Source organism: Microbacterium sp. VKM Ac-2870, assembly GCF_015350795.1.
Classification (GTDB): Bacteria; Actinomycetota; Actinomycetes; order Actinomycetales; family Microbacteriaceae; genus Microbacterium.
Window position 1 is genome coordinate 227600 of record NZ_JADKSH010000003.1, and the last position, 57671, is coordinate 285270.

49 protein-coding genes (2 of these 49 running past the window's edge) are annotated in these 57671 nt (G+C 70.0%); 30 read left to right on the top strand and 19 right to left on the bottom strand.

From position 1 onward, the window contains the following. Together ITJ43_RS08455 and ITJ43_RS08460 are read right to left on the bottom strand one after the other, a co-directional pair. On the bottom strand, nt 1-171 hold the start of the coding sequence (locus tag ITJ43_RS08455) for a carbohydrate ABC transporter permease (protein ID WP_228495689.1). The gene continues 717 nt to the left of window position 1, outside the view; the window shows 171 of its 888 coding nt (coding positions 1-171); its start codon is at nt 169-171; its stop codon lies beyond the left edge, outside the window. Nucleotides 172-203: 32 nt separating this feature from the next. Next, on the bottom strand, nt 204-1118 hold the full coding sequence (locus ITJ43_RS08460; protein WP_194583402.1) for a carbohydrate ABC transporter permease: 915 nt from the start codon (nt 1116-1118) through the stop codon (nt 204-206). Between the two features lie 119 nt (nt 1119-1237). Between ITJ43_RS08460 and ITJ43_RS08465 the strand changes: the two genes are divergently transcribed. After that, complete coding sequence (locus ITJ43_RS08465) at nt 1238-2293, top strand: LacI family DNA-binding transcriptional regulator (RefSeq protein ID WP_194583403.1); 1056 nt, start codon at nt 1238-1240, stop codon at nt 2291-2293. Next, the gene (locus tag ITJ43_RS08470) at nt 2290-4446 is read left to right on the top strand and encodes an alpha-galactosidase (RefSeq protein WP_194583404.1); all 2157 of its coding nucleotides are present in this window, start codon (nt 2290-2292) and stop codon (nt 4444-4446) included. Before ITJ43_RS08465 ends, ITJ43_RS08470 begins: the two co-directional genes overlap by 4 nt. 18 nt (nt 4447-4464) lie before the next feature. Here ITJ43_RS08470 and ITJ43_RS08475 read toward each other — a convergent pair whose 3' ends face one another. Continuing rightward, nucleotides 4465-5451 (bottom strand): LacI family DNA-binding transcriptional regulator, encoded by a 987-nt coding sequence (locus ITJ43_RS08475; protein ID WP_194583405.1) that lies wholly within the window; start codon nt 5449-5451, stop codon nt 4465-4467. 55 nt (nt 5452-5506) lie between these two features. Here ITJ43_RS08475 and galT point away from each other — a divergent pair, with 55 nt between their 5' ends. The 3 genes from galT to ITJ43_RS08490 are packed head-to-tail and all read left to right on the top strand — an operon-like array spanning nt 5507 to nt 8550. Further along, complete coding sequence (galT, locus tag ITJ43_RS08480) at nt 5507-6682, top strand: galactose-1-phosphate uridylyltransferase (RefSeq protein WP_194583824.1); 1176 nt, start codon at nt 5507-5509, stop codon at nt 6680-6682. Next, nucleotides 6679-7878 (top strand): galactokinase, encoded by a 1200-nt coding sequence (gene galK / locus ITJ43_RS08485; RefSeq protein ID WP_194583406.1) that lies wholly within the window; start codon nt 6679-6681, stop codon nt 7876-7878. The genes galT and galK overlap by 4 nt, the downstream gene beginning before the upstream one ends. A 12-nt stretch (nt 7879-7890) precedes the next feature. Further along, a complete protein-coding gene (locus ITJ43_RS08490) occupies nt 7891-8550 on the top strand; it encodes a YdcF family protein (protein ID WP_228495618.1) in 660 nt (219 codons plus the stop codon). On the opposite strand, the gene ITJ43_RS08495 is transcribed toward ITJ43_RS08490, so the two are convergent. The 5 genes from ITJ43_RS08495 to ITJ43_RS08515 are packed head-to-tail and all read right to left on the bottom strand — an operon-like array spanning nt 8523 to nt 13636. Then, nucleotides 8523-9974, bottom strand: a complete 1452-nt coding sequence (locus ITJ43_RS08495; protein WP_323741170.1) for a carboxylesterase/lipase family protein — start codon at nt 9972-9974, stop codon at nt 8523-8525. The genes ITJ43_RS08490 and ITJ43_RS08495 overlap by 28 nt on opposite strands. Before the next feature lie 25 nt (nt 9975-9999). Next, nucleotides 10000-10890: a site-specific DNA-methyltransferase gene (locus ITJ43_RS08500; RefSeq protein ID WP_323741171.1), complete on the bottom strand. Its 891-nt coding sequence runs from the start codon at nt 10888-10890 to the stop codon at nt 10000-10002. Continuing rightward, nucleotides 10869-11918: a lipoate--protein ligase family protein gene (locus tag ITJ43_RS08505; RefSeq protein ID WP_194583409.1), complete on the bottom strand. Its 1050-nt coding sequence runs from the start codon at nt 11916-11918 to the stop codon at nt 10869-10871. Before ITJ43_RS08505 ends, ITJ43_RS08500 begins: the two co-directional genes overlap by 22 nt. 40 nt (nt 11919-11958) lie before the next feature. Next, nucleotides 11959-12762 (bottom strand): hypothetical protein, encoded by an 804-nt coding sequence (locus tag ITJ43_RS08510; protein WP_194583410.1) that lies wholly within the window; start codon nt 12760-12762, stop codon nt 11959-11961. A 1-nt stretch (nt 12763) separates the two neighbouring features. Then, nucleotides 12764-13636: an alpha/beta hydrolase gene (locus ITJ43_RS08515; protein WP_194583411.1), complete on the bottom strand. Its 873-nt coding sequence runs from the start codon at nt 13634-13636 to the stop codon at nt 12764-12766. 101 nt (nt 13637-13737) lie between these two features. Between ITJ43_RS08515 and ITJ43_RS08520 the strand changes: the two genes are divergently transcribed. From ITJ43_RS08520 to ITJ43_RS08535, 4 genes are all read left to right on the top strand, one after another. Next, the gene (locus tag ITJ43_RS08520; protein ID WP_194583412.1) at nt 13738-15351 is read left to right on the top strand and encodes a DHA2 family efflux MFS transporter permease subunit; all 1614 of its coding nucleotides are present in this window, start codon (nt 13738-13740) and stop codon (nt 15349-15351) included. Nucleotides 15352-15394: 43 nt separating this feature from the next. Then, complete coding sequence (locus ITJ43_RS08525) at nt 15395-15841, top strand: MarR family winged helix-turn-helix transcriptional regulator (protein ID WP_228495619.1); 447 nt, start codon at nt 15395-15397, stop codon at nt 15839-15841. Nucleotides 15842-15867: 26 nt separating this feature from the next. Further along, entirely contained in the window at nt 15868-17190 is a 1323-nt protein-coding gene (locus tag ITJ43_RS08530; protein ID WP_416361070.1) for an MFS transporter, read from the top strand. A 385-nt stretch (nt 17191-17575) separates the two neighbouring features. Next, a complete protein-coding gene (locus ITJ43_RS08535) occupies nt 17576-18994 on the top strand; it encodes an HNH endonuclease signature motif containing protein (protein WP_228495620.1) in 1419 nt (472 codons plus the stop codon). A gap of 16 nt (nt 18995-19010) precedes the next feature. On the opposite strand, the gene ITJ43_RS08540 is transcribed toward ITJ43_RS08535, so the two are convergent. Together ITJ43_RS08540 and ITJ43_RS08545 are read right to left on the bottom strand one after the other, a co-directional pair. After that, a complete protein-coding gene (locus ITJ43_RS08540; RefSeq protein WP_194583416.1) occupies nt 19011-21473 on the bottom strand; it encodes a glycoside hydrolase family 2 TIM barrel-domain containing protein in 2463 nt (820 codons plus the stop codon). Then, a complete protein-coding gene (locus tag ITJ43_RS08545) occupies nt 21470-22141 on the bottom strand; it encodes a TetR/AcrR family transcriptional regulator (RefSeq protein ID WP_194583417.1) in 672 nt (223 codons plus the stop codon). Before ITJ43_RS08545 ends, ITJ43_RS08540 begins: the two co-directional genes overlap by 4 nt. 188 nt (nt 22142-22329) lie before the next feature. Here ITJ43_RS08545 and ITJ43_RS08550 point away from each other — a divergent pair, with 188 nt between their 5' ends. The 10 genes from ITJ43_RS08550 to ITJ43_RS08595 all read left to right on the top strand — a co-directional run bounded on the left by ITJ43_RS08550 (nt 22330) and on the right by ITJ43_RS08595 (nt 37893). After that, entirely contained in the window at nt 22330-23862 is a 1533-nt protein-coding gene (locus ITJ43_RS08550) for an ABC transporter substrate-binding protein (protein WP_194583418.1), read from the top strand. 64 nt (nt 23863-23926) lie between these two features. After that, a complete protein-coding gene (locus ITJ43_RS08555) occupies nt 23927-24868 on the top strand; it encodes an ABC transporter permease (protein ID WP_194583419.1) in 942 nt (313 codons plus the stop codon). Beyond that, nucleotides 24865-26733: a dipeptide/oligopeptide/nickel ABC transporter permease/ATP-binding protein gene (locus ITJ43_RS08560; RefSeq protein ID WP_194583420.1), complete on the top strand. Its 1869-nt coding sequence runs from the start codon at nt 24865-24867 to the stop codon at nt 26731-26733. The genes ITJ43_RS08555 and ITJ43_RS08560 overlap by 4 nt, the downstream gene beginning before the upstream one ends. Further along, nucleotides 26730-27581, top strand: a complete 852-nt coding sequence (locus tag ITJ43_RS08565) for an ATP-binding cassette domain-containing protein (protein ID WP_194583421.1) — start codon at nt 26730-26732, stop codon at nt 27579-27581. Before ITJ43_RS08560 ends, ITJ43_RS08565 begins: the two co-directional genes overlap by 4 nt. A 43-nt stretch (nt 27582-27624) precedes the next feature. Then, the gene (locus ITJ43_RS08570; RefSeq protein WP_194583422.1) at nt 27625-30039 is read left to right on the top strand and encodes a glycoside hydrolase family 3 protein; all 2415 of its coding nucleotides are present in this window, start codon (nt 27625-27627) and stop codon (nt 30037-30039) included. Then, nucleotides 30036-31175 (top strand): serine hydrolase domain-containing protein, encoded by a 1140-nt coding sequence (locus tag ITJ43_RS08575; RefSeq protein WP_194583423.1) that lies wholly within the window; start codon nt 30036-30038, stop codon nt 31173-31175. Before ITJ43_RS08570 ends, ITJ43_RS08575 begins: the two co-directional genes overlap by 4 nt. After that, nucleotides 31172-33997: an alpha-L-rhamnosidase gene (locus tag ITJ43_RS08580; protein WP_194583424.1), complete on the top strand. Its 2826-nt coding sequence runs from the start codon at nt 31172-31174 to the stop codon at nt 33995-33997. The genes ITJ43_RS08575 and ITJ43_RS08580 overlap by 4 nt, the downstream gene beginning before the upstream one ends. Continuing rightward, nucleotides 33969-35759, top strand: coding sequence for a DUF5605 domain-containing protein (locus tag ITJ43_RS08585; RefSeq protein ID WP_194583425.1), 1791 nt, complete (start codon nt 33969-33971; stop codon nt 35757-35759). The genes ITJ43_RS08580 and ITJ43_RS08585 overlap by 29 nt, the downstream gene beginning before the upstream one ends. Continuing rightward, nucleotides 35756-37141, top strand: a complete 1386-nt coding sequence (locus ITJ43_RS08590) for a glycoside hydrolase family 30 protein (protein WP_194583426.1) — start codon at nt 35756-35758, stop codon at nt 37139-37141. The genes ITJ43_RS08585 and ITJ43_RS08590 overlap by 4 nt, the downstream gene beginning before the upstream one ends. Then, nucleotides 37138-37893: an SDR family NAD(P)-dependent oxidoreductase gene (locus ITJ43_RS08595; protein ID WP_194583427.1), complete on the top strand. Its 756-nt coding sequence runs from the start codon at nt 37138-37140 to the stop codon at nt 37891-37893. The genes ITJ43_RS08590 and ITJ43_RS08595 overlap by 4 nt, the downstream gene beginning before the upstream one ends. Here ITJ43_RS08595 and ITJ43_RS08600 read toward each other — a convergent pair. Further along, nucleotides 37804-38910 (bottom strand): LacI family DNA-binding transcriptional regulator, encoded by a 1107-nt coding sequence (locus tag ITJ43_RS08600; protein ID WP_194583428.1) that lies wholly within the window; start codon nt 38908-38910, stop codon nt 37804-37806. The two genes, ITJ43_RS08595 and ITJ43_RS08600, sit on opposite strands and share 90 nt — an antisense overlap. Before the next feature lie 118 nt (nt 38911-39028). On the opposite strand from ITJ43_RS08600, the gene rhaI reads away from it, so the two are divergent. Genes rhaI through ITJ43_RS08615 form a run of 3 tightly spaced genes read left to right on the top strand, consistent with a single transcriptional unit; the run spans nt 39029 to nt 43663 of the window. Further along, a complete protein-coding gene (gene rhaI / locus ITJ43_RS08605) occupies nt 39029-40195 on the top strand; it encodes an L-rhamnose isomerase (RefSeq protein ID WP_194583429.1) in 1167 nt (388 codons plus the stop codon). A gap of 1 nt (nt 40196) precedes the next feature. Then, the gene (locus ITJ43_RS08610) at nt 40197-42251 is read left to right on the top strand and encodes a bifunctional aldolase/short-chain dehydrogenase (RefSeq protein WP_194583430.1); all 2055 of its coding nucleotides are present in this window, start codon (nt 40197-40199) and stop codon (nt 42249-42251) included. Continuing rightward, nucleotides 42248-43663 (top strand): rhamnulokinase, encoded by a 1416-nt coding sequence (locus tag ITJ43_RS08615; RefSeq protein ID WP_194583431.1) that lies wholly within the window; start codon nt 42248-42250, stop codon nt 43661-43663. The genes ITJ43_RS08610 and ITJ43_RS08615 overlap by 4 nt, the downstream gene beginning before the upstream one ends. Before the next feature lies 1 nt (nt 43664). Here ITJ43_RS08615 and ITJ43_RS08620 read toward each other — a convergent pair whose 3' ends face one another. Further along, a complete protein-coding gene (locus tag ITJ43_RS08620) occupies nt 43665-44246 on the bottom strand; it encodes a DUF1349 domain-containing protein (RefSeq protein ID WP_194583432.1) in 582 nt (193 codons plus the stop codon). Then, nucleotides 44243-46312: a beta-galactosidase gene (locus ITJ43_RS08625; protein ID WP_194583433.1), complete on the bottom strand. Its 2070-nt coding sequence runs from the start codon at nt 46310-46312 to the stop codon at nt 44243-44245. The genes ITJ43_RS08620 and ITJ43_RS08625 overlap by 4 nt, the downstream gene beginning before the upstream one ends. 70 nt (nt 46313-46382) lie before the next feature. On the opposite strand from ITJ43_RS08625, the gene ITJ43_RS08630 reads away from it, so the two are divergent. Beyond that, nucleotides 46383-47015: a TetR/AcrR family transcriptional regulator gene (locus tag ITJ43_RS08630; RefSeq protein ID WP_194583434.1), complete on the top strand. Its 633-nt coding sequence runs from the start codon at nt 46383-46385 to the stop codon at nt 47013-47015. 46 nt (nt 47016-47061) lie between these two features. Beyond that, nucleotides 47062-47415: a protein-L-isoaspartate carboxylmethyltransferase gene (locus tag ITJ43_RS08635; protein ID WP_194583435.1), complete on the top strand. Its 354-nt coding sequence runs from the start codon at nt 47062-47064 to the stop codon at nt 47413-47415. A 3-nt stretch (nt 47416-47418) separates the two neighbouring features. On the opposite strand, the gene ITJ43_RS08640 is transcribed toward ITJ43_RS08635, so the two are convergent. Together ITJ43_RS08640 and ITJ43_RS08645 are read right to left on the bottom strand one after the other, a co-directional pair. Further along, a complete protein-coding gene (locus ITJ43_RS08640) occupies nt 47419-47760 on the bottom strand; it encodes a peptide ABC transporter permease (RefSeq protein ID WP_194583436.1) in 342 nt (113 codons plus the stop codon). Continuing rightward, nucleotides 47757-48086 (bottom strand): RNA polymerase subunit sigma, encoded by a 330-nt coding sequence (locus ITJ43_RS08645; protein ID WP_228495621.1) that lies wholly within the window; start codon nt 48084-48086, stop codon nt 47757-47759. Before ITJ43_RS08645 ends, ITJ43_RS08640 begins: the two co-directional genes overlap by 4 nt. A 127-nt stretch (nt 48087-48213) precedes the next feature. Here ITJ43_RS08645 and ITJ43_RS08650 point away from each other — a divergent pair, with 127 nt between their 5' ends. Then, nucleotides 48214-48702, top strand: coding sequence for a MarR family winged helix-turn-helix transcriptional regulator (locus ITJ43_RS08650; RefSeq protein ID WP_323741173.1), 489 nt, complete (start codon nt 48214-48216; stop codon nt 48700-48702). Here ITJ43_RS08650 and ITJ43_RS08655 read toward each other — a convergent pair. Continuing rightward, entirely contained in the window at nt 48687-49178 is a 492-nt protein-coding gene (locus ITJ43_RS08655; RefSeq protein WP_194583438.1) for a MarR family winged helix-turn-helix transcriptional regulator, read from the bottom strand. The two genes, ITJ43_RS08650 and ITJ43_RS08655, sit on opposite strands and share 16 nt — an antisense overlap. A gap of 74 nt (nt 49179-49252) precedes the next feature. Here ITJ43_RS08655 and ITJ43_RS08660 point away from each other — a divergent pair, with 74 nt between their 5' ends. Genes ITJ43_RS08660 through ITJ43_RS08670 form a run of 3 tightly spaced genes read left to right on the top strand, consistent with a single transcriptional unit; the run spans nt 49253 to nt 53359 of the window. After that, nucleotides 49253-50866, top strand: coding sequence for a carboxyl transferase domain-containing protein (locus tag ITJ43_RS08660; RefSeq protein WP_194583439.1), 1614 nt, complete (start codon nt 49253-49255; stop codon nt 50864-50866). 4 nt (nt 50867-50870) lie between these two features. Next, entirely contained in the window at nt 50871-52871 is a 2001-nt protein-coding gene (locus tag ITJ43_RS08665; protein ID WP_194583440.1) for an acetyl/propionyl/methylcrotonyl-CoA carboxylase subunit alpha, read from the top strand. Between the two features lie 8 nt (nt 52872-52879). Beyond that, on the top strand, nt 52880-53359 hold the full coding sequence (locus ITJ43_RS08670; protein ID WP_194583441.1) for a MaoC family dehydratase: 480 nt from the start codon (nt 52880-52882) through the stop codon (nt 53357-53359). Between the two features lie 6 nt (nt 53360-53365). Here ITJ43_RS08670 and ITJ43_RS08675 read toward each other — a convergent pair whose 3' ends face one another. From ITJ43_RS08675 to ITJ43_RS08685, 3 genes are read right to left on the bottom strand one after another with little or no spacing between them, the layout of a single operon-like run. Beyond that, a complete protein-coding gene (locus ITJ43_RS08675) occupies nt 53366-53953 on the bottom strand; it encodes a TetR/AcrR family transcriptional regulator (protein ID WP_194583442.1) in 588 nt (195 codons plus the stop codon). 32 nt (nt 53954-53985) lie between these two features. Beyond that, complete coding sequence (locus ITJ43_RS08680) at nt 53986-54645, bottom strand: response regulator (RefSeq protein ID WP_194583443.1); 660 nt, start codon at nt 54643-54645, stop codon at nt 53986-53988. Then, nucleotides 54642-55829: a sensor histidine kinase gene (locus ITJ43_RS08685; protein ID WP_323741174.1), complete on the bottom strand. Its 1188-nt coding sequence runs from the start codon at nt 55827-55829 to the stop codon at nt 54642-54644. The genes ITJ43_RS08680 and ITJ43_RS08685 overlap by 4 nt, the downstream gene beginning before the upstream one ends. A 131-nt stretch (nt 55830-55960) precedes the next feature. On the opposite strand from ITJ43_RS08685, the gene ITJ43_RS08690 reads away from it, so the two are divergent. Both ITJ43_RS08690 and ITJ43_RS08695 read left to right on the top strand, forming a co-directional pair. After that, nucleotides 55961-56680 carry an ABC transporter ATP-binding protein gene (locus ITJ43_RS08690; protein ID WP_194583444.1) on the top strand — a complete coding sequence of 240 codons (720 nt, stop codon included), beginning with the start codon at nt 55961-55963 and terminating at the stop codon, nt 56678-56680. Beyond that, nucleotides 56677-57671, top strand: partial view of an ABC transporter permease gene (locus ITJ43_RS08695; RefSeq protein WP_194583445.1) — the 5' portion only. It continues 307 nt past the right edge of the window; the window shows 995 of its 1302 coding nt (coding positions 1-995); it begins with the start codon at nt 56677-56679; its stop codon lies off the right edge, out of view. The genes ITJ43_RS08690 and ITJ43_RS08695 overlap by 4 nt, the downstream gene beginning before the upstream one ends.

Consider the following 57671-nt stretch of genomic DNA (forward strand, 5'->3'; position numbering starts at 1 on the left):
CCCGAACGAGCCGATCAGCGACTGCTGGGTTTTGGTCGAGCTGATCACGAGCCACAGCAGCGGCAGGAACGAGTAGACCAGGAACAGCGCCATGATGATCGTCAGCAGGGGCGACTTGCGCGGTCCCCGCTCGCCGAACTCGGAGGTGCGTCGGCGGGGGCGCCCGGTCATGGTGCCGGTGCGGTCGAAGGGCAGGCCGGCCATCAGCGGTTCTCCTTACGGGTGCCGCGCAGCTGGACGACGTACGCGATGATGGCCGTGATGACGCCCATGATGATCGCGATGGTGGCGGCGTAGTTGACCTGCTGGCCGATGAAGCTCAGGTTGTAGGCGTACATGTTCGGGGTGAAGTACGTCGTCAAGAGGTTCGGGACCAGCGTCTTGAGGATGTTGGGTTCGTTGAAGAGCTGGAAGCTGCCGATGATCGAGAAGATCGTCGCGATCACCAGTGCTCCGCGCAGGGCGGGCAGCTTGATGGCCCGGATGATGCGGAACTGGCCTGCACCGTCGAGGGCCGCGGCCTCGTAGAGGTCTTCGGGGATGGTGCGCAGTGCCGAGTAGAAGATCAGCATGTTGTAGCCGATGAACTCCCACGTGATGATGTTGCCGATCGCGAGGAGGATCCACTGCTGGGTGAACGGGGTGACCAGGTCGAAGCCCACCAGCTGGTTGATGTTGCCGGCAAGGCCCAGACGGTCGGAGTACATGAAGCCCCACATGAGCACGGCGACGACGCCGGGCACCGCATACGGCAGGAAGATGCCGATGCGGAAGATCGAGCTGCCCGCGAGGCGGCGGGAGTCGAGCGCCAGCGCCGCCAGCAGCGCGAGCAGCAGCATGATGGGCACCTGGATGATGAGCACCAGGAAGACGTTGCCGAAGCCGGCCCAGAACTGGCCGTCGGAGAACGCCTGCACGTAGTTGTCGATTCCGACGAACGAGGTGCCGCCGATCAGCTTCGTGCGAAAGACGCTGAGGTAGATCGAGTACGCGAGGGGCGCGAGAAACGTCAGCGCGAACACGACGAGGAACGGCAGCACGAACCAGAATCCCGCCCACTGGCGGTCGGTCCGGTGCGCCCGGCGTCGAGCCGGAGCGGTAACGGTGAGTGCGGACATCTTCGTCTGGCCTTCTGTCGGACGGTGCCATGTTTACGTCAACATGGCGAGGTCGAGAGTAGCATGTTGACGTCAACATGTGTCAAGACTTCCCGGTCGACGCTCGAGGAGAAACGCCGATGAACAGCTCCGCAGAGCGTGCGCGCAACGTCTCGCTACACGACGTCGCCCGCCATGCGGGTGTCTCCGGACAGACGGTCTCGCGGGTCGCGAACAACTCCGACCGCGTGGCCGAGCCGACCCGCAGCCGCGTGCTCGAAGCCATGAGCGCGCTCGGCTACCGGCCCAACGTCGCCGCCCGCGCACTGCGCCGCGGAACCTTCGGCGCGATCGGCGTCGTGGTGTTCAGCCTCGACTCCCTCGGCAACGTCGGCACCATCGGCGGCATCCTCGCGGACGCCGCCGCGCGCGGCTACGCCATCGAACTCATCCAGGCCCAACCCGCCCTCACCGCCGGCGACGCGGTCGCCTCGGCGGTCTCACGGCTCGATCAAGACGCGGTCGACGGCATCATCGTCGTGATCGAGTCGCACGTGATGTCCTCGGCGTCGGTGAGCTTCCCCCCGGGGATGCCGAGTGTGCTCATCCAGTCGGGCGCCGGCGACGATCGGCCGTCGGTGACGGCCGATCAAGACACCGGCAGCCGTGAAGCCGTCGCGCACCTGCTCGCCCTCGGCCACGAGACCGTGTGGCACATCGCCGGCCCCCCGGAGTCGAAGGCGGCGGAGCTTCGCCGCCTCGCCTGGCGGTCGTCTCTGGAGGCGGCCGGGTGCGCCGTACCCGAGGTGCATGTCGGCGACTGGACAGCCGAGTCCGGCTATCGCATCGGGCGCCGACTGGCGGGCATCCCCGAGCTGACCGCACTGTTCGCGGCGAACGATCAGATGGCGCTCGGCGCGATGCGTGCGTTCCACGAGAGCGGGCGGACGGTGCCCGACGACATCAGCGTCGTCGGGTTCGACGACATGGCCGAGGCGGCCTTCTTCTGGCCGCCTCTGACGACCGTGCATCAGGATTTCGGCACCGCAGGCTCGCTCGCCGTGTCGCTCGTGATCGACCAGATCGAAGGGCGCGCCGTCGCCGGCGGCGTGCATCCCGTGCCCACCTCGCTGATCGTGCGCGGCTCCACCGCTTCGCGTGCACATGCCGCACCTCCGAAGGAATCACGCCCGTGACGACGCCCTCCGTGCAGATCCCCGCCCACGCGCACCTCCAAGCCGGCGGCACGAGCGTCGTGCTCGATCTGCAGAGCGCCGACCAGCCGATCATCGTCCACTGGGGCGAGGCGCTCGGTCCGATCGGCGACGACGAGCTGGCCGGCATCGCCCGGGCCGCCCGGCCGCAGCGCGTCTCGGGTGGACTCGACGAGACGGCGCGCCTGACGGTGCTGCCGCAGGAGTCGGGCGGCTGGCTGACGACGCCGGGCCTGGAGGGCGACCGCGACGGTGCCGACTTCTCCTCCCGCCTCGCACTGACCACGGCCACCCTGTCGAGCACGGATGCCGAGTTCGTGCTGAGTGACGCCGCGGCCGGCCTCGAGGTGCAGGTGAGCCTCACCCTCGGCGTGAGCGGACTGCTGCACCAGCGCCTGCGGCTGGTCAACCGCGGCGACGCCCCCTATCGCGTCGGCGCGCTGAGCGCGGGCTTTCCCGTACCGCCGACCGCGACCGAGCTGCTGACGACCACCGGGCATCACCTGCGCGAACGGGCTCCCCAGCGCCACGCCTTCACCGTCGGAGGGCATGTGCGAGAGAGCCGACGCGGGCGTCCGGGAGCCGATGCGACGCTGGTGTTCGTCGCCGGTACCGCAGGCTTCGGCTTCGAACGCGGACTGGTGCACGGTGTGCACCTCGCCTGGTCGGGAGATCACCGCCTGATCGCCGAGCGAACGCCCACCGGAGACGCGGTGCTGCGCGCGGGCGAGCTGCTGCGTGCCGGCGAGATCGTCCTGGCTCCCGGTGAGGAGTACGAGACCCCTGACGCGGTGGGCTCGTGGGGCGACGGCCTCGACGCGTTCGCCGCACGCTTTCACGAAGAACTGCGCGCGCGGCCGACGCATCCCTCGCGACCCCGCCCGGTGACCGTCAACACGTGGGAGGCGGTCTACTTCCGTCACGACCTGGAGACACTTCGCCGCCTCGCCGATCGCGCGGCGCGCGTCGGCGTCGAACGGTTCGTGCTCGACGACGGTTGGTTCCAGGGCCGTCGCGACGACACTGCCGGGCTCGGCGATTGGTGGGTGGATGCCGAGGTCTGGCCCAGCGGCCTCAGCCCGCTCATCGACCACGTCCGGGGCCTCGGAATGGAGTTCGGCCTGTGGGTCGAGCCCGAGATGGTCAACCCCGACAGCGAGCTCGCGCGGCGCCATCCCGACTGGCTCCTGCGGGCGCGCGACGACCTGCCTCCGTCAGGACGGCAACAGCAGGTGCTGGATCTGTCGCACCCCGACGCCTACGCGTATATCGCGGGGCGGCTGCACGCGCTGCTGGACGAGTACCCGATCGCGTACCTGAAGTGGGATCACAATCGCGACCTCGTCGAGCCGGGGAGCGGCCCGCACGGCCGCCCGCGCGGGCACGAGAACGTCCGCGCGCTCTACCGGCTGCTCGACGAGCTCGGCGAGCGTCACCCCGGACTGGAGATCGAGTCGTGCGCATCGGGCGGAGCCCGGGTGGATCTCGGCATCCTGCAACGCACCCACCGCATCTGGACGAGCGACTGCCTCGACCCCGTCGAGCGGCTCGACATCCAGCGCTACACCGGCCTGGTGGTCCCGCCCGAACTCATGGGTGCGCACCTGACCAGCCCCGTCGTGCACTCCACCGGACGCACGGTCTCCCTGGCGTTCAGCGCGCTGACCGCCCTCTTCGGCCACCTCGGCATCGAATGGGACCTGACCGCCGAAGACGACGAGACGCTCGATGCCATCGCGCAATGGGTGGCGCTGTATCGCACCCACCGCGGCCTCATCGCAACGGGCCGGCGGGTGCACGCCGACCTGGCGGATGCCGCGCTCGATCTGCGCGGTGTCGTGGCCCGGGGCGGTGGTGAGGCGCTCTACGTGCACACCCAGGTCCGCACGAGCACCGCACACCCACCGGCGACGATCACGCTGCCGGGCCTGGACGCCGGCCGGCGCTACCGGATCTCGATCACGGTTCCCGTGGGAGCGGGTGGATACCTCGGGCAGTCGCCACTCGCGTGGGAGTCCGAACCGATCGTGCTCAGCGGCCGGACGGCGGCCACGGTCGGGCTCCGTCCGCCCGTGCTGCTGCCGCACGCTGCGGCACTGATCCACGCGATCGCGGTCGACTCGCCTGCGGGCTGAGCGGCGAACCGAGTCCGGTCAGACCGGAGCGGGCCCGGTGCTGAAGCGCACCACGAGGGGCGCCGGCATGACGGTACGCACCGATGGCGCCCCCTCATCCAGCAGCGCGATCACGGCCTGCGCACCCAAGCGATCGAAGTGCTGGCGCACCGTCGTCAGCGGGGGTCGGTAGTTGGCGGCGTCGTCGACGTCGTCGAAGCCCACGACGCTGACGTCCTCGGGCACGCGCCGACCGCGTTCGGCGAGCGCACGCAGAGCCCCGAGCGCCATCTGGTCGTTGGCGACGAACAGCGCGGTGCCGACCGTGTCGGCGTCCAGCAGTGTGGTCGCCGCCTCATACCCGGATGCCGAGGTCCACGAGCCCCGGACCAAAGCTCCGACCGGACGATCTGCGGCCTCGAGGGCTTCGCGCCACCCGCGCTCGCGCTCGGCGGCGGCGTAGGAGGAGGCGGGGCCGGCGATGTGCGCGACCGTGTGATGGCCGTGCTCCAGCAGGTGCGCGGTGGCCGTGGCTGCGCCGCCGGCATGATCGGTCTCCACTCCGGCGAATCGATCGTCGGGCGCCGAGTCGACGACCACCAGGCGGAGATTCGTGGGGAGATCAGCCGAACGTACGAGGGCGGAGGCCTCGTTGATGACGACGACACCATCGACGCCCTGCTCGTTGAGGCGCTCGAGCGCCTCGGCGGCGTCGCCGGATCCGAGGGTGACGACGGCGACATCGTGGTCACGCTCCGCGGCGGCGTCGGTGACGGCTTCGAGCATGAGGGAGTTGCCGACGGTGGACAGCGTCGAGACGACGACGCCGATGGTGCCCGATCGTCCGGTGCGCAGGGCCCGAGCGGCACGGTGGATACGGTAGCCGCTGCGCGCCATCGCTTCTTCCACGCGTGCGCGGGTCGCCGGATCGACACGCGGGCTCGCGTTGACGACACGCGAAACCGTCTGTGCCGAGACCCCTGCAATGCGGGCGACATCCGCCATCGATGCGCGCTTCTGTGTCATCCCCGACCTCCGTGTTGACGATAGCACGCACCTCCCTTATCGTGTTATCGTGAACATGCCGGAGCTGCCATTCCTCACTCCCGAGGCGATCCCCCTCGGGGCAGGTGTCGTCAAGCGACCGACCCGTCTCGCCGACGGTCGCGACTTGATCTACTTCGACGACCCCGGCACGCAGCTCGGCCCCGAACGCAGCGCCGATACGCGCGAGCTCGATCCCCGCCCGACCACCGCGACCATGCGGCAGGACATCCTGACCGGCGACTGGGTGTCGGTGGCGGCGTCGCGGCAGAACCGCGCCTTCCTGCCTCCCGCCGAGCTCGACCCGCTCGCGCCGCAAACGGCGACGAACCCCTCCGAGATCCCCTCGGTCTACGACGTCGCGGTGTTCGAGAACCGCTCCCCCTCCTTCGGGCCGGCCCTGGCCGAGGCCCTCGGCGACGCCCCGGAGGCCGCCGACCCGCCCCGCGGACTGGAAGATCTGTCCCATCTCGGCCTCGGTCGCACGCGCACGAGCGTGGGCCGCTGCGAGGTCGTGTGCTTCTCGCCGGCGCGCACCGGATCTTTCGGCACACAGAGCGTGACGCGTGCGCGCACGGTCATCGAGGCGTGGGCCGACCGCACTGCGGCCCTGTCGGCGCTTCCCGGGGTGCAGCAGGTCTTCCCGTTCGAGAACCGCGGCGAGGCCATCGGGGTCACCCTGCAGCATCCGCACGGCCAGATCTACTCGTACCCGTACATCACGCCGCGCACCACGCGACTGCTCGATTCGATCGACCGCACCGCTCCCGACCTGTTCGCGCGCATCCTCGCCTTCGAGCAGGAAGGCCCCCGCGTGCTGCTGCGCGGCGAGCATTGGACCGCGTTCGTGCCGTTCGCCGCGCGCTGGCCGCTGGAGATCCATCTGCTGCCGCACCGGCACGTGCCGGACTTCGCCGCGTTGACCGACGCCGAGCGCGACGAGCTCGCCCCCATCTACCTGCGGTTGCTGCGCGGCATCGACGCGCTCTACGGCGACCCGACGCCCTACATCGCCGCCTGGCACCAGGCGCCGGTGCACGTGGGCCGCGACACCGTGCGGTTGAACCTTCAGATCACGAGCCCGCGTCGCGCTGCCGACAAGCTCAAATTCCTCGCCGGATCCGAGGCTGCCATGGGCGCCTGGATCGGCGATGTTCCGCCCGAGACCGCCGCCGATCGGCTGCGCTCCGCCATCGAAGGAGTCCAGCTGTGACCGCCACGGCATCCCCTCAGACCGACGCTCGCGATCTGTTCGCGGAGCTCACCGGCGCCACCCCCGCGGGCTTCTGGTCGGCTCCCGGACGCGTGAACCTCATCGGTGAACACACCGACTACAACGATGGCTTCGTCTTCCCGTTCGCGATCGACGGGCGTACCGTCGTGGCGCTCGGCACGCGGGGCGACGGACGCATCCGGGTCGTGTCGACCTTCGACCCCGTGCCGATCGAGGTGGCCCTCGCCGATCTCGACACGCTCTTTCCCGACCGCCGCGACGAGATCGTCGAGTGGGCACGCTACCCGCTCGGCGTCGCCTGGGCGCTGCAGGATGCCGCGCGCGCCGCGGGCGTCGACCCCGCACCCCTCACCGGGGTCGATATCGCGCTGGCATCGGACGTTCCGGTCGGTGCCGGACTGTCGTCGTCCGCCGCGATCGAGGGCGCGACGGCGTCCGCGTTGAACGACCTCTGGGGCCTCGGCCTGACGCGGGTCGCGCTGGCCCGCGCCGGACGTCGCGCCGAGAATGAAGCCGTCGGCGCGCCCACGGGGATCATGGATCAGATGGCGTCGATGCTCGGCCGTCCCGATGCCGGCATCTTCCTCGACTGCCGCTCGCTCGATGCCGACGTCGTCGACCTCGGCTTCGCCGACGCGGGCCTCGAAGTCCTCGTCGTCGACACGCGGGTCAGCCATGCGCACGCTACCGGCGGCTACGGCGAGCGCCGCGCCGCCTGCGAGCGGGGCGCCGAGATCATGGGGGTATCGGCCCTGCGCGACCTCGTGCCCGCCGATCTCGATCGCGCCCGCGAGCTGATGGACGACGTCACCTTCCGCCGAGTACGCCACGTGGTGACCGAAGATCAGCGCGTGCTCGACGCCGTCCGCCTGCTGCGCGCCGAGGGCCCTCGCGCGATCGGAGCCCTGCTCGATGCCTCGCACGCCTCCATGCGCGACGACTTCGAGATCTCTACCGCCGAACTGGACCTGGCGGTCGAGACGGCGCGAGCAGCGGGCGCCGTCGGCGCCCGGATGACCGGCGGCGGCTTCGGCGGATCGTCGATCGCGCTCATCGACAGCACGCTCGTCGACGACGCCGCTGCGCGGATCGTCGCGGCCTTCGCCGAGGCCGGCTTCTGCGAACCTCACGTCTTCACCGTGCACCCCTCGGAGGGTGCGCGCCGCGACGGGTGAGCGATGCGGTGGATGAAATGGACGGCCGCCGTTGGCGCGGGCGTGCTGGCGTTCGGAGAGATCCAGGCGTGGCGCACGTCGCGGGCAGGGTACCCGCGGCATCCGGCGACCGGCCCGACCGACGGCGCGGACGTCGTACTGGTGCTCGGATTCCGCTCGCGTGAAGACGGCCGCCTGAACGCGCTGCAGGCGTGGCGCACGCGCATCGCGGTGCGCTCGGCTTCGCCCGACGCGCTGTTCGTGTTCTCCGGCGGCGCGGTGCGCGGAAGCGAGCCGGAAGCGGTCGTGATGGCGCGCTACGCGACGAAACGTCTCGGCGTCGCTCCGGATGCCGTCGCCCTCGAGCCGGCCGCCCAGAGCACCCGCGAGAACCTCTCGCTCAGCCTGCCGTGGCTGCGGGCGGCGCGGACCATCCGGATCGCCTCGAACACCGCGCACGCGCGTCGCGCGCGCGACTACCTGCGAGAACTCGACCCGCACCTCTGGCAGCGCCTCCGCCCCACCCGCGACTTCCGGCCGCTCGAACTCGGACCGCTGCGGCTCGCACTCACCTTCTACGACTTCGTCGCGCGACGCTCGGCCGGGCGCACGATGGCCGTCGCCGCGGCCGAACGCGCGGTCACCCCGCCCGCGAGGAGCACCGCTCAGCGCAGCGGCGCGACCGACGCGTAGGCGCCGGCCCGATCGGCGACGGGGACGTCGTACACCCGAGCCGTGCCGTCGGCGTTCCACTGCGTCCAGCCGGGCTCGCCGCCCGAGACGAAGGCGACGGCATCGGCGTGCATCGCGTCGGCGAGCGCCTGCGGCGGGTGATCGCCGGCGAGGGGTGCGATGCCCTCGGCATCCAGGCAGTCGAAGAAGAAGGGCACGTCGAGGCAGTGCTCGGCGAACCCGAACCGACCCGACGGCCACGAGAAGCGGTACATCCAGGTCGGGGCCGCGCCCCGCTGATCGGCCAGTTCGACGTTCTTCTCCCGGAAGAGCCGGTCGCTGACGTACCGGCCCGCGATCCGTGCGGTGCCGTGGGCGACCACATCGCGGTTCGCGTTGAGGTACGCCCGGCGGCGGGAGCGCTCCAGGCCCAGCCGGCCGAGCACGAGAGTCTTCGGCACCCACCGCAGGGTGCGCTCGGCACCGGCGAGCACCATGGTGAACTCGTCGTCGGCGGTGCCGAGCACGAGTGGTTTGTCGGCGCCGACGCCGGACGCCAGCGCTGCTCCGGTCGGCTGCGACAGCAGGTCGCCGTCGATCTCGGGGCCGAGCGACAGCCCCGCGGCCAGCATCGCCCCGACCGCTTTCGGGTCGATCGCGGTGGCCTGCTTCTGCAGGGCCAGCAACCGGTCGGGGTCGATCCCTTCGAACCCTTGGCGGTCCGCGGCGACACCGGCGGCGCGCGCGATCGTGTCGGTGAGCGCCCGGGCGCGCTCGGGCGCGACGTCGCCGAGCGCACCCGACAGCGACCACACGCGATGGAACAGGTGCTGTGCCGACGGCATCCCGAGCAGCGTCAGCACGGCGCCGCCGCCGGCCGACTGCCCGGCGATCGTCACACGCGCCGGGTCGCCGCCGAACGCCGCGATGTTCTCCTGCACCCACTCCAGCGCCGCGAGCCAGTCGCGCACGCCGCGGTTGGCGGGCGCTCCGGCGATGGCTCCGAACCCCTCGACGCCCAGGCGGTACGAGATTGTCACCGTGACGATGCCGTCGCGGGTGAAGCTGCGCCCGTCGTACCAGGGGCTCGCCGGCGAGCCGGAGAAGTAGCCGCCGCCGTGGATCCACACGAGCACCGGGAGCCCGCCCGTTCCCGGATCGGGGGTGAAGACGTTGACGTTGAGGGTCGACTCCCCCGGGATGCTCGGCTCGGGGATGAGCGTGATGCCGGGGTCGCCGCGCTGCGCGGTGCCGCCGAAGGCTCCGGCATCGCGCACGCCGTCCCACGCCGCGACACGCACCGGAGCGGCGAAGCGCAGGTCTGCGACGGGCGGCTCGGCGAAGGGGATGCCGAGGAAGGCCGCCGATGTCGCGCCGTCCGCTGCGGTGCGCCACCGCCCCCGCACGCGGCCGGAGGAGATCGTGGTTTCGGGATCGCTCTGCACGGGACCGATCATGGCATGCGGCCGGTCAGGGCAGGCGGTCGGCGACGCGCGCGTGCGGAATGCGTCGCCGCATGACGGCGATGGCTTCGGGGTTGTCATCCACCAGCACCGCGTCGCGGCCGAGGTCCGCACACACCGCACCTGTCGTGCCGCTGCCGGCGAACAGATCCAGCACGCGGTCGCCGGGCCGGCTCGAGGCCTGCACGATCCGGCGGAGGATGCCCTCGGGCTTCTGGGTCGGATAGCCGGTCTTCTCCCGCCCGCTGGTCGGCACGATCGTGTGCCACCAGACATCGGTGGGGAGCTTTCCGCGCGCCGCTTTCTCGGGCGTGACGAGGCCGGGCGCCATATAGGGCTCGCGGTCCACCGCCTCGGAGTCGAAGACGTACGCCTTCGGGTCTTTCACGTAGACCAGGATCGTGTCGTGCTTGGTCGGCCAGCGGCGACGGCTCTTGGCGCCGTAGTCGTACGCCCAGATGAGCTCGTTGAGGAAGCACTCCCGTCCGAACAGCGCGTCCAGCAGGACCTTCGCGTAGTGCGCCTCGCGGTAGTCGAGATGCAGGTAGAGCGTGCCATCGTCAGCCAGCAGGCGCCACGCCTCGCGTAAGCGGGGCTCAAGGAAGTCCCAGTAGTCATCGAACCGGTCGTCGTAGCGGCGCAGGTCGCCGCGCAGCCGCGCGTAGCTCGTGCCGCGAAAGCCCGCCTTCACCTCGCCCTGCACGCCCGCGCGGTCGGCGGATTCGATCGCCTTGCCCTGCAGCCGTCCGGTGTTGAAGGGCGGGTCGAGGTAGATCAGCGCGAACGCACCGTCGGGCAGCGCGCGCGCCACACGGAGGTTGTCGCCGTGATGGATCTCCACAGCTCCGGGTGTGTCGACCGGCGCGGCATCCGTCGTCACGGAACGCGCTGCAACCACGCGTCGGTCGAGAACTTCTCGACGACCAACGCCTCCGCCTCGGCGTATTCCTCTGCGGTGATATGTCCCGGCTCGGCCCCATAGAGCGTCGAGAAGGTCTGCACGAACCGCTCGATGATGGCTTCGCGTGGAAGGCCGGTCTGGCTGCGGAGCGGGTCGACGCGCTTGGCGGCCGACACCGTTCCCTTGTCGCTGAGCTTCTCGCGCCCGATGCGCAGCACCTCGGTCATGACCTGACCGTCCATGTCGTACGAGAGCGTCGCGTGGTGCAGCACCCCGCCGTTCGCAAGCCGCTTCTGCGCAGCCCCGCCGATCTTCCCCGACGGCGAGGCGATGTCGTTGAGCGGCTGATACGTCGCGTCGATCCCGAGAGAGCGCAGCGCCTGCAGCACCCAGTCATCGAGGAAGGCGTACGAGTCGGCGAAGGTCAGCCCGGCGACCAGGGATGCCGGGACGTACAGCGAGTACGTCACGATCGAGCCCGCGGCCATGAGCATCGCCCCGCCGCCCGAGATACGCCGTACGACGTCGAAGCCGTGCCGGGCCGCCCCCTCGGGGTCGACCTCGTTGCGGTACGACTGGAACGATCCGATGACCACCGCAGACTGATCCCACTCCCAGATACGCAGGGTGGGCTTTCGCCGGCCGTCGCCGACGCGCGTGGTCAGCACCTCGTCGAGGGCAAGGTTCATGGCGGGCGAGACCGCCTTCTCGTGTACGACCTCCCACTCGAAATCACGCCAGCCGGGGGCGGTCACCAGGGCGCGGCGCACCGCGGTGCCGACCGATTCGGGTGTGAACCCGAGCAGCTGCGCCCCTTCGGGAAGCGCCCTGCGGACCGCGGCGGCGATGGCCGTGGCATCGGTCTCGACCGGCAAGCCCGTGACGGCCGCGTCGATGTCGGCGAGGGCGTCGTCGGGCTCGAGGAAGAAGTCGCCCGCGAGGTGGAAATCGGCGATGCGCCCGTTCTCGACCTCGAGGTCGACGACGACGAGCTTGCCGCCCGGAACCTTGTATTCCCCGTGCATGACTCCAGCGTACGGCTCGTCAGGGGCGCCGACGCGGGAATCAGTCGCGCGGTCGCGCCCGCACCCGCGCGACGGCGAGGCCGGCGAGACAGACGACGAAGGCGTAGAGCCCGATGCGCGAAAGCCAGAGCAACGCATACTGCCACGGCGAACCGAGCGCCACCGGGCCGATGACGAACGCGATGATCGCCGCGGTGTCTCCGCCGTCGGCATCCACCGGGGTCGCATCGGTCAGCCCGACCACGAGCGCCGCGGGTGCGGCGATCGCCACGGCGGCGATCGCGCCGAACAACCACCACGCGGAGGCCGTCACGTCGGCACGCGGCACCCGCGCGAGGTGAAGGAAGCCGCCAACGGCGATGACGAGCAGCCATCCCACGACGAGCAGCGCGACGAAGACGACGAACGTGGCGATGGGGGTGGTGATCAGCAACCGCAAAAGCTCGGCGCTCCAGCCTGCCTCTGCGGCACGGACGCCGGCGCGCAACGCCATTCCGACCGTCGCGAGCAGCAGCAGCCATGCCGCATCGCCGATCGTCCGCGGCACGAGTACCGCCGACAGATCGGCCCATGATGCCGACGGTGGCGGCGTGGCCCCGGCCGCTCTGCCCGACTTCTCGCGCTCACGCGCGATGACGGGATCGATCGGCAGCACCCGCACCCGCAGTGCCGACACGAGCCCGGCGGCGCCGGCGGCGAGGCCGATCAAGGTCCAGAAGACACGGTCGGACGTGGGCAGGGCAGGGTCGAAGAGCCAGAATCCGAGCGCCATCACGGCGCCGCAGACGAGGACCGTCACGCGGACGACGCCGCGCGGCCGCAGTGACCACAAAGGGGCAGCCACGTCAGCCTCGCGCCGGGATGCGTCGATCGACCCAGGCCACCAGATCGGCGATGACCTCGTCCCGGGTCACGTCGTTGAACACCTCGTGGCGGATGCCGGGATAGACGAGGGTCGTGATGTCGGAGAGGCCGGACCGCGTGCGGTACGCCTCGGCGAGGCGATGGATGCTGCGCGGTCCTCCGACGGTGTCGTCCCGACCCACCATGAGGAGCACCGGTACGTCGCGCGACAGGTTCTTCGCGGGCTTTCCGATCAGGCGCAGAGTGTCGAGGGGTCCGAACAGCTTCGACAGGGGCACCGAGGTCGTCAGCGGATCATCGAGGAACGCACGCCCCACCGACAGATCCGACGACAGCCATTCCGACCCCATGGCGTCGGTCGCCTTCCAGGGTTTGTTGAGATCGCCGGAGTTGAGCGCACCGGGCCAGCGCAGCGCCGACCCGGTGAGAACGACGCCGTCGTAGAGGTCGGGGTGGTGATCGAGCAGCATCTGCGCCAAGAACGATCCCCAGGAGTGTCCGACGAGGATCAGCGGCAGTCCCGGGTGGTCGTCGCGGATGATCCCGCTGAGCTGCGCGCAGGCATCCTCCGCCGCGCGCAGACCGCCGGGGCCGAGGCGCCCGAGGCGGCTGCTGTCGCCGCCATGCTGGGCCATGCCGGTGCGTCCGTGACCACGGTGATCGTCGGCGTAGACGACGCAACCCGCGGCTGTCAGCGCCTCGGCCACGTGCACGTACCGGCCGGCATGCTCGCCCACACCGTGGAGCAGTTGCAGGGCCGCCCGGGGTTCAGACACCGGGCGGTAGACGTCGTAGACGATACGGATGCCGTGAGGGTCGGTGAACGATCGTTCCTCGCGCCGCGCCGCTGCCATGGAGCGAGTCTAGGACCCGTTCGCGACACGATCGCGCGCACACGGATCGACAGTGGCGCTGCACTGGCATCAATCGATGTAGCTAGATAAGCTAGCTAACCATGAAGGACGTCTCGTCTCGCCGCTGGTTCGGCCTGGTCTTCATCAGCCTCGCGGTCGCGCTCATCATCGTCGACTCGACGATCGTCAACGTCGCCGTTCCCGCGGTCGTCACGGACCTCGGGATCTCGTCGACGCAGGTGCAGTGGGTGCAGGAGGCCTACACCCTCGTGTTCGCGTCGCTGCTGCTGCTGTTCGGCTCGCTCGCCGACCGGATCGGACGGCGCCGGCTGCTGCTGATCGGCGTCGCCCTGTTCGCGGGTGCATCCGTCGCGGCATCCCTCGCCGCCACGGGCGACCTGCTCATCGCCGCACGGCTGGTCCAGGGCGTCGGAGGGGCCATGATGCTGCCGAGCACACTGTCACTGCTGAACGCGACCTTCTACGGACGCGAGCGCGGCATCGCCTTCGCCGTGTGGGGCTCGACGATCGGCGGCATGGCGGCGGTGGGCCCGCTGCTGGGAGGGTGGCTGACGACGTCGTTCTCCTGGCGATGGGCCTTCGGCATCAACATCCCGCTCGGTGTGATCATCGCGGTCGGCGTGCTGTGGGCGGTGGCCGAATCGCGCGCAGCGAACCCGCCCCGCCTCGACGCCGTCGGCGCCGTGCTGTCGGTGGCGCTCTTCGGCGCGCTGGTCTTCGGACTCATCGAGGGACGCGCGCTCGGGTGGTGGCAGGTCAACGACCTGTTCACGGTCGGCGGCTGGACGTGGCCCTTCACCGTCTCCCCCGTTCCGGTCGCCCTCGGTGTCGCGCTGCTGGCGGCCCTCGCGTTCGTGACGTGGTCGCGGCGCCAGGCGCGGCGTGGGCGGCCGACCCTGCTCGATCCGCGACTGTTCTCCATCGCCACGTTCCGCAGCGGCAACGTCGCCGCGCTGGTCGTCGCGTTGGGTGAGTTCGGCATCATCCTGTCGCTGCCGCTGTGGCTGCAGTTCGCCCTCGGCTTCGATGCACTGCAGACCGGGTTGATCCTCGTCGCGTTGGCGGCAGGCTCCTTCGTCGCGAGCGGATTCGCGGGCGCGTCCAGCGGCAAGATCAGCCCGGTACGCATCGTCCGCCTCGGCCTCGTCGCCGAGATCGTCGGCGTGGCGGCGGCGGGGCTCGTCGTGGGCTGGGATGCCGGGACGCAGTCAGCCTGGCTGTGGCTGCTGCCGGCGCTGTTCGTCTACGGCCTCGGCGTGGGGCTCGCCACCGCGCAGCTGACCGGAGTCATCCTGCAGGATGTGCCGGTGGAGCTGTCCGGCCAAGGGTCGGGAACCCAGTCGACAGCTCGCCAGGTCGGGTCGGCACTCGGCATCGCGATCCTGGGGACCGTGCTCTTCTCCGGCACCGCCGGGCTGCTGTCGTCGGCGCTGGACGATCGCGGCATTCCCGCCGCCGAGCGCGACCGCATCGTCTCGGCGGTTGTCGACAGCTCGGGAGCGGCCATCGCCGGTCTCGCGGCGGACCCCGCGACCGCACCCCTCGCGAGCGACGCGAAGGCCGCACTGTCCGATGCGACCCGGTTGTCGGCATTCACGGCGGCCGGCTTCCTCCTCGTCGGTCTCGCGGCGACGATCCCGCTCGGGCGGGAGCGGCGTCGGGAGGATGAGCGGGAGTCGACTCGGGCGGACTGAGTCAGGTACTTAGCATGACTAATGAGCTATGCTAAGTATCGGAATGAGCACCGAGACACCACACCCCGTACCCGAGCTGTCCACCACGGCATCCGACCTGCGCATGGCGACATTCCGCCTCGCGCGCCGCCTGCGCTCGCAGCGCGCGGTCGACACCATGAGCGACGGCCAATTCGCCGTGCTCGCCGCCCTTTCCGTGCACGGCCAGCACACCCTCGGTGAGCTGGCGGAGCGCGAACGAGTGTCGGCGCCGTCGATGAATCGCACCGTGAACTGCCTCGAGGAGTCGGGCTACCTCACACGCACGACCGACGCCGACGACCGTCGCAAGGTCAACATCGCCCTCACCGACCCGGGGCGCTCCGTCGTCGAAGAGACGGTGCGCCGCCGCGATTCGTGGCTGGAACAGGCGCTCGCGGAACTGACCGAAGACCAGCGGAATCTGCTGGCTTCCGCCGCCGAGCTCATGCGGGAGGTGGCCGCACGATGACGTCGCACACCGGCTCGTCCTCCCCGATGTTCCGCTCCTTCTCGGTGTTCAACTACCGCGTCTGGTTCATCGGCGCCCTGGTGTCCAACGTCGGCGCGTGGATGCAGGCGACCGCGCTCAGCTGGGTCGTGCTCACCCAACTGACGCACAACGATGCGGGCGCGATGGGCATCACCATGGCCCTGCAGTTCGCTCCGCCGCTGCTGCTGGTCAGCGTCACGGGCTGGGTAGCCGACCGCTTCGAGCGCCGCCGACTGCTGCTGGTCACACAGAGCTCGCTCCTCGCGCTCGGCGCGATCATCGGCATCCTGATCCTCAACGGCGTCATGACACTGCCGCTGATGTACGTCTTCGCTTTCGCGCTCGGAATGGTCGCGGCCTTCGACAACCCGACCCGCCAGGCGTTCGTGTCCGACCTCGTCGACCGCGAGAACGCGTCGAACGCGGTGGCGCTGAACGCGGCATCCTTCAACGGAGCCCGCATGATCGGGCCCGCCGTCGCCGGCATTGTGATCGTCGCCGTGGGCACCGGGTGGGTGTTCCTGGTCAACGCCGCCACCTTCCTCGCCATGATCGTCGCCCTGCGCCTCATCCGTTCCGAGGAGCTGGTTCCTCGGATCACCGCACCGGGCGCCTCGCGCCTGGCAGACGGGTTCCGCTACGTCGGGCGGCGCCCCGACCTCGTGGTGACGTTCATCATGGTGTTCCTGCTCGGCGCCTTCGGCATGAACTTCCCCATCTTCGCCTCGACGATGGCTCTGGAGTTCGGCCGGGATGCCGACGGGTACGGGCTGCTGAGCTCGATCCTCGCGATCGGCTCGCTCGCCGGCGCCCTCCTCGCCGCACGCCGCGACCGCGCCCGCATGCGCTTGGTCATCGTCGGCACGGGCATGTTCGCCGTCGCCGGCACGGTATCGGCCTTCATGCCGAACTACTGGCTGTACGCCGCGACGCTGATGTTCACCGGCTTTTCCATCGTGACGACACTCACGACCGCAAACGGATACGTGCAGACGACGACCGATCCGGCGCTGCGCGGACGCGTGCTCGCGCTGTACATGGCGATCCTCATGGGCGGCACACCCGTGGGCGCCCCGATCGTCGGATGGGTCGCGGCCGAATACGGCCCGCGCGTGGCCATCCTGCTCGGCGCAGTCGCGGCACTCATCGCGTTCGCGATCGGCTTCGGGTGGCTGCTCTGGTCGGGGCGCCTGCACCGTCACGAATCGCGCCGATTCGCACTCTCGCTCGACGAAACCCGGCCCCTCCCCGTCATCGCGCCGGAAGAGTTCAGCGACGAGGTGGCGGGCACGACCCCGGTCTCACTGCCGAACCCGTCGCGGCGGTAAGAGAACGCGCGCGGGGGTGGGACTTACGAGGTCGCCCACGGTCGGGCAGGCCTCTCGGCGGCGCCGGGGCGTCGAGCGCGGGCCCCAGCGCACGCTCGGCCGAGCGCACCAGCACCGATACCCCGTGATTACTGCTGATTGGTGCATGCCGTTACGCGTGCCGCCGGGAACATGTGCGATGACGACGCCAACCAACGCCCCCAGCAGGATGCTCCGCTAGCGGCTGCCTTTCATGTCGACATCGCACCTCGTCACGAATCACGGAGCACGAGAGTTGCCCCTTGCGACTTTCGAATCTTTGTTCTATCATGGAGCAGAGAAGCCCCGCGTATCCCCCCGATTCTGATGCGGGTTCTGCAACCTCGGTCTGCCCGAGGTGGGGGTGATGCGGGTGAGTGCGAACGTCGACGAAGTGCACGACGTCGGCCGCGTCGTGGATACGCCGTGGCTGGCCTTGGACATCCTGGTTTCTGATGTGGTGGCTGCGCGGCGGCGGATAGCCGAAGCGCAGGCTGAAGAAGCGCGGCTGCTGGCCGGCGCGGTCGGACTGATCGCGGATCGGACCGAGGTATTGCGACAGGAGGCTCAGCAGCAGGGGCGCCCATCCGGCCGGTCGAACGACGCGGACCTGCCGCTTCGGGAAGTCGCGCTCGAACTGGGAATGGCGATGCGCGCGTCAGACCGTGGTGTGCAGCGACGGATGTCCGAGGCGTATCTGCTGACCACAGTGTTCCCTCGTACCCACGCGGCGTGGGCCAGTGGGGAGATCGACGCCGGCCATGTCTGGGCCATCGCTCGAGCGGGCGCGTTGCTGCGAACAGACGAGGATCGGGCCCGCTTCGAAACCCTCGCGCTCGAGGCGGCACGGACCGAATCTCCGACGCGGATGAACCAGGCGGCGAAGGCAATCGCGGCGACCATCGACCCGACCGCATTCGAAGACGCCGCACGCCGCGCGGTGGACGAGCGTTCCGTTCGACTGTTCGACCTCGACGACGGCATGGCCAGACTCATCGCCGATCTGCCCGCGCCGATCGCGAACGCGATCTACGACTCGCTCACCACACGCGCGCGGGCGATCGTCGACCGGACCGGCCCCGATGCCGATGCCGATGCCGATGCCGATGATTCCAAGGGCATGTGCGGCGAGCCCCGCCGCGCCGACGGCGTCGTGGTCACCGGCCGGACCGCCGGCGCGGAGCATCGCACCCTCGCGCAGGTACGCGCCGACGTCTTCGGCGACCTGCTGCTGACCGCAGCGCCGTCGACGACCGCCACCGGTGCAGGGGTAGACGCCATCAGCGCCCGCATTCAGGTGACCGTCCCCGCATCGACCCTCGCCGGAGACCCGGCGGGCGGGCCGGCGATTCTGGCGGGCTACGGACCGATCGATCCCGCCGTTGCGCGCCGGCTCGCTGGGCTGGCTCCGGGCTGGGATCGCGTGTTCACCGATCCGCACACCGGCATCCCGGTCGCCGTCGACCGCTACCGGCCCAGCGCGGAACTCTCCCGGTATCTCGCCGCGCGCGACGAACGGTGTCGCACGCCCGGTTGCACCCGAACGGCCCACAGATGCGACCGCGACCACACGACCGCAGCCGCAGACGGTGGCGCGACCGCACACGGAAACCTTGCGCACCTCTGCCGACGCCACCACACCGTGAAACACCACACCGCCTGGCGAGTGCGGCACCTCGGTGGCGGAACCCTGGAGTGGACCGGCCCCACCGGGCGCCGCTACACCGACCGGCCACCGTCACTGGTCAGGTTCGTTCCGGCCGCCGAGGATCCGCCCCCGTTCTGAGCGAGGTGGGCGTATGTCAGCGAGCAGTGGCCGCTCCTGCGACGACCCGCGCCACGGCGGGCACGTACCCGGACGCGGCAACGGTGACGGTGATCTCCCCGCTGCCCGTGGCACGCACCACCGCGAGCGCACGTCCGTCGTGAGTCAGGCGCGACGGTCCGGCGAACGACTCCGTCGTGCGCGCGCGGCTCGACCCCAGCGCGGCGAGTTCGCCGGCGCCGGTCACGGAGACGGCCACCTCGAGGTCGCGATCTACGCCCACAACGCCGTCTCGATCGGCCAGCTCGATCACCACGTGCGCGAGACCGCCGTCCGCATCGACCCGAGACTCCTCCGCCCGCGCGATGAGAGCCAGCTCACCCGCCGTCGCCAGCGCGGTGCGCGCGACCTCGACTCCCGCACGCCGCGCAATCGCGACCAGCCGGCCGGGCCGGAAGGCGGTCTCGAAACGCGCGATCAGGGGGCGAGGATCACCGACAGGACGGATGCCGAGCAGATGATCGCCGTCCGCATCGACCACCCGCAGCTCGACCTCCTCAGCATCCGCGTAGACGTCCACGGTCACAGGCGCACCCACGTCTGCCGCCCAACTCCACGACGAGACCGCGTCGTCCCACGACCACGGCGTCTTCTCCACCGGGCGGCCGTGATGCTCCGGCCGGTGCACGGCGATCGCCGGCTCCGTGCGCAACCCGAATGCGATCTCCCGATAGAAGGATGCCGGTGTCCGCCGCCCCGTCAGATCGATGTCACCGCACTGTGCCAACAGATACGGGAACGGCCCCGCTGTCCCCGTCGACCGATACCCCTCGACATCGGTGTACTCCACCCGCCCGATGCCGGCCTCACCGACGTAGTCCCATCCGGTCCAGGTGAAGTCACCGATGACGTGCGGCAGCCGCCGCACCTGCTGCCACAAATCCGCGATGCGGTCGGGGAACGTCTCCGACCCGACGATGATCCGGCCGGGGAACAGCTCGGCATCCAGGTCGTACCGCGCATCGCCGTAGTTGAATCCGACGACATCGAGCACCGCCGCCGACTCCTCCGTCGAACGGGTGATGAGCTCCGACGCGTTGGCCGCGGCCATCTGCGCACCCAGCCCGGCCATCATCGTGTTCGGGTCGGTCGCCGCGATATCGCCGAGAATCTCGGGAAGCCGCTCCATGTTGGCGATGACGCCGTTGATGCCATTGGTGACGAACCGGGTCGGATCGAGCCTGCGGAACTCCTCCGCGATGCGACGACTCCACGTCGCTCCGTGCGGCGTCGCGAGTTCGAGGATCTCGTTGCCGATCGAGTACAGGATCACACTCGGACGGTTGCGATCCTTCGCGACGAGCGCGGCCACCGCGGCGGGCCAGCGCGTATCGAAGCCGATCGACGCGTCGAATCCGGTTTTGGCGCGCGTCCAGACGTCGCTGAGCTCGTCCATGACGAGCATGCCGTGACGATCGCAGGCGTCCAGCAGCGCGCGGGATGCCGGGTTGTGCGCGCTGCGGACGGCGTTGAATCCGGCATCCTTCAGCAGACGCACCCGCCGGTCTTCGGCGTCGGGGTGCGTAATCGCCCCGAGCGCGCCGTTGTCGTGGTGAACGCACGCACCCCGCAGATCGACGCCGACCCCGTTGATACGAAGACCGTGTCGCGGGTCGAGCTGCAGGCGACGGATGCCGAAGCGCACGCTGTCCTCATCGACGACAGGATCCGCCCCGCCGCCGTCCCCCTCGTCGGCGAGACTCACGCGCACGTCGTGAAGGGCCGGATCGTGCGGGCCCCACAACGCTGGCCGGTCAACGACCAGACGGGCGCGCGCCACGGCATCCGCGCCCGGAAGCACCGTCACGGGTGCGTGGGTCTCAGCGACGACATCCCCGTCGGGACCGGCGATGACCCACCGCAGTCGGAGCGTGCGCGTGTGCCGGGTGAGGTTCTCGACCCGGGTCGCGATCTCGACCACCGCACGTTCATCGTCGATGTCGGGGGTGGTGACCGTCGTGCCGTCCAGCGCGAGGTGCACCGGGTGCGCCACGATGAGGTGCACGGGTCGGTAGATCCCCGCGCCCGTGTACCAGCGGCTGTCGCGGTGGGCGCGCGCCTCGACCGAGATCGTGTTCGTCTCGCCGAACCGCAGGAACGGATCGGCGACGACGGTGAAGGCGGCATAGCCGTCTGCCTGATGCGCCGCGAAGTCGCCGTTGATCGTCACGACGGCGTCGCGATAGACGCCCTCGAACTCGATCATCACGCTCCGGTGGGCCCAGTCGACGGGCACCTCGAAGGAACGCGTGTACACGAAAACACCGCCCGGGATGTAGCCGGAGTGGACCCCGCCGTCGTTGTCGGCAGAACGCGGCAGGTCTCTCAGCGCATCGTGCGGTAGCCGCACCGCAACCGGCGGCGCCACGCCCTCACGGCTCTCGAATGCAGCCAGCTGAGGACCGACGCTCCAGCCGTCGTGGAACGCAACACGGATCACGGCGCCGGGTTCTGTTCGGCAGCCCGGGCGTCGAGCAGCTGCTCCAGCGCATCGAGGTCGTACCCCCGTACGAGGCCCCGGAAGAACTCGGCGAGCGCATCGGCCATATCGGTGGAGGTGGGATCGAGCAGCCACTGCACCTGCAGGCCGTCCATGAGCGCCGTCGTCGTGACGGCGGCGCGGTAGGGGTCCAGCCCACCGATCAGGCGCCCTTCGGCGGCGATCTTGCGGAACGCGGCCGTGATGCTGGTGCGCACGTAGTCGTAGCGTCGCAGGAAGTACCCGTGCGCGGGGTGGGAGGGCGAGGTCGCCTCCGCCGACAGCGTGCAGAACAACTCGATCACGCCCGGGATCGACGTGTTGTAGCGAGCGAGCTTCACCAACGCTCGCAGCGTCTCCACACCGTCGGCGTCATCGAAGTCCACGATCTGGCGCGACTGCTCGTCGCGGTGGTCGAGCACCGCGAGCAACAGAGTGCTCTTGTTCTTGAAGTGATGCAGCAGACCCGCTTCACTCATGTCGACGCGCTGCGCGATCTCACGAAGTGACCCCGCACGGTAGCCCCCCTGCGCGAACACCTCCAGCGCCGCATCGAGGATCGCGCCGCGCGTGACCTCGCTCTTGGCGTATTCGCCGCGCTGCGCGCGTCGTGGTGTCGTCTCGGCCATCGTGACCATCGTGCCTTATCCCGTCCCCGCGAATCGGTGCCGTCGACCCCAGTGTGCACGGTTCGATAACAAAAACCTAGCGACCACTAGATATTTATCTCTAAAACCTAGTGCTCCTTCGGATTTGCTGCTAGCGTCCCCCGACAGGGCGATCCGCAGGGGTATCGCCACCCGAGAAGGGACCAAGGATGTTCCGTTGGAAGGCCACAGCAGCCCTCGCGGTCGTCGCAGCACTCGCACTCACCGGCTGCGCCGGTGGAGCGGAGTCCGGCGGCAGCGGGTCGGGCGGAGCGCGGGCAGACCGCCTCACGCTGATCTCGATCGCCGCCCCCACGAGCTACGACATCGGCGCCGGCGCCGAATGGGGAAATCGCAGCGAGTACTTCGAGGCGGTGTTCGACACCCTCCTCCGCCAGGACTCCAAGGGCGAACTCCAGCCCAATCTCGCCACCGAATGGTCGTACAACGACGACAAGACGGTGCTCACCCTGAAACTCCGTGACGACGCGAAGTTCAGCGACGGCACCGCGGTCGACGCGAAGGCCGTCGTCGCCAGCCTCGAGCGCTTCCGCGACGGCACGTCGCCGCAGGCGGGGACGATGAAGGGCAACCAGTACGCCGCCACCGACGACCACACGATCACGATCACTCTGACCGCGCCGAACCCGGCGCTGCTCAACTCGCTGTCGCTCGCGCAGGGCCTCGTCGCTGCACCGTCGTCGTTCTCCGACGCGGATGTCGCCACGCGCCCCGTCGGCTCCGGCCCGTACATCCTGGACACCTCGGCATCCGTCACCGGCACCACCTACGTCTACAAGGCGAACCCGGACTACTGGAACAAGGATGCCGTCAAGTACGACAACCTCACCGTCAACGTGATCGACGACAACACGGCCATCCTCAACGCGATCAAGGCGGGCGAGGCGAACGGCGCGAAAGTGGCCGACAACACGACCATCAGCGAGGTCGAGGGCTCCGGCTGGACGATCGAATCGAACGAGCTCGACTTCCAGGGACTTCTCCTGCTCGACCGCGCGGGCACGATGGACCCGGCGCTCGGCAACGTCAAGGTCCGCCAGGCGATCAACATGGCCTTCGACCGGGAGGCGCTGCTGAAGTCGCTGCAGAGCGGCTACGGCACCGTCACCGAGCAGGTCTTCCCGAAGTCATCGGTCGCCTACGACGCCGCCCTCGACACGACGTACGCGTACGACCCGGCCGGCGCCAAGAAGCTCCTCGCCGACGCCGGCTATCCGAGCGGACTGACGATCAGCATGCCGTCGGTGCCCGCATTCCAGACCTCGTTCGACCTGATCAAGCAGCAGCTCCAGGACATCGGTGTCACCGTGCAGTACACCGAGAGCGGCACGAACAACTTCATCTCGGACATGCTCGCGCCGAAGTACCCGGCGACCTGGATGGCACTGCAGCAGGACCCCGACTGGCAGCTGATCAACTTCATGGTCGGTCCGAACGCCACGTTCAACCCGTTCAAGGCTCAGGACCCGAAGGTCGACGCATTCATCAAGACGATCCAGTTCGGCAGCACCGACGAGGCCAACCAGGCCCTGAAGGACCTGAACAAGTACCTGGTCGATCAGGCCTGGTTCGCGCCGTTCTTCCGTGTGCAGGGCTCGTTCGCCACCGACGCCAACACGACGGTCGACTTCTGGCCGACCAACGCCTACCCGTCGATCTTCAGCTTCTCGCCGAAGAACTGACCCGCTGCGCTGCCCGCCTGCGCAACGGCGCAGGCGGGCAGCGCCGCTCGAACCGGAGAGAGCCATGCTCACCTTCATCCTCAGGCGGATCGCCTCGGGCGTCGTCCTCGTCGCCGTCATCTCCTTCCTCGCCTACGTCCTGCTCTACGCGGCTGGCGGCGACATCGCCCGCCGCATCCTGGGCGAGACCGCGACCGCCGAGACGGTCGCCAAGAAGACCGAGGAACTGGGCCTCAACCGCCCGCTGCTCGTCCAGTACTGGGACTGGCTGACCTCTGCCCTCACCGGCAACCTCGGGCGCAGCTGGTTCAGCGGCGAGCTCGTGAGCGTCAGCGTCTCGGGCCGCGTGGGCGTCACGCTCTCGATCGTCATCGGTGCCACGCTCGTCTCGGCCATCCTGTCGATCGTGCTCGGGGTCCTCGCGGCCCGCCGCGGAGGCTGGATCGACGCCGTCGTCCAGTTCCTCTCCCTCATCGGCTTCGCCATCCCCGGCTTCCTCATCGCGCTCGGCCTGGTGCTCGTGTTCGCGATCGAGCTGCATTGGTTCAAGGCGACCGGCTTCGTCCCGCTGACGACGTCCTTCGGCGGCTGGCTCACCTCGGTGACCCTGCCGATCGTCGCCCTCTCCCTCGGCGCGATCGCGACCGTCGCCCAGCAGGTGCGCGGCTCGGTCATCGACGCCATGTCGCGCGACTACGTGCGCACACTCCGTTCGCGCGGACTGTCGACGAACTCCGTCGTGTACAAACACGTGCTGCGCAACGCCGGCGGTCCCGCCCTCGCCGTGCTCGCCGTGCAGTTCATCGGTCTGCTCGGTGGCGCCGTGATCGTCGAGCAGGTCTTCGCGATCCCCGGCATGGGCCAACTGACGGTCAAGGCAACGACGCAGGGCGACATCCCCGCAGTGATGGGACTGGTGATCGTGTTCGCGATCATCGTCGTCATCGTCAACCTCCTGATCGATCTCGCTCAGGCCGCTCTCAACCCGAAGGTGCGTCTGTCATGACCGCTGTCGACGTTCCCCCGACCGTTCCCATCGCCCCGGTGCGCGTCTCGCTGATGCGCCGCCTGGTGCGCCGCCCTCTCGGCCTCATCTCTCTGGCCTTCCTCGCGCTGGTGGTTCTCATCGCGATCATCGGACCGTTCATCGCCCCGCAGAATGCGAACTACGCCGACATCCGCGCGGTGCTGGCTCCCCCCGGCGCCGGCCATCTGCTCGGAACCGACAGCGCCGGCCGCGACGTGTTCTCACGCCTGCTGCTGTCGACGCAGACCAGCATCGCGGCGGCGCTGGTCGCCCTTCTCACCGCTGTGGTTCTCGGCGTCGTGTCCGGTCTCATCGCCGGGTACTACCAGGGCTGGTTCAACACCGTCGCGACATGGGTGACCGAACTCAATATGGCCCTGCCTGCGATGGTCGTGCTGCTCGCCGCGCGCGCCGCCCTCGGGCCGTCTGTCTGGCTGTCGATGTTCATCTTCGGCGTGCTCCTCTCCCCCGCCTACTTCCGCCTGGTCTTCGCGTCGGTCACCGCCGTGCGTGCCGAGCTCTACGTGGATGCCGCGCGCGTCTCTGGCCTGAGCGACACCCGCATCATCGGCCGACATGTGCTGTCGGTCGTGCGTGCGCCGATCATCATCCAGTCGGCGATCATCGCGGGCATCGCCATCGCGATCCAGTCCGGACTGGAGTTTCTGGGCCTCGGCGACTCGTCCGTACCGACGTGGGGCGCGATGCTCAACGACGGGTTCAAGAGCATCTTCAAGCAGCCCCTCCTCATGCTCTGGCCCTCGCTCGCCATCGCGCTGACGTGTATCGCCCTGACGCTGCTGGCCAACGTCATGCGCGACGAGCTGGAGCGCACCGTGACGGTCCGCCGCAAGCGCCGCCGCGCGGTGACCACAGCGACCGGGTCGATCGCGGCCGTGACCACCTCCATCCGCACCGGCGGCGGCGACCTCGTCGACCCCGACGAGCCGCCGATCATCGAGAACGTCGAGGTCATCGTCCATCCCGAAGACGCACGCAGCAAGGCGAGCGAAACGGTGCTGCACGTGCGTGACCTGCGCGTCGGCTACGACCAGCCCGACCGCTCGCACATCGAGGTGGTGCACGGCGTCTCACTCGACATCCGTCGCGGCGAGGTGCACGGACTCATCGGCGAATCCGGCTCCGGCAAGACGCAGACGGCGTTCGCCGTGCTCGGCCTGCTGCCCCGCGGCGGCACCGTCACCGGCGGCTCGATCCTCTATGAGGGCACCGAACTGGCCGACGCATCGGAGCGCGTCTACTCCGGCATCCGCGGCAAGCGCATCGGCTACATCCCCCAAGAGCCGATGAGCAACCTCGACCCCTCGTTCACGATCGGCAGCCAGCTGGTCGAGCCCCTGCGCAAGAACCTCGGGCTCTCCACAGCGGCGGCGCGGCGCCGGGCACTCGATCTGCTCGCGCGTGTCGGCATCCCGCAGCCCGAGCGCACCTTCGACGCGTATCCGTTCGAGGTATCCGGCGGTATGGCCCAGCGTGTGCTCATCGCCGGCGCTGTCTCCACCGATCCCGATCTCATCATCGCCGACGAGCCCACGACGGCTCTGGACGTCACCGTCCAGGCGGAGGTTCTCGACCTGCTGCGCGACCTGCAGGCGGAGCGCAATATGGCGATGCTGCTCGTCACGCACAACTTCGGGGTCGTCGCCGACCTCTGCGACCGCGTCACCGTCATGCAGAACGGTCGCTTCGTGGAGCAGGGTCCGGTGCGGGCGATCTTCACGAACGCGCAGCACCCCTACACGAAGACGTTGCTGGACGCGATCCTCGACGAGGGCCCGGCCCGCGGCCCCCTCACCCCTGTCACGAACGGAGCCGGAGCATGAGCGCGCCGCTGCTGGAGGTCACCGACCTCGTCGTCGAATATCCCGGCAAGGGCTTTCGTGCCGAGCCGTTCCGTGCACTGAAGGGCGTCTCGCTGGACATCAAGCCCGGCGAGACGGTGGGCCTGGTCGGCGAGTCGGGTTCGGGCAAGACCACGCTCGGGCGCGCCGCCTTGGGCCTCGCACCGGTCACCGAGGGTACGATCCGCTTCGACGGCAAGGACATCTCCCACCTCGGCCGCCGCGAGCGGCGAGCGCTCAGCTCGCAGATCCAGGTCGTGTTCCAAGACCCGTATTCGTCTCTGAATCCGTCGATGACGGTCGAGCAGATCCTCACCGAGCCGCTCACCGTCGCCGGCCTCGGTTCGGCCGAGGCCAAGGCGCGGGTGCGGGAACTGCTCGATCAGGTGGGTCTGCCGGCCGACGCCCGCAGCCGTCTGCCGCGCGAGTTCTCCGGTGGCCAGCGCCAGCGGGTCGCCATCGCCCGAGCGCTCGCGCTCAGCCCCCGCCTCATCGTCTGCGACGAACCGGTCTCGGCCCTCGACCTGTCGACCCAGGCGCGCGTGCTCGACCTGTTCATCGAGATCCAGCAGAACACGGGCGTCGCCTACCTCTTCGTCACGCACGACCTCGCGGTGGTGCGCCACGTCAGCCACCGCGTGGCCGTCATGTACCGCGGCGAGATCGTCGAGTCGGGCGATGGTGACCAGGTGACCTCGCGCCCGCAGCATCCCTACACCCAGCGCCTGTTCATGGCGGCTCCCGTGCCCGATCCCGACAGGCAGGAGGAGCGCCGCGCCGCGCGCCGAGCGGTGCTCGACGCGGAGCCCGCCTCCTCGCACGCCGCCTGATCATTCCCCCCTCGGGCCTGCGCCCACCCTCGAAAGGAACCCCATGACCTCGCCCGTCGACCACCTGCTGCCGCTGCTGGAGGCGCTCACCCTCGAGCAGAAGGCCGCCCTGGTGCAAGGCGCCGATTTCTGGACGACCGTGCCGCTTCCCGAGATCGGTCTCCGGGCGATGACCCTCTCCGACGGTCCCGCCGGCGTGCGCGGGCCGCGCTGGGACGAGCGGGAACCCTCGCTCAACCTTCCGTCTGGTTCTGCGCTGGCCGCGTCGTGGGACGTCGACCTCGCCTATCGCTACGGCGCGGCTGCTGCGACCGAGGCGCGGGCGAAGGATGTCGACGTCGTGCTCGGCCCGACCATCAACCTGCACCGCAGCCCGCTGGGCGGGCGCCACTTCGAGTGTTTCAGCGAAGACCCCGAGCTGTCGGCCGAGCTGGCCGCGGCCTACGTCGCGGGGATGCAGAACAACGGCGTCGCCGCGTGTCCGAAGCACTACGTGGCCAACGACTCGGAGACCGACCGCTTCACGGTCGACATCGACGTCGACGATCGGGCCCTTCGCGAGCTCTACCTGGCGCCGTTCGAACGCGCGGTCACCGAAGCGCACGCGTGGAGCGTGATGAGCGCGTACAACTCGGTCGACGGCGTCACGATGACCGAGAATGCGCTGCTGGAAACCCCGCTCAACAGCGAATGGGGCTTCGACGGCGTCGTGATCAGCGACTGGACGGCCGTGCGTTCGCTCGATTCCGTCGCGGCATCCCAAGACCTGGCCATGCCCGGCCCCGCACCGGCGTGGGCCGATCTGATCGACGCCGTGCGCGACGGACGTGTCGCGGAGGCCGACGTCGACCGCAAGGTGCTGCGCCTGCTGCTGCTCGCCGAGCGCGTCGGCGCGTTGGAGGGGTCGGACGCAGTTATCCCGCCTGCGCTGGACGGTCCGGCCTTCGCCCGCGAGGCGGCCGTTGCCGGCACGGTGCTGCTGAGCAACAACGGGACACTCCCCCTCGACAGCGCCGCGCTGCGGTCGGTCGCGGTGATCGGCCAGAACGCGCGCGACGCCCGGACGCAGGGCGGCGGCAGCGCCACCGTCGTGCCCGACCACGTCGTCTCGCCCCTCGATGGCCTACGCGCAGCACTTCCCGGTGTCACGGTGTCGTACGAGCTCGGCGCACTGGTGCAGGAGGGCGTCGCGGAGCTCCCGCTCGCTCAGCTGCAGAACCCGGTCACCGGGAAGCCCGGGCTTCGCGTCAGCTTCCGGGACGACGAGGGCGTCGAGCTCTTCGCGGAGGACCGCCGTTCTACCGCGCTCGTCTGGTTCGGCGGCGATGCCCCGATCGCGCAGAGCCGCACGGTCGTCTTCCACACCGTCTTCACGCCCGCCGAGACGGGCACCATCGAGCTCGGCTTCGCCGGCGCGAGCGCGGGTCGTCTGTACGTCGACGACGTGCTCGCGCTCGAGGACACCCCCGTCATCGAGGGCACCGACCTCGGCGCCGCGTTCCTCAACCCGCCGTCGTCGACGACGACTGTCGAGGTGACGGCGGGCGTGCCGCGCGACGTCCGCGTCGAGTTCGCCCAAGAGGCGGAGGGCGCCCTCGCCGGCGCCTTCAGCGCCACCGTCGGCATCGCCCCCGAGCGCACGCCCGACGCCGAGCTCATCGCCCGGGCGGCGCGCGCCGCGGCATCCGCCGACGTGGCCATCGTGGTCGTCGGCACCAACTCGAAGGTCGAGTCGGAGGGCTACGACCGCGAGAGCCTCGACCTCCCCGGTGCGCAGGACGATCTCGTCCGCGCCGTCGCCGCGACAGGCACCCCCACGATCGTCGTCGTCAACGCCGGCTCTCCCGTCACCCTGCCGTGGGCGAACGAGGTCGCCGCGATCGTGCAGGGCTACTTCGGCGGACAGGAGTTCGGCCACGCCCTCGCCGATGTGCTCACCGGTGGGCGCGAGCCCGGCGGACGTCTGCCCACCACATGGCCCGCGGCCCTCGCCGACGTCCCGGTCACCGACGTGACCCCGCGAGACGGGGTGCTGCGCTACGCCGAGGGCATCCACATCGGCTACCGTGCGTGGCTGAAGGATGCCGCGACGCCCGCCTTCGCCTTCGGCCACGGCCTCGGGTACACGACCTGGTCGTGGGACGGCGCCGAGCGTCACGGTGATGAGCTGACCGTAGCCGTGACCAATACCGGCCCGCGCGCGGGCAAGCACGTCGTGCAGGTCTACGCCGAGCGCGCCGCCTCGGCGATCGAGCGGCCCGAACGCTGGCTCGTCGGCTTCGCCGCCGTCCAGGTCGCCGCGGGCGAGACAGCCACCGTGACCGTCTCCGTTCCCGACCGTCGCCTCGCCCACTGGGACGGCGCGGGCTGGAGCGTCGAGCCCGGCGCCTACACGCTGCGGGTGGGCGCGTCGGTGATCGACCTCCCGCTCGAACTCGATTGGGCGGTGTCGGCATGAGCGCCGGCACGCTGGTCGACATCGAGGCGGGCCGCCTCCAGGGCGTCGTCGACGACCGGCTGACGGCCATCGTCGACCGCCTCGAGGGCTACCTGCGCGACGACGACGACCTGTCGTTCCAAGTCGCCGCGTTCCACCGCGGCACGCCCGTACTCGATGCGTGGGGCGGCCCGCACCTCGACGGCGACTCCATGCTCATCCCGTTCTCGGTCACCAAGAACACGATCGGGCTGTCGGTGGGCCTGCTCCTCGAGCGGGGCCTGATCGATCTCGACGAGCGGGTGGCCCACTACTGGCCGGAGTTCGCCGCGAAGGGAAAGGATGCCGTCACCGTGCGGCAGCTGCTGTCGCATCAGGCGGGCCTCCCGCAGGCGACGACGCCCCTCACGTGGGACGAGCTGTGGGATCACCACGCCGCCGCCGCGCGGCTGGCCGACACCCGTCCTTACTGGTATCCCGGCAGCGCGTTCGGCTATCACGCGACGACGATCGGCAGCCTCGGCGACGAGCTCGTGTACCGCGTGACAGGGCGGAGCCTGCACGAGTTCTACGAGGAGGAGATCCGCGCACCGCACCAGATCGACTTCTATCTCGGACTGCCCGCCGAGCAGGAGCACCGCTTCACGCCGCTGCGGCCGATGGTGCGCCCGGTATCGGCGACGGCTTCCCCCTCGTTCTCGGCGCTCGGGCCGGTGGTGTTCGGCTCGCTCAGCCGCGACATGGACCACACGAACTCACCCCGCAACTACCGCTACGGCCACGCCGCGACGGCGGGGACGGGAACTGCGCGGGGTCTCGCCCGCCTGTTCGCCGCCGCGGTGACGGGTGTCGACGGACGCGCTCCCTTCCTCTCGGCAGACACGGTCGAGCAGATCGGTCAGCAGCAGATCCGCGGCTACGACGAGGTACTGCACCAGCAGGACCGCGCCCACGCGATCGTCTTTCAGAAGCCGTCGCAGCAACTCGCCTTCGGCGGTCCGCGCGCGTTCGGCCACGACGGCGCCGCGGGCGCACTGGCGTGCGTCGACCCCGACACGGGCCTGACCTTCGCGTGGACGATCGTGCGCGGCCCGTGGCCGGGCGGTGCCGACCCGCGCGCGGTGGCTCTGGCACGCGAACTGGGCGCCCTGCTGTGAGCACCAGCGCGGTGATCGAAAGCGTCCGTGCGGAGCTGCGCGACGACAGCCCGCTTGTCGCCACACCGCTCCCCCGGCTGAGCTGGGTGATCGGCGGTGACGTGGCCGGCTGGCAGCAGGCCTCGGCAGAAGTCTCGGACGGCACGACCGAGATCTCCCTCGACGGTGGCGAGAGCGTGCTGGTCGCCTGGCCGTTCGCGCCCCTTGCTGCCGGGGAGAGCCGGCGGGTGCGGGTGCGCGCGCACAGCACCGACGGGCGCGTCACCCCGTGGAGCGCGCCGCTCGTGGTGGAGGCGGGCTTCCTCGCCGACGGAGAGTGGGTCGCGGCTCCGGTGGGGCTCGCCCACCCGCAGCGCGAGGCTCAGCCCGCCCTGGTGCGCACCCGTTTCGTGCTCGAACGCGAGGTCACGCGCGCCGTCCTGTTCTGGACCGCGCTCGGGGTCGCCGAGCCCACCGTCAACGGCACCGCCGTGAGCGAAGACGTCCTCTCCCCCGGGTGGACGGCCTACCGCGATCGGCTCGTCCACGAGAGCGTCGACGTCACCGCACTCCTCCGGCCCGGCGAGAACGAGCTGGGCGCGCAGCTCGCCGGCGCCTGGTACACCGAGAAGTACGGCTTCTTCACGTTCACCGACCGCATCTACGGCGATCAGCCGTCGTGGCTGGCGCAGCTGCGCGTGACATACGCCGACGGCACGACCGACACCGTCGCCGCGTCAGGGCCCGGGTGGGAGGCCACCGGCGACGGCCCGGTCGTCGACAGCGGCATCTACGCGGGCGAGCATCAAGACCTCCGCCGCGAGCTGGCCGACGCCGAGTGGACACCGGCCCGCGTGGGCGCGGTGGCGCGTCCGGGCTACGAGAACGTGCCCGCACCCGAAGCGCGCATCGCCCCGCCGGTGCGGCGCATCCAGACGCTTCCCGTCGTCCACACGCTGACCACACCGTCGGGAGGCACCATCCTCGACTTCGGTCAGAACCTCGTGGGTCGAGTGCGGATCCGCGTCCGCGGTGCCGCGGGCACGCGCATCGTCGTGCGTCACGCGGAGGTGCTCGATCATGGCGAGCTCGCCCTGCGGCCGCTGCGCAACGCCAAGGCAACGGCCACGTTCGACCTGTCGGGCGGCGACGACGTGCTCGAATCGCGCTTCAGCTTCTACGGGTTCCGTTACGCCCAGATCACCGGCGCGGAGATCGCGTCCGCCGACGTCGAAGCGGTCGTGCTGCACACCGACCTCACCCGAACGGGCTGGTTCTCGGCATCCGATCCGCTCATCGAGAAGCTGCACGAGAACGTGCGGTGGGGAATGCGCGGCAACTTCCTGTCGATTCCCACCGACTGCCCGCAGCGCGACGAACGCCTGGGATGGACGGGCGACATCCAGGTGTTCACCCCGACGGCCTCCTTCCTCTATGACTGCGCCGGGTTCCTGACGTCGTGGCTGCGCGACCTCTCGCACGAGCAGGCGCGGGCGGGCGGGGTCGTCCCGATGGTCGTCCCCTCCGCGCTGCCCTCGTTCGCCAGCGGCGGTCCGGCGGCCGCCTGGGGCGACGCGGCGACGGTCGTTCCGAGCGTGCTCTGGGAACGCTTCGGCGACCGCGACGCTCTCGCCGCCCAGTACGCGAGCATGCGCGACTGGGTCGAGGCGGTGCGGCGCGACGCCGGCGACTCGGGCCTCTGGGCCGGACGGATGCAGCTGGGCGACTGGCTCGATCCCGCGGCTCCCGCCGACAAGCCCGGCAAAGCGAAGGTGGATGCCGACATCGTCGCGACCGCCTACCTCGCCCGCTCGTTGCAGCTCGTGGCCGACGCCGCACGGCTTCTCGGTCACCTCGACGATGCAGACCGGTATGCGCGGCTGGCCGCCCGTTCACGCGCCGCCTTCGCCGCCGAGTATGTGACTCCGGCCGGACGCATGATGAGCGACGCTCCCACGGCATACGCGCTCGCGCTGCAGTTCGACCTGGTCGAGGACGGCGCGCTGCGGGCTGCGCTCGGTCGGCGATTGGCCGCCCTGGTGCGCGAGGGCGGCTACCGCATCGGCACGGGCTTCGTCGGCACGCCGCTCGTCGCCGACGCTCTCACCGCCACCGGACATGTGGATGCCGCGGAGCGACTGCTCACGCAGACCGAATGTCCGTCGTGGCTGTATCCGATCACCCAGGGCGCGACGACCGTGTGGGAACGGTGGGACTCGCTGCTGCCCGACGGCTCGGTCAACCCGGGCGAGATGACCTCGTTCAACCACTACGCCCTGGGCGCCGTGGCCGACTGGCTGCATCGCACGGTCGCGGGGCTCGCCCCCGCCGCGCCAGGGTACCGGCGTCTGCGCATCGCTCCCCGTCCGCTCGCGACTCTCGATCACGCCGCAGCCCGTCACCGCACCCCGTACGGCGAGGCGACCGTCGCGTGGCGCCGCGACGGCGACACCATCGTCGTCACCGCCACCGTGCCCGCGAACACGACAGCCGACGTCGATCTGCCGGGCCTGACGACAACCGTCGGTCCGGGGGCGCACGAGTGGCGCGTCGCCGCGGAATCCGCTGCGGTACGACCGGCACTTCCCGGACTCGAGGCCGACCTCGCCGACATCATCGACGATCCGCGCGCCTATCGCGCGCTGCTCGACACGCTGACCGCCGTCGCCCCCGAGCGTGTCGACGCGGTTCGGGGCGAGACGACGTGGGCGGCCGGGCGCCCCCTCGCCACCGCGTTGATGTTCACACCACCGCCCGTGCTCGCCGCCGTCGACGACGCGATCCGCGCGGCCACGACACCCCCTGAGGAGCACCGTGTTCGACCGGGCCAGCACATTCGGTGAGACCCTCGACAGCCCTGACGGGCGGAGCGTTCTCGAAAAGCACCTGCCCGGCATCGCGGCGTCGCCGATGGCACAGCAGTTCCGCGACGCGCGACTGGGACAGCTGGTGGCGCTCGTTCCCGAGCTGGAAGATCCGGCCGCGCGCGAGGCTCTGTGGGCAGCGCTGGCCGAGGTCGGCGACGGCACGACCCGGCCGCCCTACGCGCCCGAGATCGCACCGAACCCCGGCTACGAGGCCGACGACGTCGTGCGGGGATCGGCCGTGGTGGCACCGCCGACGCCCACCCGGCGGTGGGACCCGCTCGAGGTGCGCGTGTCGGGCCCGTCGCACGGCAACCCCTTCGTCGACGTCGAGCTCGATGCCCTCTTCACCCGTCCTGACGGTACGACCGTGCGGGTCGGCGGGTTCTACGACGGCGACGGCCGCTACGTGGTGCGCGCGCTCGCGGATGCCGCCGGCACCTGGCGCTTCGAGACGCGTTCCACCGCACGCTCCCTCGACGGCGTCTCGGGCACCGTCGAGGTCGCCCCTGCTCCCGTCGACGCGCACGGCCCGGTGCGCGTCGACGGGTTCCACTTCCGGCACGCCGACGGCACGCGCCACCGCCCGGTGGGAACGACGGCCTACGTATGGACCCACCAGAGCGCGCAGCGCCAGGAGCAGACGCTGAACACCCTCGCCGACTCCCCGTTCGCGAAGCTGCGGATGTGCGTCTTCCCGAAGTCGTACCTCTACAACGCGAACGAGCCGGCCGATTTCCCCTTCGTGGGTTCGCTCGCCGACGGATTCGATCTGACGCGGTTCGATCCCGCGCACTTCCGCCGCCTCGAGGGCCGCATCGCCGATCTGGCGGCGCGCGGCATCCAGGCCGACCTCATCCTCTTCCACGCCTACGACCGCTGGGGCTTCTCCGACCTCGGGCCCGCCGTCGACGAGCGCTACCTCCGCTACGTCGTCCGGCGCCTCACGGGCTTCGCGAACGTCTGGTGGTCGCTGGCCAACGAGTACGACCTGATGTGGTCGAAAGACCTCGACGACTGGGAGCGCCTCGCGGCGGTCGTCGGCGAGGAGGATCCCTTCGGGCACCTCAACTCGATCCACAACTGCCGACCGTTCTACGACTACGACCGCCCGTGGATCACGCACGTCTCGATCCAGCGTGTCGATGTCTACCGCACGGCGGAGAACGCCGACCAGTGGCGGGGGCGCTGGGGGAAGCCCGTCGTCATCGACGAGTGCGCCTACGAGGGCGACATCGATCAGGGTTGGGGCAACATCACCGGCGAGGAGATGACCCGTCGGTTCTGGGAGGGCGCCGTCCGCGGCGGGTACGTCGGACACGGCGAGACGTACTACCCGCCGGCCCTCGACGCCGATGCCGTCACGGCATCCGCCGTGGACGATGACAGCGACGTGCTGTGGTGGTCGAAAGGCGGCGTGCTGCACGGGAGCTCGCCGGCGCGCATCGCCTTCCTCGAGGCTCTGCAGGCCGAGGCCCCCGAGGGCGTCTGGGATCCGCTGCCGGGCGACTGGGATGTGCCGTGGGGTGGGGTCGACGGTCGCGTGCGGGTGGGGTATTTCGGGTTCAACCGTCCGCGCTTTCGCAATGTGCTCCTCGGCGAAGGGCAGTGGCGCATCGAGGTGATCGACACCTGGAACATGACTGTCGACGAGCTGCCCGGAACCCACACCGGCCACGTGCGCGTCGAGCTTCCGGGCCGACAGTTCATGGCCGTGCGCCTCACGAAGGTGTCCGCATGAGCGTGCCCGTGTGGACCGTCACCACTCCGGACGCCGCCTGGCGGACCACCCCCGCACCGGCGCTGGCCGCACCGACGGCCATGCCCGATGTGATCGTCTCGATCGACGATCCGCAGCAGGAGATCGAGGGCTTCGGCGCGTGCTTCAACGAGCTGGGGTGGCAGGCGCTGGGCCTGCTCAGCGACGGTGAGCGGAGCGGCATCCTGCGCGAACTGTTCGCACCCGGAGTCGGCGCGTCGTTCGGCCTCTGCCGCATGCCGGTCGGCGCGAACGACTTCTCGCTCGACTGGTACTCGTACGACGAGACTCCGGGCGATCTGGCGCTCGAGCACTTCGACCTCTCACACGACGACGACACGCTGGTGCCGTTCATCCGCGCGGCGCGAACGCACCGTCCGGACCTACGCCTGTGGGCATCGCCCTGGAGCCCGCCGTCGTGGATGAAGCGCAACGGGCACTATGCGGGCGCGTTGCCCCAGCCGCTGTTCGGACACGTCGACAACGGCCTCCGGCCGGACCAGGTCGGCACCGAGGGCACCGACATGTTCCGCACCGACGAGGACCACCTAGCGGCCTACGCCGCCTACTTCGGAAAGTTCGTGGACGCCTATGCCGACCGCGGCATCCCGATCTCGATGGTCATGCCGCAGAACGAGTTCAACTCGCCGCAGGTGTTCCCCAGCTGCACCTGGACGCCGGCGGGGCTCGCGGCGTTCGTCCGCCACCTCGGTCCGCAGATGGCCGCCCGCGACGTGGAGGTCTTCGTCGGCACACTCGAACGCGCTGACGACCGACTCGTCGGCGACGTGCTGGCCGATGAGGAGGCGTCCGCCGTCGTCTCCGGCGTCGGCGTGCAATGGGCGGGCAAGGGCGCCGTCGCGGCGCTGCACCGACTGCATCCCGAGCTGCGCATCTACCAGAGCGAGCAGGAGTGCGGCGATGGGCGCAACGACTGGCGGCAGGCGCGCTACGCCTGGCGGCTGATGAAGCACTTCCTCAGCAACGGCGCGAACGCGTATCAGTACTGGAACATCGCCCTCCAGGAGGGCGGACGCAGTCGTTGGGGCTGGACGCAGAACTCGCTCGTCGTGGTCGACCCCGTCACGCGCACCTTCCGCTACACGCCCGACTACCTGGTACTCAAGCACGTCAGCGCGTTCGTGGCACCCGGCGCGCGGGTGCTGCCGACCTGGTGCGTCGCCGGCCACGACAACCAGCTCGTGTTCCGCAATCCCGACGGCTCGATCGTGGTCGTGCTGCACAACGAGCTCGCGGAGCCCCTGCCGATCAGCGTGCTGGTCGGCGAGCGCGTACTGGCCCTGGAGCTGCCGGCGGCATCGTTCAGCACCGTCGTCATCCCCTCCGGAAAGGAACCCTCGTGACCCGACTGGTCGGCAAGACGGCCCTCATCACCGGCGCAGCCACCGGCATCGGCCGGGCCGTCGCCGAGCGCTTCGCGTCGGAGGGCGCCCGCGTCGTCATCGCCGACCGCGATGCTCACGCGGCGGATGCCGCTGCGGCGCAACTCGGCGCGATGGCACGCGCCGAGCACATGGACATCGCCGACGAAGCGGCGGTCGCCGCGGCGTTCGCCCGGCTGGAGGACGCCGGGTGGACGCCGGACGTGGTCGTCGCCAATGCGGGGGTGCAGCTGTTCGGGCAGGACGCGCCCATCGCCGACCTCGACCTCGAGGTGTGGCGGCGGACCATCGACGTCAACCTGACCGGCACATATCTCACGGTCAAGCACGCGGTGCGCGCGATGCTCGCGCACCTGGGCGGCTCGATCATCCTCACCGGAAGCCCCACCGGACTGACCGGGGAGGGTCGCGACTTCACCGCTTATAGCGCGTCGAAAGCGGGCATCCACGGATTGGCGCGCACGGTCGCGGCCTCGTACGCCGACCGCGGCATCCGGGTCAACACCGTCGTGCCCGGTTACACCGAGACGTCGCTGGTGTCCACCATCACGACCGACCCGCAGGCCCGCGCCGCGATCATCGACCGCATTCCGCTCGGCCGGGCCGGAACGCCCGGCGACGTCTCAGGCATCATGGTGTTCCTCGCTTCGGACGACGCGGCCTTCGCGACGGGCGCACTGTTCGCGGTCGACGGCGGCATGACGACCCTCTGATGGAGCCTGTGCGCGTGAGCGCGCGGTCGAGTCGCGGACGATGAGCTCGGGGCGAAACCGCACGGCGCGCGCGGCCGTCGGATCATCCAGGGTCTCGAGCAGCAACTCCACCGCGGTCGCCCCGATCGTACGGGAGGGCTGGCGGACGGAAGAGAGCGGCACCACCGCCGCGGTCGCGAAGTCGATGTCGTCGTAGCCGATGAGGGCGAGGTCGTCCGGCACGCGGATGCCGCCGAGGATCACCGCCCCCTGCAGCAGTCCCACCGCGAGCAGATCGTTCGCGCAGAACACCGCGTCGGGTCGTTCGTCCGCCGGCCGGGCGGCGAGCGCACGTCCGATGTCACGCCCGGTGAGCACCGTCATCGCCTCACCCTCGATCACCTCGAGGCTCGCGTCCGGAACTGCGTCGAGCGCGCGGCGAGCGCCCTCGAGGCGGTCGGCGGCCTGGCGCACCGACAGCGGGCCGGCGACGAACGCGACTCGGCGGCGGCCGAGAGACAGCAGGTGTGCGGCGGCGAGAAACCCGCCCTCGACGTCGTCGACGGCCACCGACGGCAGTCGCCCGTCGGCATCCTCGGCGTCGACGAGTACGAGGGGCGTGCCCACAGCGCGCAGGCGGTCGATCCGCGCGTCGTCCATCCCCGTAGGCGTCAGGAGCACCCCGTTGACACGCTGCTCGCGGAACAGGTCGAGGTAGGCGTCCTCGCGCTCCGCGAGGTGGTCGCTGTTGCCGAGCAACACGGACATCCCCTCGTGTGCGGCACGCTCCTCCGCCCCGCGCGCGACGTCGGCGAAGAACGGGTTGGCGGTATCGAGCACGATCAGGCCGATGGCCCGACTGCGCCCTGCGCGAAGTTGACGCGCGGCGTCGTTGCGGACGAATCCAAGCCGCGTGATCGCCGCCTGCACGCGTGCGACGGTATCCGGCGCGACACGGTCTGGGCGGTTCAGCACGTTCGAAACGGTGCCCACCGAGACGGATGCCGCAGAGGCGACATCCTTGATGCTCACCGACATGGGGGCTCCCTCGGATGGTGACGGACGTTGACGGACGTGCGGTTCGAGGATACGGTGTGAAACGATTCAATTTGAATCGATTCACTGCACACCTCGCCTGATCCGCCGGAGACGACCGATGTCAACGCTCACCGCCGAGCACCTTTCCACCCTTGCCGCCCAGGCGATCGAACTGCCCTCCTGGGCCTTCGGCAACTCGGGCACGCGCTTCCGGGTCTTTTCCACGGCGGGCACCCCGCGCGATCCGTTCGAGAAGATCGCGGATGCCGCGCAGGTGCACCGCCACACCGCCCTCGCGCCCAGCGTCGCCCTGCACATCCCTTGGGACGCTGTTGACGACTACGACACGCTTCGCCGCCACGCCGACGACCACGGTGTGCGCCTCGGCACCATCAACTCGAACACGTTCCAGGACGAGGACTACAAGTTCGGCGCCCTCACCCACCACGACGAGAAGATCCGCCAGAAGGCGATCGATCATCACCTCGCGTGCATCGACATCATGGATGCCACCGGCTCGCGCGACCTGAAGATCTGGCTCGCCGAGGGTTCGAACTACCCGGGTCAGAACGACATGCGCTCCCGTCAGGACCGGTTGCACGATTCTCTCCAGGAGATCTACACGCGCCTGGGCGATGACCAGCGCCTCGTGCTCGAGTACAAGTTCTTCGAGCCGGCGTTCTACCACACCGATGTTCCCGACTGGGGGACCTCCTACGTGCAGGTGGCCGCGCTCGGCAAGAAGGCGATGGTCTGCCTCGACACCGGCCACCACGCCCCCGGCACCAACATCGAGTTCATCGTCATGCAGCTGCTGCGACTCGGACGGCTGGGCTCCTTCGACTTCAACAGCCGGTTCTACGCCGACGACGACCTCATCGTCGGGGCGGCGGACCCCTTCCAGCTGTTCCGGATCCTCGTGGAGGTGATCCGCGGGGGCGGGCTCAACAGCCCCGACGTCGCGTTCATGCTCGACCAGTGCCACAACATCGAAGACAAGATCCCCGGCCAGATCCGCTCGGTGCTCAACGTGCAGGAGATGACGGCGCGAGCTCTCCTGCTCGACCGCGACGCTCTCGCCGCCGCACAGGCGGCGAACGACGTGCTGGCGGCGAACGCCATCCTGATGGACGCGTTCCAGACCGATGTGCGGCCGCTGCTGGCCGCATGGCGTGAGGAGCGGGGACTACCGGCTGATCCGATGGCGGCGTATGCGGCATCCGGCTACGCGGAGCGCATCGCGTCAGAGCGCGTCGGCGGCATGCAGGCGGGATGGGGTGCCTGAGATGACGAACCCGACCGAGTCGACGAACAACGCCGTCACCGACCTCATCGCTCGCAGCAACCGCCTGGGCGCAGACCCCAAGAACACGAACTACGCCGGCGGCAACACATCGGCCACGGGCACCGACATCGACCCGGTGACCGGCAGCCCCGTCGACCTGCTGTGGGTCAAGGGCTCCGGCGGCGATCTCGGCACGCTCACCGCGGAGGGGCTCGCGGTGCTGCGCCTCGACCGGGTGCGCGCCCTCGTCGACGTCTACCCCGGAGTCGACCGCGAAGACGAGATGGTCGCCGCGTTCGACTACTGCCTGCACGGTCGCGGAGGGGCCGCGCCGTCGATCGACACCGCGATGCACGCGCTGGTGGATGCCGCACACGTCGACCACCTGCATCCCGACAGCGGTATCGCCATCGCCACTGCCGCGGACGGTCCCGCCCTCACGCGGGCGATCTTCGGCGACCGCGTCGTGTGGGTGCCGTGGCGACGCCCCGGTTTCCAGCTGGGACTCGACATCGCTGCCGTCAAGGCAGAGAACCCGCAGGCGATCGGCACGATCCTCGGCGGCCACGGCATCACCGCATGGGGCGAGACAAGCGACGAAGCCGAGCGCAACTCCTCCTGGATCATCGACACGGCTGCCGCCTATCTCACCGAGAACGGCGACCCCGCCCCCTTCGGGGGCGTTCGGCCCGGCTTCGAGGCGCTCCCCGAGGCGGAGCGTCGCGCCCGCGCTGCGGCGCTCGCGCCCACGATCCGCGGACTCGTCTCGAGTGATCGCCCGATGCTCGGCCACGTCACCGACAGCGCCGTGGTGCTCGAGTTCCTGGCATCCGAGAAGGCCCCGGCCCTGGCCGCCCTCGGCACCAGCTGCCCGGACCACTTCCTGCGCACCAAGGTCAAGCCGCTCCTGCTGGATCTGCCCGCCACGGCATCCCTCGACCAGCAGCTGACGCGTCTGCATGAGCTCGTCGCCGCCTACCGCGACGACTACCGCGCCTACTATGACGCGCATGCCACAGCCGACAACCCGGCGATGCGCGGCGCGGACCCGCTGATCGTGCTCGTTCCCGGCGTCGGCATGTTCTCGTACGGTGCGAACATGCAGACGGCCCGCGTGGCGGGCGAGTTCTACGTCAACGCCATCAACGTCATGCGCGGCGCCGAGTCGGTCTCCACGTACACCCCGATCTCGGATGCCGAGAAGTTCCGCATCGAGTACTGGGCGCTCGAAGAGGCGAAGCTGCAGCGCATGCCGAAGCCCAAGAGCCACCAGGGCCGCATCGCCCTGGTCACGGGCGCGGCCAGCGGCATCGGCAAGGCCACCGCCGCACGCCTCGCCGCGGACGGCGCGTGCGTGGTGATCGCCGACCTCGACCTCGAGAAGGCGCAGGCCGCCGCGGCAGAACTGGGGGGTCGCGACGTCGCGATCGGGGTGGCGGCGAACGTCGCCGACCCGGCCGCCGTGCAGGCCGCGGTAGATGCCGCGGTGCTCGCCTTCGGCGGCCTCGACCTGGTCGTCAACAACGCGGGGCTCTCGCTGTCCAAGCCCTTGCTGGAGACCACGGAAGCCGACTGGGACCTGCAGCACGACGTGATGGCGAAGGGGTCGTTCCTCGTCTCGAAGGCCGCGGCATCCGTCCTCATCACCCAGAAGATGGGCGGCGACATCGTCTACATCTCGTCGAAGAACGGCGTGTTCGCCGGGCCGAACAACATCGCGTACTCGGCGACGAAGGCCGACCAGGCCCACCAGGTGCGCCTCCTGGCTGTCGAGCTCGGCGCTCACGGCGTGCGCGTCAACGGCATCAATCCCGACGGCGTCGTACGCGGTTCGGGCATCTTCGCCTCCGGGTGGGGTGCCAACCGCGCCGCGACCTACGGAGTCAAGGAGGAGGAGCTCGGCCAGTACTACGCGAACCGCACGATCCTCGGCCGCGAGGTCGTGCCAGAGAACGTCGCGGATGCCGTCGCGGTGCTCACCGGTCCCGAGCTCAGCCGCACGACGGGCCTGCACATCCCGGTCGACTCCGGCGTCGCCGCCGCGTTCCTGCGATGACGCAGACCCGTGCGGTCGCGGCGATCGACCTCGGGGCCACCAGCGGGCGCGTCGTGGTCGGGCGCGTTGGCGACGGCGTGCTCGAGACCGAGACGGTCGCACGGTTCGCCAACGATCCGGTCCGTCTCGGCGACGGGCTGCACTGGGATGTCACAGGGCTCTACGCCGCCGTCCTGCGCGGGCTGCGGGAGGCGTTCCGCGCCGAGCCGCGGCTGGCGAGCATCGGGGTGGATTCGTGGGCCGTCGACTACGGGTTGCTGCGCGAGGGGCAGCTGCTCGGCGTCCCCTTCCACTACCGCGATGAGCGAACGGCGCGCGGCGTGGTGGCGGTAGAGCGGACCATCGGGCGGGCAGATCTGTTCGCGCGCAACGGGCTGCAGTTCCTCCCCTTCACGACCGCGCATCAACTGGCCGCCGAACCGCCCGGTGTCCTCGCACTCGCCGACACGCTCCTGCTCATGCCCGACCTCCTCGCCTTCTGGCTCACCGGCATCCGACGCGCCGAGCTCACCAACGCATCGACGACGGGACTCCTCGACGCGCGCACCCGCACCTGGGACGACGGACTCGTCTCGGCGATCGGCGTGCCCCGGACGCTGCTGCCTGCGCTGATCTCTCCCGGCGAGCGCATCGGCGACCTCCTCCCCCACGTCCGGGCGGCCGTCGGCGGTTCGGCCCCGGTCGTGGCTGTGGGTTCGCACGACACGGCATCCGCCGTCGTCGCCGTCCCCATGCACGCAGATGCCGCCGCCTACATCTCCTGCGGGACATGGGGACTCGTCGGGGTGGAGGTCGCCCAGCCCGTCCTCTCCCCCGAGGTGAGCGCGGCGAACGTGACCAACGAGGGCGGCGTCGATGGCCGGGTGCGCCTGCTGCACAACGTGATGGGGCTGTGGATTCTCACCGAGACCATCCGCGGGTGGTCTCGCCGCGGCGAGGACGCCGACCTCGGTGCGCTGCTCGCCGCGGCGGCGGAGGTTCCGGCGTCCGCTGTCCCCGTCTTCGACGTCGACGACGCGCGCTTCCTGACGCCGGGCGACATGCCGGCGCGCATCGACGCGTGGTGCGACGAGCACGGCCTCGCTTCGCCGAAGACGCGCCCCGCCTACGTCCGCGCGATCATCGAGTCGCTCGCCCAGGCCTTCGCGGACGCCGTGTCCACGACCTCCCGGCTGGGCCGCGTCGACGTGCGCACCGTGCACCTGGTCGGCGGCGGTGCACTGAACGAGCTGCTCTGTCAGCGCACCGCCGATCGGACGGGCATGCCGGTCGTCGCCGGGCCGGTGGAGGCGACAGCGCTCGGCAACGTGCTCGTGCAGGCGCGCGCCGCCGGCATGATCAGCGGCGCGCTGGAAGAGCTGCGCGACCTCGTCGCACGCACCCACACCCTGCGGCGCTACGAGCCGCGTTAGCTCAGTGCAGCGAGGCGTCCGCGTCGGTGCGCAGCCATTCGGTGAAGACGACCTCGAGCCCCGCGCGCGTCGGAGCGCACACCATCGGTCCTGCCTGAGCAGTGGCGCCGCCGGCGAACGGGGCCACCCGCACCAGACGCAGGCTTTCACCGTCGACGCCGGCGCGAACCGTCAGAGCATCGGCGCCGCGACTGACCCGCACGCGCAGACGTCGACCCGCCCACTCGGGCACGGCGCCCACCGACCAGTCCGACATGATGTCGGTGACGACCGCGCCCACGCCGAGCACGCCGTCGGCGTTCTCGACGCCCGCCTTCATCCACCGCTCGTCGTCGACCCGGACGAACAGCCCCGCCTGGTCGAACTGCGCGGTGAAGTCGGCGTCGAAGACGACCTCCATCGCTTCGCCCACGGCGAGCGGTGCGAGCAGCGCGTGCTCCGTGTCGTGGATGAACCCGTAGGCGGTGCGGCGCCAGGCGTCGCTGCCCTCCAGGGCGGTCACGACCAACGCTCCGCCCCGCTCAGCCACCGCTGCCGGCGGCGTCGTCCACGTGCCCTCGCTCCAGTCGATGCGCGTGCTCATGCGCCCAGCCTCCCCTGCCCGCTGCGGACAGCGACCGGCGCACCTGCCGCGTCCGACGCCGCAAGAGTGAACACTTCGACACCCCGCGGCGCGACACGGCGCGCCCCGGCGGCGGCGTCGTCGAGCGCCACCTCGTCGTCGGTGCGGTTGATGAGGAACACGTGGCGGCTCTCGCCGTCGGCGCGGACGATCACTTCGAGTCGCCCGTCCGCCGCGAGGACGTCGCCGGCCAGCGCGTCGACATCGCCCGAAAGGCGCTCCAGCACGCCCCGGGCGCCCTCGCGACCGAGGTCGCCGGAGACGTAGGTGGCCGATCCTGCTCCGGCGCGGCGACGGGTCACGGCCGGCATCCCGGCCAGATCGCCCGTCGTGTAGGTGTCGAGCACCTCGACGTCGTCGCCGACGCGACTGATGCGCTCGCTCCAGGCAGTGGCGACAGCGCCCGACGCGAGCCGCGCCGTCTCGTCGGGAAGAAGCGGCACGAACTCCTCGACGGTCACGCCCAGCACGTCGCGCAGCGCCCCCGGATATCCGCCGAGCCACACGCGGTCGTGCTCGTCGACGACGCCGGAGAAGTAGGTGGTCACGAGGTGCCGCCCCGTGCGCACGACGTTCTCCAGCCGGGTGCGCAGCGCATCGGGCATGACGTGGAGCATCGGAGCGACGACCACGTCGTAGTCGTCGAACGACGCCGAGACCGGCACGACGTCGGCGCGGACGCCGAGGTCGAGGAGGGCGCGATACCAGGCAAGGGCCTCGTCGTCGTAGCGGATGGCGTCGGTGGGGTGCGAATCGCGCCCGCTCACCCACCACGATTCGTAGTCGAACACGACGGCGACCCGCGCGCGCTCGCGATGCGATCCGACGACGGGCGAGAGCTCCTGCAGTCGGGCGCCGAGGGCGACGACATCGCGGAACACACGGCTGTGCTCGCCGGCGTGCGGGACCATGCCGGAGTGGTAGCGCTCGCCACCGGCGCGCGACTGGCGCCATTGGAAGAAGCACACGGCATCCGCACCGTGCCCGACGTGCGTGAGCGCGTCGCGCAGCAGCACCCCCGGCCGCTTCGGCGGGTTCACCTCGCGCCAGTTGATCGCGCTCGGCGCGTGCTCCATCAGGAACCACGGGCGTCCCTCGGCGATGTTGCCGGTGAGGTTGGCCCAGAACGAGAGGTCATCGCGACCGACCTCGCCGGGGCGCAGGTAGTGGTCGTTCGAGACGAAGTCGACATCGCCGGCCCACGAGGGGTAGTCGATGTCGCGCACGTTCTGGGCGACCATGAAATTCGTCGTGAAGGGGATATCGGGCGTGATCTCGGTGAGCACCGCCGCCTCGGCCCGCAGGTGGTCGCGCACCGCATCGGAGGAGAACCGCTCGAAGTCGAGGCGCTGCCCGGGGTTGCGGTGCGTCGGCGCCGTCCGAGGCGGGAGGATCTGATCCCACTCGGTGTAGTGCTGAGACCAGAACGCAGTCCCCCATGCGTCGTTGAGCGTGTCGAGTGTGCCGTAGCGCTCCCGCAACCATCCGCGGAAGGCGCGTGCGGCGTCGTCGGAGTAGTCGTAGATGTTGTGGCAGCCGAGCTCGTTCGAGATGTGCCACGCGATGACCGCCGGATGATCGCCGTATCGCTCGGCGAGGGCGCGGACGAGTCGCAGCGCGTGCTCGCGGAAGATCGGCGATGTGGGGCGCCAGTGCTGCCGGGCGCCCGGCCAGAGCACGGTGCCGTCTTCGGTCTGCGGCAGGATCTCGGGATGCCGCTGTGAAAGCCACGCCGGCGGCGATGCCGTCGCGGTGGCCAGGTCGACGTCGATGCCGTTCTCGTGCAGGAGGTCGATCACGTCGTCGAGCCAGGTGAAGTCGAACTCACCGGGGCGCGGCTCGAGCAGCGCCCACGAGAAGATCGCGAGTGAGACGACGTTGACGCCCGCCTCGCGCATGAGTCGCATGTCCTCGGCCCACACGTCGCGCGACCACTGCTCCGGGTTGTAGTCGGCGCCGTACCGCATACGTCCAGCGCCCAGCGCTCCGTCTCGAACCCACCGGTAGTCGCGCATCTGTGTTGCCATGTCGAGCATCCTATCCCCAATGTCGTGCAGGTGCACGGTTTATTGGCCGGGAGCGGGTACGCTCTGGTCCATGGCTTCTCCGTCTCCCGCGCGCCGCGGCCCGTACGCGAAGACGGCCGAACGCAGGGCCGAGATCATCACCTCCGCCACCGCCATCTTCAGCGCGCACGGCTACCGGGGCGGGTCACTGCGGCAGATCGCCGCGCAGTTGGGGCTGAGTCTCACCACTGTGATGCACCATTTCCCCACCAAGGTGTCCCTTCTCGCCGCCGTTCTGGAACAGGAGGATGCGGCCGACGCCGGCTTCGCCGACCGCGCACGTCGCGATGGCGTGGTGCCCACCATCGTCGGAGTCGTGCGCCGAAACCTCGGCCGCCGCGAACTCGTGCGCATGTTCTCGATCGTCTCGGCCGAGGCGACCTACCCGGGACACGAAGCGCATGAGTGGCTCCAACACCGCTACGCCACCGTCACCGCCGACTACGCCGCCCTCATCGCCCACGACCGCGCGCTCGGGCGCATCCACCCCGAAAGCGACGACGACACCGCGCTGGCCGGACTCATCATCACCGGATGGGAGGGCAGTCAGATCCGCTGGCTCGCCGACGACACCGATCCCGTCGCCGCGATGCATCTGCTGCTGACCACGCTGCTGCGTCCGTCGCCACCGGAGGGCGCCGGAGCTCGTGACAGCACGGCATAATGTACGGAGCGCCTCGAGGCGCTGCGTAGCTCTGGAACGAGGCCCCATGCCCTACCGCAATCAAGAGACGGTCGAAGCATGGGTGCGTGACTACCTCGCCGACAATCCGTCCACCGCCGGCGCGGTCACCGTTCTGGAGAAGAACTTCACTCCGGGACCCGATTCCGGCCTCGTGGTCGTCGCTCTGAGCGACGCCTCCACGGTGACCTACATCCAGCCGGTCGAAAACGAAAGCGGCGCCCGCTGGAGCGTCACCTTCGAGGCGCGCGCCGACAGTTTCGAGTTGGATGCCGACGGTGTCGCCCGACTGGCCGCCGACCTCGCCGTCGTCGCCAACCTCTGCGGATTCCTCCAGAAGCGCACCGACCTCGCTCTCGTGGAGATCGGCACCGCGTCCTGAGGCTCACACGATCGGTGTGGTCAACACCGCGGTCGCGAGCACGCCCAGCGCGACGGCGCCGGTGAGGGTCGCCGCGGTCTGCCACATCGCCTCAGCGCGGGGCGAGTGCGGCGGCGCGTCCAGGACAGGGCGCTTGCCGTGCGCAGCCCCGACCGACCGCTGGGCCTCGGCCAGGGTCGCGTAACGACCGACGGGGGTCGATCGGAAGTCGAAGCCGACGAAGTGGCCGTCGGGGGTGGATTCGACGCACCCGACGTAGTCGCCCGCACGAGAGGCCACGGAGAAGCCGTCGCTCACATTCGCCCACGTCACCCGCGTCGTCGAGGCAGTAGCGAGGATGCTCACGCCACCGCCGCCAGTTCCGTTCGCGCCGGAGCAGCCTCGACGGCGCGTTCCAGCACCACGCCCGCCGAGGACGCGGCAGCCTGCGCCAGCTCGTTGACCCGGGCGGGGTCCAGGCGCAGGGGCTCGACCGCGTCGAACTCGAAGCGCAGCGCAATGGCGCAGTGCACCCACAGCGCGCTGCGCCCGCGCGACGGCGAGGTCAGCGTCAGGCTGAACCCCTCCGAACGACGGAGCTTCGTCATTGCGACCATGCGCAGATGAGCGAGCTCGACGTCGTCGACGATGAACGGCTCCGTGCTGCTGCCGTAGTACAGACGCCCCATCATGACTCCCCTCGATCGATTACCGGAAAGGTTATTCCGTGGATAAGTAGTTAGTCAAGCGAGCTAGTTCTTGAGCTATATTGATAGTGAGAAAACAGGTCGCGAACAGAGTCTCTGGGAGGTGGGTGCCGTGACAAGCACGAGCGCATCCGGCACGACCGATGTCCTGAGCGCGCTCGAACGGTTCCGCGCAGCCGACACTCAGATGCATCAGCGGGTGCGCGCCAATGCCGCACTCGGCGAGAATGAACTGCGCATCCTCCAGTACGTGCTCGCCTGCGAGCGTCAGGGGCTCGACGTGAAGCCGAGCGAGATCTCGCGCCACCTCGGCATCAGTTCGGCATCGACCACGGCGCTGCTCGACCGCCTCGAACGCTTGGGCAGCGTGCAGCGGGTGAGCCATCCCACCGATCGACGCAGCATCCTGATCGCACCGACCGAGCGGGCCGCGACCGAGGTCGCCACCCTGGTGGACGCATTCGAAGACCGTGTCGCGTCCGCGATAGACGAACTGACTCCCGAAGGACGCGCGGCCGTGCTGCACTTCCTCGACGCCGCGACCGACGCCGCCGATGAGATCGCCGGCTCCGCGGTCGCGCGCGACTACGCGTCGATGTGATCCACGGCGATGCGCATCGCGTCGAGGAATCGGATCACGGTGTCGCGCTGCTCGGTGTCCATCTCGCGCACCACGGCCATCATCCGATCGTGCATGCCCGACAGAGTCTGGCGCACTTCTCGGTCTGAATGCTCGCTCGAGCTGATCAGCACGCTGCGTCGGTCGGCCGGATTCGGCGCCCGCGTGATGTGCCCCGACCGCTCGAGCCGGTCAAGCAGCGCGGTGGTGGAGGCCGAGGTGATGCCGAGGTAGCGGCTGAGCGTCACCGGGGTGACGGCGTCGCCGCGCAACCGCGCGCGGGCGAGGAAGCGCAGCACGAGCAACTCGTTCTCGCCCATATCCATGGACTGCTGCGTCCGCCGCCGCATCGCGACCTCCGCCGCACGGTAGGAGCGCAGGGCTTCCATGACCGACGTCGAGCGCGCGTCTTCGTCGACGTACCAGTAGGACGACGGCTGGTCGGGCATCGTGGTCATCGCAACATTCTGCCGCACCGCACACGGATCACCACCGCTGCGAGCGACGGTGGACAACGGAGTTCTCGGCCGCTATGGTCCTCATTGGGTTACTGATTGATAACCGAAATGAGGATGCCGTGTCGACGACGACCACGGATGGATATCGCGACCTCGTCGCGGAGCTGCGGGCGAAGCGGGAGACCGCCGCGCAGGGCGGACCCGAGGCGTCGCGGCGACGTCATACCGACCGCGGTAAGCTCCTCGCCCGCGATCGGATCGATCTGCTGCTCGATCGCGGCAGCCCTTTCCTCGAGCTCGCCCCCCTCGCCGCCGCCGGACTGTACGACGGCGAGGCGCCGTCGGCGGGCGTCGTCGCCGGCATCGGACTGGTGCACGGGCGCCACGTGATGGTCGTCGCCAATGACGCGACCGTCAAGGGAGGCACCTACTTCCCGCTCACGGTCAAGAAGCACCTGCGCGCGCAAGAGGTCGCCAGCGAGAACCGTCTGCCATGCATCTATCTCGTCGACTCCGGCGGCGCGTACCTGCCGATGCAGGACGAGGTGTTTCCCGACCGCGACCACTTCGGCCGCATCTTCTACAACCAGGCACGGATGTCGCGCGACGGCATCGCGCAGATCGCGGCGGTGATGGGATCGTCCACCGCCGGCGGCGCCTACGTGCCGGCGATGAGCGACCAGAGCGTCATCGTCCGCGATCAGGGCACGATCTTCCTCGGCGGCCCTCCCCTCGTGAAGGCGGCGACGGGCGAAGTCGTCAGCGCTGAAGAGCTGGGCGGTGGCGTCACCCATTCCCGCATCTCGGGGGTGACCGATCACCTCGCCGCCGACGATGCGCACGCCCTGCGCATCGTCCGCGAGATCATCGCGACGGTACCCGAACCCGCCCCGCTGCCGTACCGCCTCGCGCGCGCCGATCCCCCGCTGCACGATCCGGACTCGCTCTACGACGTCGTCCCGGTCGACCTGACGACTCCCTACGACGCCCGCGAGATCGTCGTCCGCCTCGTCGATGGCAGCGTTTTCAGCGAGTTCAAGAAGGAGTACGGCGAGACGCTCGTCACCGGCTTCGCTCACATCCACGGCCACCCCGTCGGCATCGTCGCGAACAACGGCGTGCTCTTCGCCGAGTCGGCGCAGAAGGGAGCGCACTTCATCGAGCTGTGCGATCAGCGCGGCATCCCCCTGCTGTTCTTGCAGAACATCACCGGCTTCATGGTGGGCCGCGAGTACGAGCACGGCGGCATCGCGAAGCACGGCGCGAAGATGGTCACCGCAGTCGCCTGCGCGCGGGTACCGAAACTCACCGTGGTGGTCGGCGGCTCGTTCGGCGCCGGCACCTACTCGATGTGCGGTCGCGCCTACTCGCCGCGCTTCCTGTGGACGTGGCCGACAGCGCGCATCTCGGTGATGGGCGGTCCGCAGGCGGCATCCGTCCTGTCCACCGTGCGCGGCGAGCAGCTGAGTGCCGCGGGCACCGCCTGGACCGAGGAGGAGAGGGCGGTGTTCGAAGCACCGATCCGGGCACAGTACGAGGCCCAGGGAAATCCCTATTACTCCACGGCACGCCTGTGGGACGACGGCATTCTCGAGCCGGCCCAGACGCGCGATGTGCTGGGACTCGCGCTCGATGTCGTGTCCCGCGCCCCGATGCCCGACGCCGGCTACGGCGTCTTCCGGATGTGACCGCATGAGCACCATCGAGAAGGTCCTCATCGCCAACCGGGGTGAGATCGCCGTCCGCATCATCCGGACCCTGCGCGCCGTCGGCATCCGCTCCGTCGCCGTGTACAGCGACGCGGACGCCGACGCGCTCCACGTGCAGCTGGCCGACGAAGCGGTGCGACTGGGTCCGGCGTCCGCCGCCGAGAGCTACCTGTCGATCGAGCGCGTGCTCGACGCTGCGCGCCAGACCGGCGCCGACGCGGTTCACCCGGGCTTCGGCTTCCTCGCCGAGAACGCGGCGTTCGCGCGGGCGTGCGCCGCCGCCGGAGTCGTCTTCATCGGCCCGTCGCCGGAGGCGATCGAGATCATGGGCGACAAGATCTCGGCCAAGCAGACCGTCGAGGCCCGCGGCGTGCCGACGGTGCCGGGCATCGCGCGCCCCGGTCTCACCGACGACGAGCTCATCGCCGGTGCCGCCGAGGTGGGCTTTCCGGTGCTGATCAAACCGTCGGCGGGCGGCGGCGGCAAGGGCATGCATGTCGTGACGGATGCCGCGGAGCTCACCGCCGCCGTGGCGGCGGCGCGGCGCGAGGCCGCGGCATCGTTCGGCGACGACACGCTCTTCCTGGAGCGTTACGTCGCTGCCCCGCGACACATCGAGGTGCAGGTGATCGCCGACACCCACGGCACCGTGGTGCACCTGGGCGAACGGGAGTGCTCACTGCAGCGCCGACACCAGAAGGTGGTCGAAGAGGCCCCGTCGCCGCTGCTCGACGCCGAGACCCGGGCGCGCATCGGAGCGGCCGCGTGCGAGACCGCACAGAGCGTCGGCTACGTCGGCGCGGGCACCGTCGAGTTCATCGTCGCAGGCGAGCGTCCCGACGAGTTCTTCTTCATGGAGATGAACACGCGGCTGCAGGTCGAGCACCCGGTAACCGAGATGGTGACCGGTCTCGACCTCGTCGAGCTGCAGCTGCGCATCGCCGCCGGCGAGCCGCTGCCCTTCACGCAGGAAGACGTGCACCTCGAGGGTCACGCCATCGAGGTGCGCGTGTACGCCGAAGATCCGCGAGCCGGATTCCTCCCGACGGGCGGTCGTGTCGACCGTGTCGTGCACGCGCACGGCGACGGCGTACGGGTGGACACCTCGCTCGAGGACGGTCTGGTCGTCTCGACCGACTACGACCCGATGCTCGCCAAGATCATCGCGTGGGGTCCCGACCGCGACGAGGCGCGGCGGCGGCTGGTGCGGGCGATCGACGACACGGCGATCTTCGGCCTCGAGACCAACCTGCCCTTCCTGCGGCTGCTGCTCGAACGTCCCGAGGTGATCGCGGGCGACCTCGACACCGGGCTGATCGCCCGCGTCTTCGACGAGCTGCCGTTCGTCGACGCGTCAGCGAAGACGTTCGCCGAAGCGGCACTCGTCCGCCACGAGCGGGAGGCGGCGCGAGACGTGGCGGGCGGTGTCAGCGGCCCCTGGACCCGCGGCGACGGCTGGCGCCTCGGCCACGCGGCGCCGAGCGTCTACAATCTCGTCAGCGGCGAGGCATCGGCACGCGTGCGCGTGTGGTCTTCGCCTCTGCGGGTGGCCGTCGACGACGGCGCGCCCGTGCCGGCATCCGTTCGGCTCGATGCCGTCGGACCCGGCTCGGCGTCGGTCGTCATCGACGGGCGCGGGCGCACCTTTCCCGTCGCGGTCGATCCGGACGGGGTGTGGCTGCACACCGACGGAGGTGCTGTGCGGGTGATCGAACGCCGCATCGACGACGCCGCGGATGTCGAGGTCGACGCCTCCCCCACGGTGCTCTCTCCCCTGCCGGGGACGGTGGTGCTCGTGGCTGTCGCCGACGGCGACCGGGTGCGCGTGGGAGATGCCGTCATCGCGGTGGAAGCGATGAAGATGGAGCACGTGCTGAGGGCCGCCGTCGACGGCATCGTGCGCCTCCGTGTGGCCGTCGGCGACCAGGTCACCCGCGGGGGCGTCGTCGCCGCGATCGAGCCGGCGGCAAGCGACGAGGAGTAGGAGACGACATGAGCGAGATCATCCGACAACGTGGACTGTACGTCGAGGAGTTCATCGACGGGGCTCGCTACGTGCACGCCCCGGGACGGACCGTCACCGAGGCCGACAACGTGCTGTTCACCACGCTGACGATGAACACGCAGTCTCTGCACCTGGATGCCGCGTGGGCAGCCGACACGGAGTTCGGCGAGCGTCTGGTCAACAGCATGTTCACCCTGTCGACGCTGGTCGGCCTGTCGGTCGCCCAGCTCACGCAGGGCACGATCGTGGCGAACCTGGGCTTCGGGGAGATCACCTTCCCGGCGCCGGTGCGCGTCGGCGACACCCTGTACGCCGAGACCGTGGTGGTCAGCAAGCGGCCGTCCGCCTCGCGCCCCGGACAGGGCATCGTGGAGTTCGCGCACACGATGCGCAACCAGCGCGGCGAGGTCGTCGCCACCGCGACCCGCAGCGCGCTCATGCGCTGTCTGCCGGGCGGTCAGGCCTGAGGGCGCTCAGTCCGCCAGGAGAGCGCGACGCGCCATCGCGGCGAGGATGCCCGCGGCATCCTCGCCACTCGCGCCCGCGCTGTGCGGCGTCGAGTTGAGCAGCCCGAACACCCCGAGCAGCCGGGTCTCTCGTTCCGGCGCGCTCAGGGCGGGAGCGGCGGCGGCGAAGATCTGGTCCCACGCCGCAACGTACGCGCGCTGCAGGCGGCGCACCCGATGGTTCGTCTCGGCGGCGAGGCCCGCCAGCTCGCGGTCCTGAATGCGGATGATGTCGGGCGCCGCGGTCGCGAAGCCGATGTGGAACGCGATGAGATCGTCGAGCACCCGGCGTGCGCGGGCGGCGTCCGTCGGAGCCGCCGCCCCGATCTCGCGCGCACCCTCCAGCAGCCGTTCGCTGGCGTCGACCAGCAGTTCGGCGAGGATTGCGTCTTTGCTCGGAAAATGCTTGTACAGGGCGGGGCCGCTCATGCCGACGGCCTCACCGATCTCGACTGTGGTCACGGCTGCGAATCCCCGCCGCGCGAACAGCGCAGCCGCCTCGGTGAGCAGCCGTGCGCGGCGATCGGCCTTCTGCGAAGTGCGCCACGTCGTCACCGTGCCAGCGTACCGAGCCTGGGTGCGGCCGCTCACGCGCCGGGCGCGACCAGGCCGCTCTCGTAGGCGGCGATGACCAGCTGTGCGCGATCGTGCACACCGAGCTTGGTCATCGTGCGTTTGACGTGGGTCTTGGCCGTGTGCGGCGAGATGAACAGCTCGGCGGCGATGTCATCATTGGAACGCCCCCGCGCCACGAGTGCCAGGATCTCACGCTCCCGCTCGGTCAGATGCGATAGGGAACGTGGTGCGGCCGTCACCGTCGTCGACCGCACGAACTTCGCGATGAGCGCGCGGGTCGCGGCCGGTGACAGCAACTCGTCGCCGGCATGCACCGCCCGCACGGCGTGTCCGATCTCCTCCGGTTCGGCGCCCTTGCCGACGAACCCGCTGGCGCCGGCGCGCAGGGCCGCGACGACATACTCGTCCTCTTCGAACGTGGTGAGGATGAGCACCCGGGTGTGCGACAACGCGGGGTCGGCACAGATGCGGGTGGTCGCCTCGATGCCGTCCATCCGCGGCATCCGAATGTCCATCACCACGACATCCGGGCGCAGATGTGCAGCCTGCTCGACCGCGGCCTCGCCGTCCTTCGCCTCACCGACGACCTCGATGCCGGGCTCGTCGGCGAGCAGGTCGCGCACCGCGGCACGGATGAGCGCCTGGTCGTCGACCACCATGACCGCGATCACGATGCCACCGCCTTCTCGATCGGCAGGTGTGCCGCGAGCCGGAATCCCCCGGGCGCTCGGCCCGACTCGAGGCTCCCCCGCACCGAGCCCACCCGTTCTTTCAGCCCCACGAGACCGAACCCCGATGATCCGACATCGGCGGTATCGGCGCCGGCATGGGCGACGGGGTTCGTGACCACGACCTCCAGCGCGTCGTCGTCGACCCGCAACAGGATGTGGGCCCGCGCTCCGCTGCCGTGCTTGAGCGCGTTGGTCAGTCCCTCCTGAATCACGCGGTACGCGACGATATCGACCGCCAGCGGGAGTGCATCCACGGCGACGTCAGCCCGCTCGTCGCGGAGGGCGACATCGAGACCGGCGACCCGAACCGACTCCACCAGTTCGGACAGGCGGGCGAGTCCCGGCTGCTCCGGCAGCGCCGCCGTCTCGTCGGCGCGGAGCACGCTGAGCATCCCGCCGATCTGACCAAGGACGTCACGGGATGCCGTCCGGATCGTCGACAGCGCCTCACGCGCTTTCTCCGGGCGTTCGTCCAACGCCGCCGATGCGACGCCGGCGTTGAGGCTGATCACCGAGATCTGGTGCGCAACGGCGTCGTGCAGATCGCGGGCGATGCGCAGCCGTTCCTCCGTGACCCGCCGGCGCGCCTCGGCGTCGCGCGTCTGCTCCGCCCGGCGCGCACGGTCGACGATCGCGGTGAGGTACTCGCGCCGCGAACGGGCCGCGTCGCCGACTGCTCCCGCCAGCGCCAGCGCCAAGCCCACCTGGAGGAAACGGGGATCGTGTCCCGTCGCGAGCAGGATGCCGAGGCCGACCCCCACAACGACGGTCACCGCGACCGCAACCGTCGCCAGGGCTGTCCGTCGCGAGGTATCGCGGGCGACGGAGTACATCGCCACGAGCATGACGGCCACGGCCCCGGGGGAGACGGTGCCGCACATCAGCGCCCCCACATAGACGAGCGTGCAGACCAGGAGCACGACGATCGGCCACCGCCGCCGGAAGAGAAGAGCCGGCGCGGGAAGGAGCACGAGAGCCAGAACGAAGGGTCCCGCCGGGCGCATCTCCGGCACGGGTACCGGAGCGAGGGCCGCCGCCACGACGAACATGACCACGACGACATCGACGATCCATGCCGGCCCCACGGGGCGGGGAGGGGGGAACGTGTCGTCGGGAGAGCTCACGACTACAGTCTGACGCCCCGGCAGCGCGAGGGGATCGCCCTGCCGTGGGACGCCGGCGTCCCCCCACGGGGGTACGCATCTGCCGCGGCGGCGGGATGACGCCGCGGCACCGGCCGGGAAGTGTGGTGTCCATGACATCCGCTCCCCCCATCTCGCCGGCGCCGCCCCTTCTGGCCGTCCACGACCTCCACAAGTCCTACGGCCGCGGCGCCGCGCGCTTCGACGCGCTGCGCGGCGTCAGCCTCGATATCCACCGCGGCGAGAGCATCGCGATCGTCGGCAAGAGCGGATCGGGAAAGTCCACGCTCATGCACCTGCTGGCGCTCCTGGATGCGCCGACGAGCGGCCGGGTGATGCTCGACGGCGTCGACGCCGCGACCCTAAGGGGGCGACGCCTGAACCGCACGCGCAACAAGACCTTCGGCTTCGTGTTCCAGCAGTTCTTCCTGACCCCGAGTGCGTCGGTCTTCGACAATGTCGTGCTGCCGTTGAAGATCGCCGGGGCGAGCCGGAACGAGCGCCGTCGACGCGGGCTCGGGGCCCTCGCCGAGCTCGACATGGCCGACAAGGCGCGCAACAAGGCCACCGCGTTGTCGGGTGGCCAGAAGCAGCGCGCCGTCATCGCGCGCGCACTCGTGAACGATCCCGATGTGATCTTCGCCGACGAACCCACCGGCAACCTCGACTCGGCCACCGGGGCGGTGGTCGAAGACATCCTCTTCCGCCTCAACCGGGAGCACGGCATCACCCTGATCGTCGTGACCCACGACGAAGACTTGGCCGCACGCTGCGATCGCAGGGTCCAGATCCGCGACGGCGTGCTCATGCCCGACGAACGGAGCGCGGCATGAGAGCCACCGACCTGCTGACCACCGCAGTCGGCAACACCTTCCGATCCAAGACCCGCACGATCCTCACCATCCTGGCGATCTTCGTGGGCGCCTTCACCCTCACGATCACGAACGGGCTCGGTACCGGGATCAACCGGTTCATCGACAGCACGGTCGCGTCGTTCGGGGCCTCCGACGTGCTGACGGTCACCAAGGCCGAGGCATCCACCGGCAGCGGGCCTCGGCAGTACGACCCCGACGCCGTCTCCTCGAAACAGGGCGGCGCCATCCGTCCCGGCGGAGGTTCGATATCGGTCACCGCTCTCACGCCCGACGACATCACGGCCATCACGGCCACGGCCGGCGTCGTGAAGGTCGAACCCGTGCGTTCGGTGACGGCCGACTACATCCAGTACAACGGCGGCACCCGGTACGTCGCGAGCGTCGGCACACTCGTGGCCGGCCAGACATTGCAGCTCGCTGCGGGCGCTGCGCCGGAAGACGCCGATGCGACGCCGGAGGTGGCCATTCCGCAGGAGCTGGTGACTCCGCTCGGCTTCGCCGACGCCGCGGATGCCGTCGGGGCGACGGCCACGATTGCCGTGAGCGACCCGTTGCACGAGCAGCACACGGTCACCGCGCGCATCACCGGTGTGACGGAGGCCGCGTTCGCCACGGGGACCTCGGTGACCCCCAATGCAGCCCTCACCGACGCACTCTTCGCCGTTCAGAACGCCGGGGTGCCGCAGGGCCAGCTCGACCGCTACTCCAGCGTCGACGCCTGGGTCGCCACCGACGCGACGACGGCGCAGATCGACGAGGTCAAAAGTACGCTGTCGGCCGAGGGCTACACCGCAACGACGGTCAGCGACCAACTCGGCACATTCACCGCCGTGATCAACGGGATCGTGCTCGTTCTCAACGCGTTCGCCATCATCGCCCTGCTGGCGGCGAGCTTCGGCATCGTCAACACCCTCCTGATGTCGGTGCAGGAGCGCACCCGGGAAATCGG

Bases quoted from the DNA above. Each gene is read 5' to 3' on its own strand.
- ITJ43_RS08655 (WP_194583438.1), bottom strand. From the start codon at position 49,178: ATGACCACGATGCCCGACCAGCCGTCGTCCTACTGGTACGTCGACGAA.
- ITJ43_RS08505 (WP_194583409.1), bottom strand. From the start codon at position 11,918: ATGCACGGGGAATACAAGGTTCCGGGCGGCAAGCTCGTCGTCGTCGAC.
- ITJ43_RS08550 (WP_194583418.1), top strand. From the start codon at position 22,330: ATGTTCCGTTGGAAGGCCACAGCAGCCCTCGCGGTCGTCGCAGCACTC.
- ITJ43_RS08545 (WP_194583417.1), bottom strand. From the start codon at position 22,141: ATGGCCGAGACGACACCACGACGCGCGCAGCGCGGCGAATACGCCAAG.
- ITJ43_RS08530 (WP_416361070.1), top strand. From the start codon at position 15,868: ATGTTCCGCTCCTTCTCGGTGTTCAACTACCGCGTCTGGTTCATCGGC.
- ITJ43_RS08460 (WP_194583402.1), bottom strand. From the start codon at position 1,118: ATGTCCGCACTCACCGTTACCGCTCCGGCTCGACGCCGGGCGCACCGG.
- ITJ43_RS08635 (WP_194583435.1), top strand. From the start codon at position 47,062: ATGCCCTACCGCAATCAAGAGACGGTCGAAGCATGGGTGCGTGACTAC.
- ITJ43_RS08690 (WP_194583444.1), top strand. From the start codon at position 55,961: ATGACATCCGCTCCCCCCATCTCGCCGGCGCCGCCCCTTCTGGCCGTC.
- ITJ43_RS08625 (WP_194583433.1), bottom strand. From the start codon at position 46,312: ATGGCAACACAGATGCGCGACTACCGGTGGGTTCGAGACGGAGCGCTG.
- ITJ43_RS08560 (WP_194583420.1), top strand. From the start codon at position 24,865: ATGACCGCTGTCGACGTTCCCCCGACCGTTCCCATCGCCCCGGTGCGC.
- ITJ43_RS08475 (WP_194583405.1), bottom strand. From the start codon at position 5,451: ATGACACAGAAGCGCGCATCGATGGCGGATGTCGCCCGCATTGCAGGG.
- ITJ43_RS08570 (WP_194583422.1), top strand. From the start codon at position 27,625: ATGACCTCGCCCGTCGACCACCTGCTGCCGCTGCTGGAGGCGCTCACC.
- galT (WP_194583824.1), top strand. From the start codon at position 5,507: ATGCCGGAGCTGCCATTCCTCACTCCCGAGGCGATCCCCCTCGGGGCA.
- ITJ43_RS08660 (WP_194583439.1), top strand. From the start codon at position 49,253: ATGGTCCTCATTGGGTTACTGATTGATAACCGAAATGAGGATGCCGTG.
- ITJ43_RS08525 (WP_228495619.1), top strand. From the start codon at position 15,395: ATGAGCACCGAGACACCACACCCCGTACCCGAGCTGTCCACCACGGCA.
- ITJ43_RS08465 (WP_194583403.1), top strand. From the start codon at position 1,238: ATGAACAGCTCCGCAGAGCGTGCGCGCAACGTCTCGCTACACGACGTC.
- ITJ43_RS08555 (WP_194583419.1), top strand. From the start codon at position 23,927: ATGCTCACCTTCATCCTCAGGCGGATCGCCTCGGGCGTCGTCCTCGTC.
- ITJ43_RS08515 (WP_194583411.1), bottom strand. From the start codon at position 13,636: ATGGCAGCGGCGCGGCGCGAGGAACGATCGTTCACCGACCCTCACGGC.
- ITJ43_RS08615 (WP_194583431.1), top strand. From the start codon at position 42,248: ATGACGCAGACCCGTGCGGTCGCGGCGATCGACCTCGGGGCCACCAGC.
- ITJ43_RS08630 (WP_194583434.1), top strand. From the start codon at position 46,383: ATGGCTTCTCCGTCTCCCGCGCGCCGCGGCCCGTACGCGAAGACGGCC.
- ITJ43_RS08575 (WP_194583423.1), top strand. From the start codon at position 30,036: ATGAGCGCCGGCACGCTGGTCGACATCGAGGCGGGCCGCCTCCAGGGC.
- ITJ43_RS08535 (WP_228495620.1), top strand. From the start codon at position 17,576: ATGCGGGTGAGTGCGAACGTCGACGAAGTGCACGACGTCGGCCGCGTC.
- ITJ43_RS08665 (WP_194583440.1), top strand. From the start codon at position 50,871: ATGAGCACCATCGAGAAGGTCCTCATCGCCAACCGGGGTGAGATCGCC.
- ITJ43_RS08600 (WP_194583428.1), bottom strand. From the start codon at position 38,910: ATGTCGGTGAGCATCAAGGATGTCGCCTCTGCGGCATCCGTCTCGGTG.
- ITJ43_RS08610 (WP_194583430.1), top strand. From the start codon at position 40,197: ATGACGAACCCGACCGAGTCGACGAACAACGCCGTCACCGACCTCATC.
- ITJ43_RS08490 (WP_228495618.1), top strand. From the start codon at position 7,891: ATGAAATGGACGGCCGCCGTTGGCGCGGGCGTGCTGGCGTTCGGAGAG.
- ITJ43_RS08520 (WP_194583412.1), top strand. From the start codon at position 13,738: ATGAAGGACGTCTCGTCTCGCCGCTGGTTCGGCCTGGTCTTCATCAGC.
- ITJ43_RS08670 (WP_194583441.1), top strand. From the start codon at position 52,880: ATGAGCGAGATCATCCGACAACGTGGACTGTACGTCGAGGAGTTCATC.
- ITJ43_RS08565 (WP_194583421.1), top strand. From the start codon at position 26,730: ATGAGCGCGCCGCTGCTGGAGGTCACCGACCTCGTCGTCGAATATCCC.
- ITJ43_RS08620 (WP_194583432.1), bottom strand. From the start codon at position 44,246: ATGAGCACGCGCATCGACTGGAGCGAGGGCACGTGGACGACGCCGCCG.
- rhaI (WP_194583429.1), top strand. From the start codon at position 39,029: ATGTCAACGCTCACCGCCGAGCACCTTTCCACCCTTGCCGCCCAGGCG.
- ITJ43_RS08645 (WP_228495621.1), bottom strand. From the start codon at position 48,086: ATGATGGGGCGTCTGTACTACGGCAGCAGCACGGAGCCGTTCATCGTC.
- ITJ43_RS08590 (WP_194583426.1), top strand. From the start codon at position 35,756: ATGAGCGTGCCCGTGTGGACCGTCACCACTCCGGACGCCGCCTGGCGG.